The organism is Scytonema sp. PCC 10023 (assembly GCF_963920835.1).
Classification (GTDB): Bacteria; Cyanobacteriota; Cyanobacteriia; order Cyanobacteriales; family Nostocaceae; genus Kalymmatonema.
On sequence record NZ_CAWUDP010000009.1, the window covers coordinates 57,672 to 115,342 of the forward strand.

General features: G+C 43.1%; 50 protein-coding genes and 4 pseudogenes (2 of these 54 cut by a window edge). 28 read left to right on the forward strand and 26 right to left on the reverse strand.

From position 1 onward, the window contains the following. Positions 1-860 carry the 3' portion of an FG-GAP repeat domain-containing protein gene (locus ACM0OZ_RS07815; protein ID WP_414582225.1) on the forward strand. 259 nt of this gene lie to the left of the window's left edge, so the window shows 860 of its 1,119 coding nt (coding positions 260-1,119); its start codon lies beyond the left edge, outside the window; the stop codon is at positions 858-860. Positions 861-1,097: 237 nt separating this feature from the next. Here ACM0OZ_RS07815 and ACM0OZ_RS07820 read toward each other — a convergent pair whose 3' ends face one another. Further along, on the reverse strand, positions 1,098-1,964 hold the full coding sequence (locus ACM0OZ_RS07820) for a TetR/AcrR family transcriptional regulator (RefSeq protein WP_414582227.1): 867 nt from the start codon (positions 1,962-1,964) through the stop codon (positions 1,098-1,100). A 174-nt stretch (positions 1,965-2,138) separates the two neighbouring features. On the opposite strand from ACM0OZ_RS07820, the gene ACM0OZ_RS07825 reads away from it, so the two are divergent. From ACM0OZ_RS07825 to ACM0OZ_RS07850, 6 genes and pseudogenes are all read left to right on the forward strand, one after another. Then, entirely contained in the window at positions 2,139-3,473 is a 1,335-nt protein-coding gene (locus ACM0OZ_RS07825) for an ABC exporter membrane fusion protein (protein ID WP_414582229.1), read from the forward strand. Between the two features lie 99 nt (positions 3,474-3,572). Continuing rightward, positions 3,573-4,748, forward strand: coding sequence for an ABC transporter permease DevC (gene devC / locus ACM0OZ_RS07830; protein ID WP_414582231.1), 1,176 nt, complete (start codon positions 3,573-3,575; stop codon positions 4,746-4,748). 452 nt (positions 4,749-5,200) lie between these two features. After that, positions 5,201-5,335 (forward strand): hypothetical protein, encoded by a 135-nt coding sequence (locus ACM0OZ_RS07835; protein WP_414582232.1) that lies wholly within the window; start codon positions 5,201-5,203, stop codon positions 5,333-5,335. Continuing rightward, positions 5,328-5,468 (forward strand): hypothetical protein, encoded by a 141-nt coding sequence (locus tag ACM0OZ_RS07840; RefSeq protein WP_414582233.1) that lies wholly within the window; start codon positions 5,328-5,330, stop codon positions 5,466-5,468. Before ACM0OZ_RS07835 ends, ACM0OZ_RS07840 begins: the two co-directional genes overlap by 8 nt. Positions 5,469-5,825: 357 nt before the next feature. Next, positions 5,826-6,116, forward strand: a pseudogene (locus ACM0OZ_RS07845) (hypothetical protein); the annotation flags it as partial. A gap of 138 nt (positions 6,117-6,254) precedes the next feature. Next, a complete protein-coding gene (locus ACM0OZ_RS07850; RefSeq protein ID WP_414582321.1) occupies positions 6,255-7,253 on the forward strand; it encodes an RICIN domain-containing protein in 999 nt (332 codons plus the stop codon). A 492-nt stretch (positions 7,254-7,745) separates the two neighbouring features. Here the strand turns inward: ACM0OZ_RS07850 and ACM0OZ_RS07855 are convergent. The 4 genes and pseudogenes from ACM0OZ_RS07855 to ACM0OZ_RS07870 all read right to left on the reverse strand — a co-directional run. Further along, positions 7,746-7,990: pseudogene (locus ACM0OZ_RS07855) on the reverse strand (transposase); the annotation flags it as partial. Further along, a complete protein-coding gene (locus ACM0OZ_RS07860) occupies positions 7,974-9,275 on the reverse strand; it encodes a phthiocerol/phthiodiolone dimycocerosyl transferase family protein (protein ID WP_414582234.1) in 1,302 nt (433 codons plus the stop codon). The pseudogene ACM0OZ_RS07855 and the gene ACM0OZ_RS07860, both read right to left, overlap by 17 nt. 106 nt (positions 9,276-9,381) lie before the next feature. Then, on the reverse strand, positions 9,382-11,253 hold the full coding sequence (locus ACM0OZ_RS07865) for a hypothetical protein (RefSeq protein ID WP_414582235.1): 1,872 nt from the start codon (positions 11,251-11,253) through the stop codon (positions 9,382-9,384). Positions 11,254-11,409: 156 nt separating this feature from the next. Continuing rightward, a complete protein-coding gene (locus ACM0OZ_RS07870; RefSeq protein WP_069350606.1) occupies positions 11,410-11,715 on the reverse strand; it encodes an acyl carrier protein in 306 nt (101 codons plus the stop codon). A 610-nt stretch (positions 11,716-12,325) separates the two neighbouring features. Here ACM0OZ_RS07870 and ACM0OZ_RS07875 point away from each other — a divergent pair. Beyond that, a complete protein-coding gene (locus ACM0OZ_RS07875; protein WP_414582236.1) occupies positions 12,326-12,520 on the forward strand; it encodes a hypothetical protein in 195 nt (64 codons plus the stop codon). An 85-nt stretch (positions 12,521-12,605) separates the two neighbouring features. On the opposite strand, the gene ACM0OZ_RS07880 is transcribed toward ACM0OZ_RS07875, so the two are convergent. From ACM0OZ_RS07880 to ACM0OZ_RS07895, 4 genes are all read right to left on the reverse strand, one after another. Further along, positions 12,606-12,806, reverse strand: coding sequence for a DUF2795 domain-containing protein (locus tag ACM0OZ_RS07880; protein ID WP_414582237.1), 201 nt, complete (start codon positions 12,804-12,806; stop codon positions 12,606-12,608). A 478-nt stretch (positions 12,807-13,284) separates the two neighbouring features. Continuing rightward, positions 13,285-14,145, reverse strand: coding sequence for a fatty acid desaturase family protein (locus ACM0OZ_RS07885; protein ID WP_414582238.1), 861 nt, complete (start codon positions 14,143-14,145; stop codon positions 13,285-13,287). Between the two features lie 104 nt (positions 14,146-14,249). After that, positions 14,250-15,605 (reverse strand): guanitoxin biosynthesis MATE family efflux transporter GntT, encoded by a 1,356-nt coding sequence (gene gntT / locus ACM0OZ_RS07890; RefSeq protein ID WP_414582239.1) that lies wholly within the window; start codon positions 15,603-15,605, stop codon positions 14,250-14,252. A 207-nt stretch (positions 15,606-15,812) separates the two neighbouring features. Further along, a complete protein-coding gene (locus ACM0OZ_RS07895; protein ID WP_414582240.1) occupies positions 15,813-17,522 on the reverse strand; it encodes an HAD-IIB family hydrolase in 1,710 nt (569 codons plus the stop codon). A 208-nt stretch (positions 17,523-17,730) separates the two neighbouring features. On the opposite strand from ACM0OZ_RS07895, the gene ACM0OZ_RS07900 reads away from it, so the two are divergent. The 5 genes from ACM0OZ_RS07900 (at position 17,731) to ACM0OZ_RS07920 (ending at position 21,753) form a co-directional block, all read left to right on the forward strand. Continuing rightward, the gene (locus ACM0OZ_RS07900) at positions 17,731-18,654 is read left to right on the forward strand and encodes a ribonuclease D (protein ID WP_414582241.1); all 924 of its coding nucleotides are present in this window, start codon (positions 17,731-17,733) and stop codon (positions 18,652-18,654) included. A gap of 13 nt (positions 18,655-18,667) precedes the next feature. Further along, positions 18,668-19,471 carry a tetratricopeptide repeat protein gene (locus tag ACM0OZ_RS07905; RefSeq protein WP_414582242.1) on the forward strand — a complete coding sequence of 268 codons (804 nt, stop codon included), beginning with the start codon at positions 18,668-18,670 and terminating at the stop codon, positions 19,469-19,471. 118 nt (positions 19,472-19,589) lie between these two features. Continuing rightward, complete coding sequence (locus ACM0OZ_RS07910; RefSeq protein ID WP_414582243.1) at positions 19,590-20,030, forward strand: VOC family protein; 441 nt, start codon at positions 19,590-19,592, stop codon at positions 20,028-20,030. A 437-nt stretch (positions 20,031-20,467) separates the two neighbouring features. Beyond that, positions 20,468-20,998 (forward strand): TetR/AcrR family transcriptional regulator, encoded by a 531-nt coding sequence (locus ACM0OZ_RS07915; protein ID WP_414582244.1) that lies wholly within the window; start codon positions 20,468-20,470, stop codon positions 20,996-20,998. Between the two features lie 107 nt (positions 20,999-21,105). Then, the gene (locus ACM0OZ_RS07920; protein ID WP_414582245.1) at positions 21,106-21,753 is read left to right on the forward strand and encodes a glutathione S-transferase family protein; all 648 of its coding nucleotides are present in this window, start codon (positions 21,106-21,108) and stop codon (positions 21,751-21,753) included. Between the two features lie 31 nt (positions 21,754-21,784). Here ACM0OZ_RS07920 and ACM0OZ_RS07925 read toward each other — a convergent pair whose 3' ends face one another. Both ACM0OZ_RS07925 and ACM0OZ_RS07930 read right to left on the reverse strand, forming a co-directional pair. Then, the gene (locus ACM0OZ_RS07925; RefSeq protein ID WP_414582246.1) at positions 21,785-22,759 is read right to left on the reverse strand and encodes a CPBP family intramembrane glutamic endopeptidase; all 975 of its coding nucleotides are present in this window, start codon (positions 22,757-22,759) and stop codon (positions 21,785-21,787) included. 40 nt (positions 22,760-22,799) lie between these two features. Next, positions 22,800-23,096 carry a hypothetical protein gene (locus ACM0OZ_RS07930; RefSeq protein WP_414582247.1) on the reverse strand — a complete coding sequence of 99 codons (297 nt, stop codon included), beginning with the start codon at positions 23,094-23,096 and terminating at the stop codon, positions 22,800-22,802. A gap of 178 nt (positions 23,097-23,274) precedes the next feature. Here ACM0OZ_RS07930 and ACM0OZ_RS07935 point away from each other — a divergent pair, with 178 nt between their 5' ends. Both ACM0OZ_RS07935 and ACM0OZ_RS07940 read left to right on the forward strand, forming a co-directional pair. Beyond that, positions 23,275-24,435, forward strand: coding sequence for a sensor histidine kinase (locus ACM0OZ_RS07935; protein ID WP_414582248.1), 1,161 nt, complete (start codon positions 23,275-23,277; stop codon positions 24,433-24,435). Next, positions 24,432-25,067 (forward strand): response regulator, encoded by a 636-nt coding sequence (locus tag ACM0OZ_RS07940; RefSeq protein ID WP_414582249.1) that lies wholly within the window; start codon positions 24,432-24,434, stop codon positions 25,065-25,067. Before ACM0OZ_RS07935 ends, ACM0OZ_RS07940 begins: the two co-directional genes overlap by 4 nt. A 52-nt stretch (positions 25,068-25,119) precedes the next feature. On the opposite strand, the pseudogene ACM0OZ_RS07945 reads toward ACM0OZ_RS07940, so the two are convergent. Then, positions 25,120-25,308, reverse strand: a pseudogene (locus ACM0OZ_RS07945) (cbb3-type cytochrome c oxidase subunit I); the annotation flags it as partial. 418 nt (positions 25,309-25,726) lie between these two features. Here ACM0OZ_RS07945 and ACM0OZ_RS07950 point away from each other — a divergent pair. Then, positions 25,727-27,568 carry a glycoside hydrolase family 15 protein gene (locus ACM0OZ_RS07950; protein WP_414582250.1) on the forward strand — a complete coding sequence of 614 codons (1,842 nt, stop codon included), beginning with the start codon at positions 25,727-25,729 and terminating at the stop codon, positions 27,566-27,568. Between the two features lie 42 nt (positions 27,569-27,610). On the opposite strand, the gene ACM0OZ_RS07955 is transcribed toward ACM0OZ_RS07950, so the two are convergent. Next, entirely contained in the window at positions 27,611-28,363 is a 753-nt protein-coding gene (locus tag ACM0OZ_RS07955; RefSeq protein WP_414582251.1) for a hypothetical protein, read from the reverse strand. Positions 28,364-28,372: 9 nt separating this feature from the next. Between ACM0OZ_RS07955 and ACM0OZ_RS07960 the strand changes: the two are divergent. Together ACM0OZ_RS07960 and ACM0OZ_RS07965 are read left to right on the forward strand one after the other, a co-directional pair. Continuing rightward, positions 28,373-31,144, forward strand: a pseudogene (locus tag ACM0OZ_RS07960) (SAV_2336 N-terminal domain-related protein); the annotation flags it as partial. 231 nt (positions 31,145-31,375) lie between these two features. After that, positions 31,376-32,212, forward strand: a complete 837-nt coding sequence (locus tag ACM0OZ_RS07965; protein ID WP_414582253.1) for a formylglycine-generating enzyme family protein — start codon at positions 31,376-31,378, stop codon at positions 32,210-32,212. A gap of 208 nt (positions 32,213-32,420) precedes the next feature. On the opposite strand, the gene ACM0OZ_RS07970 is transcribed toward ACM0OZ_RS07965, so the two are convergent. Next, positions 32,421-34,979 (reverse strand): vWA domain-containing protein, encoded by a 2,559-nt coding sequence (locus ACM0OZ_RS07970; protein ID WP_414582254.1) that lies wholly within the window; start codon positions 34,977-34,979, stop codon positions 32,421-32,423. Positions 34,980-35,817: 838 nt separating this feature from the next. Between ACM0OZ_RS07970 and ACM0OZ_RS07975 the strand changes: the two genes are divergently transcribed. Next, complete coding sequence (locus ACM0OZ_RS07975; protein ID WP_414582255.1) at positions 35,818-37,641, forward strand: aspartate kinase; 1,824 nt, start codon at positions 35,818-35,820, stop codon at positions 37,639-37,641. 90 nt (positions 37,642-37,731) lie between these two features. Here ACM0OZ_RS07975 and ACM0OZ_RS07980 read toward each other — a convergent pair whose 3' ends face one another. The 9 genes from ACM0OZ_RS07980 to ACM0OZ_RS08020 all read right to left on the reverse strand — a co-directional run bounded on the left by ACM0OZ_RS07980 (position 37,732) and on the right by ACM0OZ_RS08020 (position 43,526). Beyond that, on the reverse strand, positions 37,732-38,310 hold the full coding sequence (locus tag ACM0OZ_RS07980; RefSeq protein ID WP_414582256.1) for a helix-turn-helix transcriptional regulator: 579 nt from the start codon (positions 38,308-38,310) through the stop codon (positions 37,732-37,734). Between the two features lie 247 nt (positions 38,311-38,557). Continuing rightward, positions 38,558-38,971 (reverse strand): tannase/feruloyl esterase family alpha/beta hydrolase, encoded by a 414-nt coding sequence (locus ACM0OZ_RS07985; RefSeq protein ID WP_414582257.1) that lies wholly within the window; start codon positions 38,969-38,971, stop codon positions 38,558-38,560. 187 nt (positions 38,972-39,158) lie between these two features. Beyond that, positions 39,159-39,686, reverse strand: coding sequence for an HARBI1 family protein (locus ACM0OZ_RS07990; protein ID WP_414582315.1), 528 nt, complete (start codon positions 39,684-39,686; stop codon positions 39,159-39,161). A 102-nt stretch (positions 39,687-39,788) separates the two neighbouring features. Continuing rightward, positions 39,789-40,094 (reverse strand): transposase family protein, encoded by a 306-nt coding sequence (locus ACM0OZ_RS07995; protein ID WP_414582258.1) that lies wholly within the window; start codon positions 40,092-40,094, stop codon positions 39,789-39,791. A 328-nt stretch (positions 40,095-40,422) separates the two neighbouring features. Beyond that, the gene (locus ACM0OZ_RS08000; protein WP_414582259.1) at positions 40,423-41,289 is read right to left on the reverse strand and encodes a hypothetical protein; all 867 of its coding nucleotides are present in this window, start codon (positions 41,287-41,289) and stop codon (positions 40,423-40,425) included. A gap of 21 nt (positions 41,290-41,310) precedes the next feature. Further along, positions 41,311-41,838, reverse strand: a complete 528-nt coding sequence (locus ACM0OZ_RS08005) for a hypothetical protein (protein WP_414582260.1) — start codon at positions 41,836-41,838, stop codon at positions 41,311-41,313. 20 nt (positions 41,839-41,858) lie between these two features. After that, a complete protein-coding gene (locus ACM0OZ_RS08010) occupies positions 41,859-42,302 on the reverse strand; it encodes a hypothetical protein (RefSeq protein WP_414582261.1) in 444 nt (147 codons plus the stop codon). A 403-nt stretch (positions 42,303-42,705) separates the two neighbouring features. Continuing rightward, entirely contained in the window at positions 42,706-43,179 is a 474-nt protein-coding gene (locus ACM0OZ_RS08015) for a GNAT family N-acetyltransferase (protein WP_414582262.1), read from the reverse strand. Between the two features lie 68 nt (positions 43,180-43,247). Further along, positions 43,248-43,526, reverse strand: a complete 279-nt coding sequence (locus ACM0OZ_RS08020) for a hypothetical protein (RefSeq protein WP_414582263.1) — start codon at positions 43,524-43,526, stop codon at positions 43,248-43,250. A 9-nt stretch (positions 43,527-43,535) separates the two neighbouring features. Between ACM0OZ_RS08020 and ACM0OZ_RS08025 the strand changes: the two genes are divergently transcribed. Both ACM0OZ_RS08025 and ACM0OZ_RS08030 read left to right on the forward strand, forming a co-directional pair. Continuing rightward, the gene (locus ACM0OZ_RS08025) at positions 43,536-45,182 is read left to right on the forward strand and encodes an NCS2 family permease (protein ID WP_414582265.1); all 1,647 of its coding nucleotides are present in this window, start codon (positions 43,536-43,538) and stop codon (positions 45,180-45,182) included. A 546-nt stretch (positions 45,183-45,728) separates the two neighbouring features. After that, positions 45,729-46,601: a hypothetical protein gene (locus ACM0OZ_RS08030; protein ID WP_414582266.1), complete on the forward strand. Its 873-nt coding sequence runs from the start codon at positions 45,729-45,731 to the stop codon at positions 46,599-46,601. Positions 46,602-46,786: 185 nt separating this feature from the next. Here ACM0OZ_RS08030 and ACM0OZ_RS08035 read toward each other — a convergent pair whose 3' ends face one another. Then, positions 46,787-47,620, reverse strand: coding sequence for a hypothetical protein (locus ACM0OZ_RS08035; RefSeq protein ID WP_414582267.1), 834 nt, complete (start codon positions 47,618-47,620; stop codon positions 46,787-46,789). 770 nt (positions 47,621-48,390) lie between these two features. On the opposite strand from ACM0OZ_RS08035, the gene ACM0OZ_RS08040 reads away from it, so the two are divergent. The 5 genes from ACM0OZ_RS08040 to ACM0OZ_RS08060 all read left to right on the forward strand — a co-directional run bounded on the left by ACM0OZ_RS08040 (position 48,391) and on the right by ACM0OZ_RS08060 (position 53,047). Beyond that, positions 48,391-49,176 carry a peptidylprolyl isomerase gene (locus ACM0OZ_RS08040; RefSeq protein WP_414582268.1) on the forward strand — a complete coding sequence of 262 codons (786 nt, stop codon included), beginning with the start codon at positions 48,391-48,393 and terminating at the stop codon, positions 49,174-49,176. Positions 49,177-49,443: 267 nt separating this feature from the next. Continuing rightward, entirely contained in the window at positions 49,444-49,983 is a 540-nt protein-coding gene (locus ACM0OZ_RS08045; protein WP_414582269.1) for a serine hydrolase domain-containing protein, read from the forward strand. Between the two features lie 152 nt (positions 49,984-50,135). After that, positions 50,136-50,840, forward strand: a complete 705-nt coding sequence (locus ACM0OZ_RS08050; RefSeq protein ID WP_414582270.1) for an SDR family oxidoreductase — start codon at positions 50,136-50,138, stop codon at positions 50,838-50,840. Between the two features lie 186 nt (positions 50,841-51,026). Beyond that, complete coding sequence (gene hppD, locus ACM0OZ_RS08055; RefSeq protein WP_414582271.1) at positions 51,027-52,250, forward strand: 4-hydroxyphenylpyruvate dioxygenase; 1,224 nt, start codon at positions 51,027-51,029, stop codon at positions 52,248-52,250. Between the two features lie 98 nt (positions 52,251-52,348). After that, complete coding sequence (locus ACM0OZ_RS08060) at positions 52,349-53,047, forward strand: HAD family hydrolase (RefSeq protein ID WP_414582272.1); 699 nt, start codon at positions 52,349-52,351, stop codon at positions 53,045-53,047. Between the two features lie 182 nt (positions 53,048-53,229). On the opposite strand, the gene ACM0OZ_RS08065 is transcribed toward ACM0OZ_RS08060, so the two are convergent. Continuing rightward, a complete protein-coding gene (locus tag ACM0OZ_RS08065; protein ID WP_414582273.1) occupies positions 53,230-53,865 on the reverse strand; it encodes a CPP1-like family protein in 636 nt (211 codons plus the stop codon). Positions 53,866-54,548: 683 nt separating this feature from the next. Between ACM0OZ_RS08065 and ACM0OZ_RS08070 the strand changes: the two genes are divergently transcribed. Further along, positions 54,549-55,268, forward strand: coding sequence for a response regulator transcription factor (locus ACM0OZ_RS08070; protein ID WP_414582274.1), 720 nt, complete (start codon positions 54,549-54,551; stop codon positions 55,266-55,268). 709 nt (positions 55,269-55,977) lie between these two features. On the opposite strand, the gene ACM0OZ_RS08075 is transcribed toward ACM0OZ_RS08070, so the two are convergent. Then, entirely contained in the window at positions 55,978-56,175 is a 198-nt protein-coding gene (locus tag ACM0OZ_RS08075; RefSeq protein WP_041039473.1) for a DUF2811 domain-containing protein, read from the reverse strand. A gap of 925 nt (positions 56,176-57,100) precedes the next feature. Here ACM0OZ_RS08075 and ACM0OZ_RS08080 point away from each other — a divergent pair. Then, a protein-coding gene (locus ACM0OZ_RS08080; protein WP_414582276.1) for an MDR family MFS transporter crosses the window boundary here: on the forward strand, positions 57,101-57,671 show its 5' portion. It continues 683 nt past the right edge of the window; 571 of the gene's 1,254 nt are visible here — the first part of the coding sequence; it begins with the start codon at positions 57,101-57,103; its stop codon lies beyond the right edge, outside the window.

Here is a 57,671-nt window from a genome sequence, read left to right on the forward strand (position 1 = left end):
TCTGGGAGATGAACGGTACCGCTTTGCAGCAGTCGATCCTGTTACCTCCAACCCAAGATACTCGTTGGGAAATCGAAGGTCAGGGAGACTTTACAGGTGATGGCAAACCAGAAATCCTCTGGCGCAACTACTCCACTGCTGAAACTGCCATCTGGCAATTGAATGGTACTACCTTACAACAATCAACCTTGCTGACCGCAGTCCCAGATACTGCTTGGAGAATCGAAGGGGTGTCAGACTTTACGGGTGATGGTAAAGCCGACATTCTCTGGCGCAACAATCGTAGTGGTGAGAATGGTATCTGGCAGATGAACGGTACTACCTTAGAACAATCAACTTTGCTGCCCACACTCGAGGATACTGCTTGGCAAATCAAAGGTCTAGCAGACTTTACAGGTGATGGCAAAGACGAAATTCTTTGGCGCAATAACCGTACTGGTGAGAATTCGATTTGGCAGTTGAACGGTACGACTCTACAACAGTCGATCTCACTTACCCCACTTGCAGTAGATACTGGTTGGGATATTGCGGGTCAAGCAGACTTTACAGGTGATGGCAAAACAGATATCCTCTGGCGCAACTATAAGACTGGCGATAATGCTGTCTGGCAGATGGATGGTACCACCTTTGGGGAGTCTATTTCGCTCACCCCAATTGCTGATACTCGTTGGCAAGTCAAAGGGCTGGCAGACTTTACAGGTGATGGTAAAGTTGATATTCTGTGGCGCAACAACGGTACTGATGAGAGTACTATTTGGCGGATGAATGGTACTGCTTTAGCAGAGTCCATCTCACTCGCCACAACTGGAAGTACTGCTTGGGAAATCAACTTCCCGTCCTCGTTTGCAGTAGCAATATAAGCTGCATAACAGTAGACTTCTTGCACAAGTCGGCAAAAGGCAAAGAGCAAGTCGCACTCAAAGGCGACGCCTTTGAGTGCGACTCTGCCGCGTCAAGGAAGCTTCCCATGCTTCGATTTGTGTACTTTCCTGTTATTTCATATGCTCACAGGCTGGGTAAGTAAAACTACATTTACCCAGCCTGTGGGTTTTTTATTTTTTCACTCTTTTAACCATGTATATACAATTAACAAATCCTCAAGTAAGTTCACCATCACGAGCAATGATTTCGATCACCTCACTGCGGGTGAGTTGATTTTTAGCAGCGATCGCAGCTAATTTTTCCCAAGCTGTATCTGTGAGTCTCATAGATCTTAAACGTTTCGGCTCAGAATCGTAGTCTCGCTCAAATTTACCTGAATCGTTACGGTTGCGCCGAGGAGATTTTTGCTTTGTCCCTGAGTACTGAGGAGCGCTGACATCTTTTACAGTCTGATTAATAGTCTGATTAATAGTTAACAAGTAAATCAAGTTGTCAATTAGGCGATCGCGCTCCATTGGTAGAATGTCATTGCCATGCAGTATTTCCTGAATCAGGATGAAATGTACTAATGTTCCAACAAACACTCGCGCCGCGACTTCTGGATCAGGTAGGTTGAGTTCAGTACGAGATGCAAGGAATTGACACAAATCCTCCAAAAATGATTTTTCAAGGTTAAGAACAAAGGCTCGCGCTAACTCCGGAAAACGTCCAGACTCACCAACGATCAAGCGAATTAATCCTAACACCTGTTTGTCAGCTATAGAGTTGTCTAGCATACAGAACGCTAAATGGCGCAGGATTGTAGATGCTTCACCTTGCATCAATTGTGCTTTTTGGGGGTTAAATGCTGCGTAATACTTGGATACAATCAATTGCTGTATGAGAGCAGTAAACAGTCCTTCCTTGTCTTGAAAGTGATTGTAGACGGTTGTTTTAGACACACCTGCTGCTGCTGTCACCTGATCCATAGTTGTCGCAGCATAGCCATGTGCCAGAAACTCTTGCATTGCACCTGCCAGAATGGCATCCACTTTTTCTTCTGATGGCTTACGATCTAGATTATTTGTTTGTGTCTTTCTCATTTTTCGGTTCTTCTACTTTTACCAGGTTATAGCTATAAGGTTGGCTGTAGGGACACAACCATCCTTTCCTAACACCGGTGTATGACACCAAGCACTGGGGTGAAAATCTTTCTTGACATAATTGTACTGTACCGTCTAGTTTAGAATAAACAAACTAAACTGTATAGTTTATTTATGTCCCAATTGAATCAGGAGGCACCTTATGTACGCGATGCAACAGCTAACGGTTCTGCATCCTTGAAGCATAGCCGTCGCCCACTGATGATACTGGCAATTGCTACAGCTTTTATTGTTGCTGGGGTGACAACCTACAGATTCTGGCGATTACAATCACAGCAATCTAGTGTGACGCAAACGTCTAAGGTTAGCATCCCCAAAGTCACAAAAGTGGTTGCTTTAGGAAGACTAGAGCCACAGGGAGAGATCATTAAAGTTTCAGCTCCGACATCGAGCCAAGAGAATCGAGTTGAGCAATTGTTAGTCAAGGAGGGGCAAGAGGTAATAGCAGGGCAAGTGATTGCGATTCTTGATAGCAAAGACCGGCTCCAAGCTGCTGTCATGAAGGCACAAGAACAAGTGAGAGTCAAGCAAGCAAACCTCAAGAAAGTACAAGCAGGTGCAAAACGCGGTGAAATTGCCGCGCAACAAGCTCAAGTTGAGCGATTGAAGGCGCAGTGGCAAGGTGACAAGACAGCGCAAGCAGAAGCGATCGCCCGACTGAAAGCGCAGTGGGAAGGCGACAAGATAGCGCAACAGGCAACCATGAGAAAACTCTTAGCCCAACTCAACAATGCTCAAGCCGAATACAAGCGCTATCAGCAGTTATATTCTCAAGGTGCAATTTCTCTGTCTTTATTTGACAGTAAGCGCCTGAGTTTAGACACTGCAACACAGGAAGTCAGAGAAGCTCAAGCAGTCCTTAGCCGTATTGATGGTACGAGTAGCAGGCAAATCAGCGAGGCTCAAGCTGTTCTTGCGCGGATGAACGCGACTGGTAGCAAACAACTGGGCGAGGCTCAAGCGACACTCGAAAAGATAGCTGAGGTGCGTCCAGTGGATGTGGAAGTGGCAAAAGCAGAAGTTGATGATGCGATCGCCGAAGTGAATCAAGCTGCTAAAAATCTGGAACAAGCTTACGTGCGAACGCCTCAAAACGGACAAGTATTGGATATACATACACGTGCTGGTGAAGTGGTATCAAGTAATGGCATCGTTGAAATTGGGCAAACCAGTCAAATGTATGTAGTTGCAGAAGTTTACCAAAGTGATATCAGTAAAGTCCGTCGAGGACAGCAGGTGCAGATAACGAGCGATGGTCTACCAGATGAGTTGCAAGGAACAGTCGATCGCATAGGCTTACAGGTGCGTCGGCAGAGTGTCGTTAATACTGATCCTAGTACCAATATTGACGCCAGAGTGGTTGAAGTTCATGTCCGACTAGATAAAGCATCAAACCAGAAAGCTGCTCAGTTAACCAATTTGCAGGTTAAGGCAGTGATTGCAATATAGCGGTTATCAGTTGAGTGCAATACATCAAGAAATAAGAACCACAGATGGACACAGATGAACACAGATAAATAATTACTTGATCCAAACGAGAAGTGCTATATGATTGGATTCATACAACAGTTACAGCGACGAACACCTCTAGGATGGCTGCAACTAAATCATGAAAAAAGTCGTTTGTTGGTAGCATTGTCAGGTATTGCCTTTGCCGATGTTCTGATATTCATGCAGCTTGGGTTTCAGAACGCACTGTATGACAGTAATACTCGCCTCAACAGAGTTTTGCATACAGATATTGTTTTAATCAGTCCCAAAGCTCGTAATATGCAAAATTTGTCAACATTTTCGCGGCGGCGACTGTACCAAGCATCTTCTATATCAGGAGTGAAATCGGCAGAAGGACTGTATCTTAGTATGATCACCTGGAAAAATCCCCAAACCCGTAGCGAAACATCAATTCAAGTTATTGGGGTTAATCCTGACCAACCAGCTTTCCAGTTACCAGAAGTGAACCAACAGTTAGATAAGATTAAGCTGCCGGATACTTTGCTATTTGACCATGATTCTAAAGGAGATTATAAACAGACAATTGCCCAAATTGAACAAGGTAAAACTGTTACCACCGAAATAGAAAACCACACCATCACTCTCGGTGGCTTATTCAAGTTAGGAACTTCCTTTGGGGCTGATGGTAACTTGATTACCAGCGATCAGAATTTCTTACGGCTCTTTCCTGGACGACAAGCAGCCAGTATTAATTTGGGTATGATTTATCTTGAACCAGGGTATGACCGGAAGCAGGTCGCAATAGCATTACGAAGCTACTTACCTGATGATGTCAAAGTTCTCACCCATGAAGAATTTATCCAGTTTGAGGAAAACTACTGGCAGAAAGAAAGCCCCATCGGCTTTATCTTCGGTCTGGGCGTGTCGATGGGGTTTATAGTCGGCATCATTATCGTTTATCAAGTTCTTTCCACTGATGTGAATGCTCACATCAAAGAGTACGCTACCTTGAAGGCAATGGGGTATCACAATCTCTACTTCTTAGGAGTGATTTTTGAAGAAGCAGTTATTTTGGCATTTCTAGGCTTCATACCAGGAGCAGTAGTCCCGTTGGGACTTTACCATCTCACCAGAAATGCGACAAATTTGCCGATCTACATGACCTTAGCACGAGCCTTGTTGGTGCTGGTGCTGACCATCGTTATGTGTCTCATTTCCGGAGCGATCGCCACCCGCAAACTTCAAGCTGCTGACCCTGCTGATATGTTCTAGAAGCCAAAAGTATTTGACTGATGACTAATGACTAATGACTAAAATTAAGTCTGGGGTCGATTCGCTCGATGCCGATTTTTTCATGGGGATTTATATATGAAAACTCGGCAGTTAGGGAGTGCGATCGCGCTGTGCCAGTTGCGTAAGTCCTAATTCCGTGAAAACTTAAGTGTTATCTACCTAAAGACATAGATTTTTAAATTGTATTTTATTTAACTAGATTTTAATCATTTAGTTATGCAATTGTGAGTTCTATCACTGGATAAAAATTAGAGTAAGTAGGTCAACCTAATTAAGTAGGTCGGTACAAATAAAGTTAACTCGTCAAGGCAGTCATTAGTCTAAGGCCGGGGTTTTAGAGGCTTTTACATTTCTTAACATAGTTCGGTTTATTCCTACCTATCTACTTAAACCTAAGGGATTTCCAAGAAATAAATTATTCATCTTGTCTTGTGGGAGAGCAAGCGCTGCGGGAGGGTTTCCAACGACAGTTACCTACGGCGGGAGACCCCGAAGTTTGCCCGGAGGGAAACCAACGCCCAACGGGAGAGCCAGTTCCCTACGGCGGGAAACCCGCCGATGACTGACTGGACTCACCAGTCGCCTGGCTGTCGGGAAACCCTCCTGCATAGCGCTGGCTCCTCCTTGCAACTTCTCTCCGCCTTCAGTACTGTCTCCTCCGCAGGCGACTGGCGTTGGGCGTCGGGTGCCCGCCCTTGATTTGAACGGGCTTTCTGGCCTGTTCCACAAGAGATTTTTGGATACTTTTTTATTTGGAAGTCCCTAAGACCTCGCTTCCATTCCTGTCCCCTAGAAGGGGAGAGGCTTTGACTCTCCCCCTTCCCTTATAGGATGCAGCTGATCACACCTTTGGGAATTATGCCTTTTGAAGGCAAAACTTTTTGATCAAAGGAGTTGTTCAAGTTAATGAGTATTCCGATTCAGGTTTCACCTGCAACAAACGATCTGACCTTATCCATAGATCAAACGTTCGCCGAAGTGGTGAAAGTCACTATCCCAAAATCTGGGGTAGTCCCCAAAGTGGATGTTTATTTTCTCGCAGATACGACCAGTAGCATGAGGACGGCGATCGACGCCGTGAAAAATGGGATCTCGGATGTCCTAACCCAAATCGGAGAGCTAGGTGCCGATGTCTGGTTCGGGGTTGGCGAATACAAAGACTTTCCGGCTCCGGTTACTGGCGAACATCCCTACGCCTTCGCGCACCAGCATAGCCTGAGTGCCGACACCGCCGCGATCCAAGAAAAAGTAGCTAGCTGGACGACTACTTCTGGTAAGGACGTTCCAGAGGCTCAGTTCTACGCCCTTGATCAGGTTGCCGAACCACCAGGTGGCAACATTGGTTGGCGTGCAGATTCCAAGCGGATCATCGTCTGGTTTGGTGACGCCGCCGGTCACGACGCAGTCTGCAAGCAAATCTCCAATTTATCCTACGACATCACCGAGAAATCGGTTACCGATAAGCTAGTCGCAGAGAAAATCAAGGTGCTGGCCCTCAGCTTGAGAAGCGACGGCGCTCCGGCGGGGCTGGACGACGATCCGAAAACGAAAGCTACTGGGTATCAGCGATCCTGCGGCGATCCGGGCGGCACCGAGGGACAAGGGACAAGGATCGCCAAGGCCACAGGTGGCAAACTTGTCCAAGGTGTCAGTGCAAATACGATTGTGGAGACGATCGCTGCTGAATTGGCAGCACAGATCACCGCGCGAGGGAACGTCAGTCTGGTAGCCAGCGGTGCCACGGCACCTTTTGTGCAAGCGATCGCACCAGTCGGCGGTCACGGTCCCCTCAGCAGAGACCAAGACCATGAAATTAGCTTTAATGTTTCCTGGATTGGCACCGTACCAGCCACCTACGAGGATCAGGTCTTCAACGGCTCTCTCGATGTCATTGCCGATGGAGAAGTCGTTGGCGGCAAGACCGTCAAAATTACAGTACCACTCGATGAGGAAATTCCAATGCCACGCCCAGATGATGTTTCCGGTAACTGGATGTTGATTCACCACGTGACAGGTGCTTATTTAATAGCTGATCTTTACAGCCCCACTGACAACGATGGAGTCCATCTCTGGAGCCAAAATCCTCCTGTTACTACAACAGGGAACAAAGGACACCTGTGGGTTCTGGAGAAGCAAACCGATGGAACTTACCTCATCAAGACCTGGGAGAAACAATCGGATGGATCGGCAAAGTTCTATCTCGAAGCGCCAAAGCCACCTACAAGTGACTCCGGGCACACAAGATTGCAACCGCGCAGCGACAATAGTTTGCAGTCCTGGGTACTCGTTCCAGTCAGCAACGATCCCGACACTTACGCTATCCAACCAAAAGATTTTCCCGACTATGCCCTAGGGACTGTTAACAATGATTCTAGGTTTGTTGCCATGCTCCTCAAGCCGTTCGTGGGTATCAACCGCACCTGGGGAAAACCCACTTTCCACCACTATTGGCAAGTGAGCAAGCCTCCCGCTGATGCCCAGTGAAAAATTGTCAAAACTCTGTAGATTTGGTCACAAACCGCACCTGAGGAAAACCAACTTTGCATAACTATTGGCGACTGAGCAAGGATTACACTGGGGGGAACTAAATCTCTGTAAAGACGGCTATCTACCGTGATTTTTCGTCTTCTTCGCCCGTTTCATTAAAACCGGAAAAATCTGCCAGCCTCATTACAAGTTACTGGTTCTAAGCCTCGTCTTGACGTAAGATGCCCCTAACCCAAGATTTTGGGTGCCAAACTAGCGCTCTTTTAGGGGCGATTTTTCCTCTGGCTCGGCAGATTTTTACACGTTTAGACCCAACCCCTTTTTTCCACCTGCGGAATGCTGGTGGACACGTATGACCGTTCCATCAACGTAGTGAACCTCCCAATCGAGTTTTCCTTGTTCGTCTGCGTTAGCGTTCGCGCAGCGTGTCGCGATAGCGACTCAGCTCCTCCTTTAGGAGGCTCGCTTGCAGATGTTCCCAAATTTGATTCCAAACTCCGGCTTTTTGCCAGCGATAAAACCGTGTTGCGATACTTTCCCACAAACCATACCGTTCTGGCATATCGCGCCACGGTGCTCCAGTTCTTAATATCCATAGAATACCGTTAATCACCGTGCGGTGGTCATTATTCGGCTGTTCGCGGTTTTTGTGGTGGTAGTAACGGTTTTAACCGTTCCCACTGTTCGTTACTTAAGTCTCCAAAATTTGTATTGCACTCAAACGAGAACCTCAATAATACAGGACACGACGTTGTTCACAAGAGTCTCCATCGTATCCTGACTGATTGAAGGCTGAGAAAAAACAAAATTTAACAGCATTTTTCCCTGAAAAGTTGAGGCGTTCGTAGCGAAAATACCTGCATACAAAGAATTAGAGCCAGCGTAGCTGATTTCTTCTAGTTCAAATGAGCCGTAAACTTTGGGGATGTTGACTTTGCCAATATTGGAGACAGATACAGTGGCAGAGACTTCGTTGGGGACGGCGAGAAAAAACTTGATGAACTCCTTGGACATCAATATCATCTTAAAGATATCGCTGTGCTTGGTAACAGCTTCAAGGTGTTGTTTCACATCCCGAGCTAATTCCCAGAAGGATGTATTGATATGTATCGTGTGAAATCCCAAAATAGACGAAGCTAACACACCCATGTGCTCATCAGTGATTGCAGGTTCCAGGCGTTTCCTCAAATCAAAATATGACAAGCAGCTCACTCGTACATCTTTTCTCTGACCTTTAGCTATTTTTCCCGCTACTGTAAACAACAGTGCAGCGCACAAAGCACTCTGCACTGTGGTATTTTCCTGCCTGCAACGATTTATCAGCTGTTGGGTCAACTCAGGGTCAAGCTGTCTATGAATGATGCCACAACGACGCTTCGCAATGGGTGCATACTTTTCAAAACCTAGTGTTTGCGGTCGGTTCCAGATTTTCTGAAACCCAAGCCGTAAAAACAGGAGCACGCCACTTATCCTACCACTGAAACCCTTTGTCCATATGGGTAGTAGTTCTTCAATCGGTGGAAGCGCGTTTAAGCTAGCAACTGAGTTCATGAGGTCGCCGGACACAATTTTATGACAGTACTCCAATATTTCTGAGTGAAGTCGGACGCATGATAACGCGTCCGAAACCCCGTGGTGTACTGTTGTAATCAGGTAACTAACATGGTCTTCGCTTAAGGTATGAACAAGTACTGCTCGCAGTAGATTTTTGCTACTATCAATTTCCTCGTTCAGTTCTTCATGAACGACTTCTTGCCACTGGCAATTGTCCAAGTTCACAACACGCAAAGCAATCTTTGCTGTTCCTTCAGTTTGAAAGCGGAGATTATTAAGAGAACCGACAATCCGAGAATTAAGACGAGGATGACGATGCTGGATGAGATCTAGAGCCTGTTTGAGAATTTCTTCACTTAGAGGTCCCTTGATCCGACTAATAGTTACGACATTCCAAGTTTTGGCACAGCGATTTAAGATTTCCATAGCTTGCTCGACGCGTCCCAGTTTTCTGTTGGCAATCATGATGACTTCCGATTTCACATTCAAATCAACTTTACTTAGGACGCATCATTGGCTCAGATTCCCGACTTCTTCTAGAAGTCGGGAATCTTGTTGTGCAAATTTATATTCAGCTATCAGCTATCTTTGCCTTAAGAGAAGCAAAATGTTTTCCACCTAGTTCAATTTTTCCTTTTTCACACCCAGTCTTGACTCTTTCTACTAGATATTCCAAATCGTAAGCGATGATATTGGTTCCATGGTCTGGTTCTATCAAACTAGCTAAGGTAATATTTCCGCCATGTTGATTTACCAGGTTATAAATACTCAAAAAATTGAAAACTCCAGATTCATAGGTTCCACAAGGCACTGAAGGATTGTTAACTCCAGCATAATATTCATTCACCTGAAACCACTCAACTGTTGGGTATCCGTGGAAATGGATCATTGGCAGACCATTTCTCATTAAGTTTGGTGCATACAAAGCTGCGGACATAGCTATTCCCAGCATGACATAGACATCATAGGAAGGCTTGATATCTACGACTTGAGAATCAACTCCCTGTGGTAACTGTAGCAATAACCTTTCTGTCAAACCGATTCTAACTATGTCACTTTCAAGACTCAACTTAGTTTTGTTTGAGCCAGAACGAGCACTTAAAATCCAGATATCGGGAATCTGCTTAAATTTATATTCTGTTCCTATCTTAGTTTTTAAATATCGTCTACCTATTGAATTTTGGCGGACTTCATCAATACTGAATTCTTCAACAGGAGATAGATTTTTCCAATCTTGCTCAGTTATTTCAATTTCTCCAATGTAATGTGGTGGCTCTGCATACGCAACAAAGCCATAAGAAACACCTGTTCTGCCATTTACGATGACGTTGACGATATCTCTATAGGACTTTCTTTTAATTACCTCGCTTAGCTTTGAACCAGAAGGAAAGAGATTTGTTTCTGCCAGCTTATTACCCAAACTCAGTAATTGTTTTGCATAACTTGATTGCTGAGGCTCGAATTGTTGTATTTGAAATTTGCTCAATGGCAAAGGTAATATGGGAACGTATACCTTGGGAATGAGTGAATTTAAAACAAAACTATCTATCTCATTTATAGAAAATACGGAATCTGAAAGATTCATATTCAAAATTGAAAAATGGGAATTAGACACTCCAATCACAATTTCTGAAAATGTCCTGATGAGAGTATTCAACCCAATTTTTATCTTTTCTTGATACGGAGTTTTGGAATTCACAAACTCTTTATCTAATTCCGTGAGTACAATCACCTGAGTATTTGTTGGGTCTTCAATGTATTTAGCTGCACAATCTTCAGCCCAACCGATTAACTGAGCAATTCTCGTTACCGATATTTTTTGCCCCTTCACAATAAAACGAGAATAGATTTGATACAGATTTTCTGCTAAATTTTTATTAAATCGACTTATTAAAGAAGGTGGTCTATCTACATCAATGACAGCATTTATCCCAGACTTTACCACCCTGGTTTTGATACTTTTCTTCCAGTTAAGAAACGGGATATTAATTTCATAGCGAAACTCTGTTATAGCTTTTTCCCACGGTAAAACTTTCACCCCATATGAGTGCAGCTTCAGTTCTAGTTGTTCTCTAAATGTGAGAATTTCTTGATTTTTGTATCTATTCGGCACAGGTCTAAAGGTAACAGTTAGCCTTTGAGCCATCAATCTAGGATCGATAATCGGTTGCTTACAATCTGGATTTAATTTATCGCCTGTTTCCCCAATTAAATGACCGATTGTTTGCAGACTTAGATCATAATCCCGCGATACGGTATGAGAACTTATGGGAAGATTACCCTGACGTAGAAATGCTATAATTTCCAGCTTGTGTGCAGCTATTTCTGCCTGTAGATCTGGCGTTAATATTCCTTTGGGAGAACGGATCTTGAGTTTGTCATTCTCAACCCAGATCTGTACAGACTGTTGCCTGAGAGTTGCCAAAATTTCGGATGTATTCATAGTTTTTTGCAATCTCTTTAAAAACAACTGCAGCGTTCACATTTCAAAACTTATGTACCAAATACCAGAAAATCGGTTTATTCGTAGGTAGCTGATTGCTAAACCCACGATTTTTGCTCTTAACCGAGTTTCTTTGTGTAAAAACAACTGCAAACTTTAAATTTGAAAAAGTTCTGTCTCCGAACCTCCAAATTCTTCGGCTAAACGCTGGGAAAGCGATTCAATAGTGGGGTAATGCCACACCAGCAGGGGAGATAACTGAAATCCCAGCAATTTCTCCACTTTACTAGCAATAATCATCACCTGCGCTGAATCCAAACCGTAGCTGTCGAAAGGCTGTTGAATGTTTATCTCTGCTGGTTGCAGTCCTAGTAACTCAGCAAAAAAAGACGCCAGCCATACTTGAAGGTCTTTTGCGGTATAAGAAGGTTGTGGAGTTGAAGCGGGATTGGATAAACTCATAGAAATTCGTAAAATTTAGAAGGAACTCGGTGATATTAGTCTTTTGTCAAACAGGGAAAAGTCAAATCACACTTAATTTTCTTCTCGCAATGCTTTAAGCCCATTCGCAACTTCCAAGATTGACATACATAGGATAAAACCCAAAACCCTTTGCGTGTAGGCATTTTCAATTTCGTCTCGGCTAAGCTGACACGCATAGGGCTATGGCAATCTGATTGAGTTGAGAAAGGTAGAGCAAACTTGAAGATAGGCAGTTCTAAGCAGTAGAGGAAGCTAATCTGACAACCCTTCACCAAAAGCAATTTCCTCACTCAAAATTCAAATATATTTCCGCCTAGTTGTGTTGCCAAATTGGCAGAAATTGCTTATCGAGGAGAGGGCTGGAAAAAATCTGGAAGAGGAGCCATCAGTTAGGAGCATGTCAGATCCAATACTGTCACGCGAGAAGTAAAATAACACGAGCTTTGCTGGTGCTAGTGCTGACCATCATTATGTGTTTAATTTCCGCAGCGATCGCCACCCGCAAACTTCAAGCTGCTGACCCTACTGATATCTTCTATAGCAATCCGGTTTGATATTTGAAAAAATCTAAGTATCTTTCGGGTGAGCAATGCCTGCCGTATCTGGCTTATATCTAGATTTTGGTGAGCATTGCCCAACGCCCTTCGGGTTTGCCAGTCGCCTAGGTCGGGGAGACCCTTTCGGCAGAGCCGGCACGAGGGAAACCCTACCAAGAGCGCTGCCTCTTAATATCAACTTAAAAATCAACGCTGGTGAAATCATTATTTTACTCAGCTTCTTCTAGAAACCAAACTATAGATAATACCCCATCATCAAGGGTGGGGTATGGCAGCTAGCTATGCGTTTAGCACACCCAAAAATTGCTATTGCTACGCTGATTCGCTCCCGCAGATAACTTCGCTTACAGCCGTTAGCGTTTCATACTGCTTATCTGGTAACTGTTTCAAAGCCCGGAGGACTTGTTCGTCGGAACCTTGAATCTCAGCATACATAACCAAGTCTTTCTTGCTTGCTGGGTAGTGAATACCTGTCAAGTTTTTCTCTAGCTGCGCTGAGTTTACTTTAGACATGATTATTCTCCTAAAGGTTTAGCACCGTGTACATTTTTACCTTATAAAAACTAGCAGAGGAATAAAAGTAGGAAGTATACCCAATAAACAGGGTATATCTCCGTTTTTTTCAGTGTTAGCCAAATGCCCAACACAACTGATGGTCACTAAGTGATACCAGTGAACTATCTACACTGCCCTTGCGTGTTAGTGTAGGCTTCCCATGTACCCCTTTTAGGGGTACAGTAGTGGGTTGTTGACCCTCCGGGTATGCCCAGTGGGTACGGCCACGGCTATCGCCTGTACCGTGCAACCTCCGGAGGAGGCACGGCACGCTACGCACATGAAGGAGCCCGCGCTTTGCGCTTACGCCAGTTACCTAGGTCGGGAAACCCTCCTAATGCCTACGGCAACGCTGCGCGCCCTTCGTAGCTCCTCCGTAGCAGGCACAGTACTGGTCTGACCTATCACCTCTACAAATAGATAAACTCCAATCGACTTAACAAACTGTTTTTAATTGCCGATAGGCTTTTAATTGCCGATAGGTATCGAAAAAACTATGAGAAATATCAGTAACTTCTGAGCACAAAACCTTGTGAGCTTCAGGCAGCTTGTACCAGGGTATAATAGGGCAGAGATGGTGAACGTGATGGTATCCAATGTTATGCGCAAAATAATTCATCAGAAAACCGACGTTCGTTCGCGTTCCAGATTGAGTGCCATAATGCTGGTCTATACTTTGCCAGTAAAGAAAGGTACTAAAAGTCCATATCAGGGGAACAAACCAGTACAACAATAAGATGTGGAAAATACCTGTCCAATAAAACAAAGAAGCAACAGGTATCCAAAACAGAAAAATCTTTCGGTCAAAAAATCTATTGTAATCTGCATTATGAGTCAAGAATTGGAATTGAAAACCAGCATATCCAAGAATCGGCTTGACAAACCAGAGAAAGAAAAGGCTGTTTCGAGGATTTAAAAAGCCTAGATTCTCATAAGAAGGCGGTTTTGGATCTTCGGGTTCGCCAAAATATTTATGATGATGCGAGTGTAGTTCTCGATATTTAGGCACTCTAGTAAAAAAAGGAAGTGCATAGAGAAACTCTAAGTGGTCGTTCCACGAATGCTTCTTAAAAAGATTGTAGTGAGAAGCTTCGTGTACGAGAGCTTCTCCTAAGCCATACTGAAACGCTCCGATGATCCATATCGAAATGATATAAATCGGCAAACTATTTGCCCAAATACTGAAAGCAGTAATAAGGAAAATACCGCTCCAGCTCCTAAATAGCACAAGGAAGGCTCTATAATCACTGCGTTCGATAAAGTTTCTAGCGTGATTTACCATTACAGAAGTTCCCAATTGGTCAGCTATAATTATTCCACGACTTTGCAGCAGCTCAAAAACACGCCAATGTAACCGGGAATTACCAAACGCGATGCTGAGGCGGCTCCTCGGGAGCATCGCTATAGCTTAGGGAACTGGCTGGCGGCAGTAGAATGGCTTTCAAACGTCTGCGGCAACTGGACTCCAAGTACTACTACTCTTGTTGCCATCAATGCTGATGTAGCCAGCCACAAAAGATGGTTACTGTGAGCCAACCACCCCCAAATCGCCACAGGTGCAAATCCCAACAAAATTGCTGCTAAGGCAGCGTTACGCAGAGATTGCCCTTTTGCCAATCCCGCAAAATACCCCTCCAGAATCCAAGCAATTGAAAAACAACTCAAGACGACAAGTAACCAAGGAACATAGCTTTTCATTGGCTCTATAACTTCGGTGTGATTGGTTAACAACCCAAATACAGTCTCAGGTAACAGAATGCACGCACAAGAAGCGGTAACTCCCACCAGCAAGCTAGTGAACAGCGAAATTTGCAATAGGGGCAATAACTGATCATTTGTTTGTTGACCTTTAAAATTTCCGGTTAAAGTCTCGGTTGCGAATCCTATTCCGTCAACCAAAAACATGATCAGAAATACAACCTGTTGGAGCAAGGTATTTTCAGCTAATATCTCTGTGCCGAAAGTTGCACTCAAATTGAAAAAAATAGTCCAAGCGGACATATAGATTAAAGACTTAACGAATACGTCGCTATTGAGGATAAAAGTAGATTGAAAAGCCGACCAGTTCCAAAACTGCCGGGCTACGGTTCGCAACTGTTGCCACTCGATACACCGACTCGCTAAGAGCATACCTAGTAATAACGTTAAATACTCGCTAATAGCTTGAGACAGTCCAGCCCCGGTACTTCCCAAATCCCACCGCATAATTGAGAAGTAGTTCAGCACAATATTAGCGGCGTTGCCAACAGCAGTTAACAGCAATACTTTGCCACTTTGTTCCCGTCCCAGAAACCAGCCAATGATTACGAAATTGAGCAAAACTGCGGGTGCTCCCCAAATCCGGGCATTAAAGTAAGCCAGTCCGATAGACTCAACCTCTGGAGAGCCGTTCAATAGGGCAAATCCCAGCGCTCCTATAGGATACTGCAATATAAAAATAAGAACGCCCAGTACTAAAGCGATGAACCCATTCCGCAGGAACGTTTGTAACATCGCTTCTTCGTCGTTCCGTCCGACGGCTTGAGCTGTTAGTGCGGTAGTTGAAATTCGTAAAAAGAGCGAATTTTCGTAAATGTAGTTGAATAGAATTGTCGCTAAACTAACTCCTGCTAAATAACGGATTTCCGTGAGATGACCTAAGAAAGCAATGCCGATCAAACCCGCTAAAGGCTCTGTGAGATTGGAAAGAACATTGACAACCGTCAATCGGTAAAAACGACGTAAGAGGTCATGGTTGGCTTTTGCATAATCAAACATAGAAAGAGCATTTAATCCCTTCGCTTATATAGAAGGGGAGTCAGCCTCTCTCCTTATAGGAGAGAAGTTTGGAGAGAGGTTGTTGGTAACAAAACTTAATTTACCCTAATTTGGGGCTTAAGTGAATGGTATTGCTTTGTAGCTAAGGAAAGTAGGCAGTGCTTAGATTCGGCAATATGCGAAGTGCAGCAAGCTTCCGAAACTCATTTATGCTGGCAAAGTATAACGTTGTTCTATTGCCGCTTTAATTGCCTCACGACTTTCACTAGCCGAACCATTAGCAGTTTCCTCTATCTTTTGAACTTCCTCTGCCAAAGATTCGTCCTTAATTGCTTCTCGGAACCAGCGCGAGTAATCTCCTTGTTGCAGATGGTACAACCAAGTTTCCTCATCAACGCCCTCTGCAAGCTGAGTGAACAAAATCAGGTTCTGGGCGCGGAGATTTAGCTTACCTTCTGATCCTGTGAAGTAAAAGCTCTTGTCTTGTCCTAGTTCTCCTTCAGCATACTTGCGAACGTGACGACGGCGTTCAGTATGTCCTGGGGTGATGCGAAAGCGGAAAGGTTCGGTATCTGTTTTTCGGAACCATGCGATCGCTTCTCCTGGTTCCAGCTTTTGGGGCGCAAGTTCTGGCGGACAATGACCGACCACTGAGCAGAATTGCTTGATGTTTTCCTCTGGCGACTTACCGACGGTGAGCATAGTGTCTACTAAAGACAAGGCTGCGGGTGCCATCTGGTCGGGATGCACGGTAATAAACATTATGCCATCTAACTTTTGAGGCAATGTCACAGAGGCGGGGTTCCAAGAGGAAGGCATGAGATGGTGTGCTTCGTCTACCACTATCCAATGAGGATGACCGGTACGTACTCGCAATTCCTGCAATTGGGGTAGCAATTCGGCAAAGAATGCCGGACGATCCGCTAAAGCAATCCCTAGTAAATTTATAATGACATTCTGATCAGGTTGCTCAAGTAAATCCAAGACTTCCTCTACTCTGGGCGAACGGTTAGCATCACCTAGAACAACCGCACCTTCAAAGTTTTCGTAGTCGCCTTCCGGGTCAATGATGCAGAATTGGTATTTTTGTTCTGCGATGCGTTCCAGCATGGCTGTTGCCAGGGTAGATTTGCCGCCGCCGGAAGTGCCAGCCAGCAGTATACTTGAACCGTACGCCTTCATGTGTACTTCAGAATCATCTTCCCGCGTACCCAGCAAGATATTGTGTTGCAGTTGGGAATCTATTTCCGACAAATCTGAAGCAAGTAGCTTATCAATAAGTTCAACGACGCCAGCACTGCGACTGCCTTGTGTGACAAAATCCACACGTTCCTTCACCATTGGCAAGGCATTGGCAACGGCAACAGAACACTCGCACAATTCCAGGAAAGCATGGTCATTTTCGGCATCACCAACACCCACAACATTATGTGGCGATAACTTCATCTCATCCAACGCTGCTGTGAGTCCGGCTGCTTTGTTAATGCCTGAAGGCAGTATCATCACTGCACCTTTGTTAAAGATAACCTGCAATTCTAGTCCTAAATCGCGAATGGTTTCTAATACCGTGGTTTCATTAGGATGCCAGGTAGCAACAATGACTCGACCTACAGACAAAGGGTCAACATGGCGATCGCGCAATGCTTGAATAAACTGTTCGGGTGGTTGCGAACCCAATGGTTTCTCCTGACGTGTAGCAGGCGAATACAACAAAGCGCCGTTTTCCGCCACGACACAATCAAATAAATCTATTTGCGGAAATACGCGCTGCAAATCATCTAGCTCACGACCGGTGACTAAGATGAGTTTTCTCCCAGAAAGCCGCAGGCGTTCGAGCGCTGCTATAGTTTCATCATTCACACGACCGTCTGCGGCTAAAGTGCCATCATAGTCAGTGGCTAAGACAAAGTAGCGCATGGGCAATCAGAAACAAGATTATTTGTGAGACAACATTACATACATATATAAAATGACTTGAGCTAGCAGTTTAGGCTATCCAGCTTTGGATATAAAACGAAATTAGCCTGCTACATAAGTACAACGACAGAAAGATAACCAAGAAAATGCTAAAAATGGAGAGCTATAACTTGATACCTCTTCCGAATTTTTCAGGAAATATTAGCTTATGCCATACCTAACATCAGCAAGCGAAATCCGTTCTATTGTCGCTGAATATACCAAAGCTAGCATTTTGTGGATTGATACAGAAATCGCAGACTATAAAAGCCGCAATCCTAAACTGTCGCTGATTCAGGTATTGGACGATCCACAAGATTTGAGTGGCGATCGCATCTTTGTTTTGGATGTACTCAATTACCCTGATGTTGTGGCTGAATTTATTGACAAAATTATGGTCAATGCCAATATTGAAAAAGTTTTTCATAATGCTAGCTTTGACCTGAAATATCTGGGTAACAAGAAAGCAAAAAATATCACTTGCACTTTAGAAATGGCAAAAAAAATTCCTTACTATGCCTTGCCATTACCTAACTATCAACTCAAAACTCTAGCTGCAGAACTTTGTCATTTTAAGAATATAGATAAACAAGAACAAGGTAGTGATTGGGGAAGGCGACCCCTAAGCGAAGAACAAATCGAGTATGCTTATCTAGACTGCATTTATCTTGCTCAAGTCCATCAACGTTTGATAGAATTAAACCAAGAAATTAACCCAGAACCCGCAACGGAAAACTTAACATCACTGAATGCAAGATATGCTCAGCTTGAGGAACAGTGGAAACTGTTAGACTCAGAATTCGCAAATCTCCAAGAGCGAATAAAAAAAGCTATGCTTGCTCAAAATGTAACAGAAAGCTCTTATTTCAAGCTGAGTTCTTACGAGCGAAAAACAGTAAAAGTACCGTTTACACAACTTGCAAGGCTAGTACAAACTCAAGATATCGATTTAGATTTTCCAATCACATTGACTCAAAAACTACAAAAAGATTTAGGAGAAAACCTAGAACAACTGTCTGTAGATATTGAGCAAACCACGACTTGGCGACTGACTTCTAAAAATCAAGAAAGTGACGAAAACAGTGATCAGTGATGAATGATAAAGAATGAAAGCTGTCTGCAGAACTGCGCTTACTGTATTTATTGCTCTTGGAACCGTTTCCTGTAGTAACGCTAAGGATGTATTGGTTACAGAAATCGGAGTCCGTCCTGCTGGACGTCCAGCAGCACGACCTTCACAAGCGAGAGACTTTTATATTCAGGGTCAATATCAGCAAATTAAAGGAGACTCACAAGGGGCGATCGCTTCTTATTCCAGAGCAATTAACCTCAATCCCAACTATGGAACTGCTTACAATAGCCGGGGACTGGCTAAATTTGATTCTGGAGATCAGCAGGGGGCGATAGAAGATTACAACCAAGCGCTTAATATCAATTCCAATGATGCTCAAGCGTATAATAACCGAGGCAATGCTCGCGCCGCACAGGGAGACACAAACGGGGCGATTGAAGATTACAGCCAAGCAATTCGCCTCAATCCCAAATATGCTGAGGCGTACAATAATCGGGGAAATGCTTTTGCGGCAAAGGGAGACAGAAACGCGGCGATAGACGATTACAGCCAAGCTATTAATGTTAATTCTAACTTTGCCGTTGCTTACAATAACCGGGGAAACGCCCGCGCCGCCCAAGGAGATAGAGAGGGGGCGATCGCCGATTACAACGAAGCCATCCGTCTTGCTCCCAACTTTGCTGCAGCATACAATAACCGAGGAAATGCGTATGCTGCGCTAGGAGATAAACAAAAAGCTATAGAAGATTTGCAGCGAGCCGCAGAAATTTTTGAGAAACAGAATAATAAACAACTATATCAACAAGTGATGAACAATATCAAAGAGTTAGGGCAGTAACAAAAGATATATCTCAGGCGAAGTGGACTTATATAGAAGTACAAAATTGGCTATTGAAACAGTCCGTTTGGATAACCTACTCTGACAGTAACAGGCATTCTCGAAGAGAGTATATCTTATGACTGAGAAGCAAACTGTCAACGGCATTGTTGAATCCGTGCTGTATGTCGAAGACTTGGCACGCTCGCTTAAGTTCTACAAAGACCTATTCGGATTTGAGAAAGAGGTCATGGATGAGATGATCTGTGTACTCCGGGTGCCCAACCAACAAGCCCTGATCCTGTTCCCCAAGAGCATCGCTCAGGAGCCGGGGAGGACAACATCTCCCGTCGGTACGGTAGAAGGGGTGATTCCTCCTCATGGTGGAAGTGGTCGGTTGCACGTAGCATTCTCAATTGCGGCGTCCGAGCTAGAGTTTTGGGAACAACGACTGGCTGAGCGAGGTATCCCCATCGACAGCAAGGTTCATTGGAAACGGGGCGGCTGCAGCCTGTATTTCCGAGATCCGGATGAGCACCTCCTTGAATTGATCACCCCAGGATTGTGGACATTTTATTGAGGTTGTTATACCCATTTACCAAGAAAGAACCAGAGAACACAGTTGTCAGAACTTGGAATAAAAAAGTCTCATACGTTGGTCAGTATAAGTTCTGATAACTGGGTGGAGAGTATTGCTATAAAGAAAGCGAATTTATTGTCTACGACACAGACTTCGTCCTACGTGGAGACCAAAAAAGCTTTCCGTAATGAAACCCCCTGGATTCCATCCGTGGGATTATTCTGATTACTGCGTTCTGCGTTCTGTGTTCTTCTTAATGTCTTCATCGGCTGCTACTTTGTTAAGGCATAACAAATGCCTTTCTTTGCAAACTCACATTATTATTGATTAATCATTCAAAAATATGTATACTTGACAAATAGACGTAATTGGGAGAGTTCAATTACCCCGTGGTTCGGCAACGAGAATTTGATACGGACGAAGTTTTAAGGATCATTATGGATTTGTTTTGGCAGCGTGGTTATGCCAACACTTCCATGAAGGATATTGTGCAAGCGACGGGAATCCAGCCTGGAAGCTTATATGCTGCCTTTGGTGACAAAGAGAAGCTGTTTCAGCAAGCATTCAAAAAATACACGCAAGAATTCTTTCGCGCTTCTATGCCACGCCATTGTCCTCCCTTAGAATGTATTCAACAATGGTTTGACCATTTGGCTAAAGCAATGATAAACGACTCAAAACACAAGGGTTGTTTGATTATTAACACGGCGATAGAGCGTGAATCCCATTCACCCAGCACGATGGCAATTATTGAGGATCGTTTAGACGAGATTGAGTCATTCTTTCAGCAGAATCTTGCTCAGGCAGTTCAAGACGGAGATTTGCCGAACTCATTTGCGATCGAGGCGAATGCTAAAGCATTACTGGGATTAGTTGTGGGGATGTTAGCAGTTGCACGAATCCGACGTGATGCTAAAACGCTTAAAAGCATTGCAGCAGGAGCTACTACACTGCTTCAGATGAATTAATTTTGCGGTTTCCTCTTGACAAGCATTTTTTTTGGTTTTATCTTGAATGAGTATTCAACTTTAATGAACGTTCAAGAAACGCTGCTGACACTTTAGGGGTAAATCTTATGTCCAACTTAGTTGTACACGGCTTTTCAGTCAGTCCTTATGTCCGTTCTGCCCGCATTGCCTTAATTGAGAAAGGAGTTGACTACCAGTTCAACGAGATCGGATTTGACTACCTACCGACGGACGAATACGCTCAACTCAACCCGTTTCGGAAGATGCCTGTATTACAGGAGGGAGATTTCATCCTGTACGAAACTCCAGCGATTTTAGCCTACATAGATGAAGCTTTCGATGGGCCATCCTTGCAGCCCACTGATCCAAAAGCACGCGCCCAGGTGCGGAAATGGATTGGGATTGCGTCAAATTACTTATATCCCGTTGCGATCCAACTGTTTGTGCAGCGAATTATGAATCCGATTATGGGTGGTGCAGCTGATGAAGTTGTTGTTGCAGAGTCAACAAACATTATCAGTCAGCATCTGGATGTCCTCGAACGTGAGCTGACAACATCATTTCTTGTGGGTGATGCATTGAGCTTGGCTGACATCATAGCTGGGTCAATGGTGTACTACGTCAACATGACGAAGGAAGGATCAGCACTAGTTAAAGCTAGACCCAAAACAGCAGCGTGGTTAGATACTCTCAGCCAACGCAAGAGTTTTCAGCAAACTCTAGCAGGATTGCTAGAAGGAAAGGCACAAAGTTAGATATAAGTGGTCGGCTGATGCGCTTATCCAACTAGGGATAATTTGCAAATTTAAAATAACTGTCACACCCTGTTCTGAAGCCAAGCCGACCTTTTGTTTTAAGAATTAATCCTATCGCAACGACAATCATTGGAATGACTAAGTTGATTTCAGTCAGTAGATAAACTTTGGTACTATCTGACAAAATTTCGCCACCTAACCTGACTGAATCATTTGATAGCCCATGCATGGCGATCGCAATAATCGTAGTCCCACCAACTCGATTAAAGAAAAACGTCATGATGATTGAAAGTAAAACAAACTTAATCATCAGAATAGAAAAAATGGCTATGGCATTTCCAATTCCGTAAAAAAAAGTATCCACTTTAACAGGAATGTGCCACGCAAACCACATTAATCCTAGTATAATTGAGGCTTTGAGAGGGCTAAAACGGCTCTGTAGCAAAGGTAAAGCAAATCCTCGCCAACCGTTTTCCTCAAATAAACCACCCGCGTCTAAAAACATAGCAACGAAAAACTTGAACAAAAACACTATTGAGAAAAAATCAATATGCCAACCGAATTCCTTTTCAGTGAGCAGTAGTTTGTTGAGTGCAGCCGTCGCCAGATTCATCGCACTAAAGGTTAATATGCAGAATCCCCAAACTCTCAAGCCACGGTGCCAAAAAATATCTTTTCTCCAGAAGCGAAAGCGAGCTTTAAGGGTTGCAAAACCTTGTTGTCCATAAGCTATAGCAATAATAAATACGGCTACATCGACAGCAGCAACTTGCACAAGACTTAGGAAAATTCCCAAAAATGCTTCCGGTGCTGCCAATACAACTCGAAACGCAGTTACTAAATCCGTATTAAATTGTAAACCTGATTTCTCAAAGCCTTTGAGTAATCCGTTTTGTGCATCTGTAAAAAGGAAAATTGGAATGATACAAACTTCAATTAAAATTGAAAATACATAAAACCATACAAGCGGACGCTTTTTGATGTTCTTCTTGAAGCGCTGAATCATATTAGAAATTCTAAATACAACAGTGTGAAAAGACAAGAATCTATTTGGAAAAGCTACTGAGTGCATTCGGACAGTTAAAGTTAAATTCAGCAAAAGGTATGACTTGATTTGCTGTCTGTTGTACTTTCTCTCTAGCCTGATTTAAGACTCTATCAATCTCGGTTGGAGTCATTGCACCTTGCTGTTTGGCAATTTCACTTGTTAAACAGACTCCCATTGGTACACCATCGCCTATCGTCCAAACCGTCTTTCCCACGACTGTACCCCCTAGAAATCCTATCCCTCCACTCATCACGGCTGTAGTGAGAACCATCAAACCAACGTGAATTCGTTTCATGTTCGTAAAACACCAGTAACTTAGTTACTAAGGTGCCAAATCAAGTTTCTGCACACTATAGATTGGTGTCATGAATTAACATGACAAATGTCATAGAGAAATCCAAACGGAATACTATACTGTAGTTTCTAGTATCTTTTAGCTAATATTTCCTGCTTTAGTTGCTATGAAACTGAGTATGATCTCTTCTGCATCATTCCGCTCAAATTTGCGTTATAGCGAGTGGGTGATGATTGTTGGAGTGAGTTTAGGTTTTTTGCTGGATGGCTCGTTTCAAGCTTCAATCGCAGCATCTCTACAGGTTGTTTTCTGTCTTGTTGGATATGCGTTGTTGAGTTTAGTCTTTCCAATTAACCGTCCGCTTTGGCAAAGGCAAGTCTATGTCCTTGCAGGAATTCTATTAGCACTTTTCATGAGGGTAACAGGAATTGGAATAGAACTGTTTCTCTATTTATATATTGCTAAAAGCTGCTTCTTACTGAATCGTCAAAATCTGATATTGACTGTTACATTAACGGTAATTATAGGTTTATTAACCTTTGTATGGGCGCTTCCTAAATCTGCTCAAATGACTACAGCATTATGTGTAGAGCTAGGCGATCGCAACCAAATCCAACAGTTGATTTTAAGATATCTATCAGATAATCTCGTCGTCACTGTCTTCATAATTGCTTTTAGTTTTATGGTAATTGCAGAACAAAAAAGCCGAAAACGTGCAGAAGCCTTAGCTGAGCAAGTAGAAACGCTAGCTGCTACACTAGAGCGTACGCGGATTGCTCGCGATATTCATGATTCTTTAGGACATAGTCTGACGAACCTCAACAGTCGGTTAACAGTAGCCCAAAAAAAGCTGCAACAACACGATGTTAATGCAGTGTGTGAAGCTGTAGACACAGCTAAATTTTTGGCTAGTCAGTGTATTGAGGATGTCAATCACTCGCTGAAAACAATGCGTCAATCGGATTTTAATCTCAATCAAGCTTTAACCAATTTAGTCGAACAGCTTCGCTACAATCAAGCTTTGAGTGTGCAATGGGAGATAAACTTACCAAAATTGCCATTGCAAACCAGCCACCACATTTACTGCATTGTTAAAGAAGGATTGATTAACATTCAAAAATATGCTCATGCTTCTGCGGTTCGTTTCCGAGGTTTGTCTACGCCGGAAGGTATCCTGATAGAATTAGCAGATGATGGTCAAGGATTTGATCCGAAATTACCGCATTTGGGTTTGGGATTGCAAGGCATCGAAGAACGAGTCCAACTATTGAGAGGTCAATTGACGATCAACAGTACTCCAGGCTCAGGCACGCAGATTCAAATCATACTTCCGCTATGATTCGCCTGTTAGTTGTTGATGATCAGGATATTTTTCGGCAGGACTTAGCCATAGTGCTATCTGCTGAAGCGGACTTGGATGTGGTTGGACAAGCGAGTCATGGACGTGAGGCGATCGCCCTCACCCAACACCTACAACCCGATGTCATTTTGATGGATGTCCGAATGCCAATTTGCAATGGCGTTGTGGCTACTCGTGAGATTATTCAACGTTATCCTTGGATACGAATTTTAGTACTGACGACATTTGATGATGATGAGTATGTCTGGCAATCACTCCAAGCAGGCGCACTTGGTTACTTACTCAAACACACCCCAATTGAACAGATTGTCACAGCCATTCGTTCAGTTTATCTGGGATACTGTCAACTCGGACCATCGATTGTTCCGAAAGTCGTTGCTCAGTTAAAACCTAATTCCTCACGCCCAAAAGATGATTATGACTACCTGTTAAGTCAACGTGAACTGGAAATTTTGAAGTTAATGAAACAGGGAAAAAATAATCGTGAAATTGCTCAAGAACTGCACCTTACAGAAGGAACCGTGAGAAATTATGTCTCTCAAATTTTCAGCCAGTTAGGTGTTCGTGACCGGATTCAAGCTGTGCTTTGGGCACAACAACATTTGCCATAATTTTGTAGTCTCCTTACTCTTTAAGTTGGCGACAAGATTTTGCTCATTCCTTAGGCAGCAAGAAACTTGAGAGTAGCAGAATAGCTGCTGGTGGAATCATCCAGAAGGCGATCGCATTGAGGAGTGGAAAAGCCATGTCCCTTGCCCCAATCATCAGCGGCACTAGCTAGTTGGCAAGACCTGCCATGAACGGGATAATCCACAGGAAAATCATCACCGTGCCGTGTAGCGTGAATAAGCCAAGGAAGCTCAATCTTTCAAACGAGTTGTTCCTTTTTGTGCTTTGAGATTTGGGAAATTTCTCTTTTTTAGCAATCGCAAAATATTATTCAGATAGCATAAAAATTGATTTTTTATGATAATTTTCATGTTTTTTATTTCGTAAGACAGAAGAAATAACTTCACAAAATATTTAATTTAAATATATGAGTTTAAATCTTTTTTACTTCTTCACACCGTAAATTATACCATTTCACGCTTAAGCCTGATACAAATGATTGGTCTCTAATTCTTTCCCTCTGCAAAGCTGCAAGAGAACTGCCTATTTGTGTCAACCTTTAAGTGAAACGGTATTAGGGGCTTGCATCCTTTGTTTTTTTTAAATTTTGATAGCGTAGTCTGCCCTAGGGCATATTTTGAATTTGAGCAAAGTGAGGGTCATGGGATATCAGCCAATCCAAAACTACGGAATTATTGGGAACACGTACACAACAGCCTTGGTCGGGCTAAATGGATCTATCGACTGGTTTTGTTTTCCTTTTCATGACTCGCCCAGTGTCTTTGCGGCACTGCTCGACCATCAAAAGGGCGGGCATTTCAAGATTTCACCCAGGACTTGTGAGGTGACTCACAAGCAGTTCTACTGGCCTGAAACCAACGTCCTAGTAACCCGCTTCCTGACACCAGAAGGCGTTGGAGAAATCACCGACTTTATGCCTGTAGGGATGGCTGCACAAGAGGTTGGATCTCACTGGTTAATCCGGCGTGTTAAGGTGATTCGTGGCTTCATGGATTTCCTTATGGAATGCCGTCCTGCTTTCAACTATGCCCGAGATGAACATCAAATAATACTCAGTTCTGGGGGTGCGTGCTTTCACTCACCAAAACTCAGCCTCGAACTTTTAACAGATATCCCACTACAGCAAGAAGACAGTGGAGTTTTTGCCAAGTTTAACCTTCAGGCAACACAGACAGCGGTTTTTGTGGTGCGGGAAACTGAACCCAATCGTGGTTGTGGACATCCTCTCGACCAGTCACAAGCGGATGAGCTATTCAAGCAAACCGTTGATTACTGGCGTCACTGGCTTGAGGAATGCACTTACATGGGCCGGTGGCGCGAAATCGTTCACCGTTCAGCACTGGTGTTAAAGCTGCTGACCTACAAACCTACCGGAGCAATCATAGCAGCGCCTACCTGTAGTCTTCCAGAGAGTATTGGCGGTGAACGCAACTGGGACTACCGCTACACCTGGATCAGAGATGCAGCTTTCACGCTTTATGCGTTAATGCGTATTGGTTTCACCAAGGAAGCTGCTGAGTTCATGAATTGGATAGAGTCTCGTTGCCATCAGTGCAGTCCGAACGGCTTATTGCAAAATATATATGGAATTGACGGACGGCATGACCTGAGCGAAGAAATCTTAGATCATCTGGAGGGTTACAAAGGTTCAAGTCCGGTTCGTATCGGCAATGCTGCTTACAAACAGTTACAACTGGACATTTATGGCGAGTTGATGGACTCGGTGTATCTCTACAACAAGTATGGAGCACCAATCTCATATGATATGTGGATCAAAGTGCGCCATATGCTTAATTGGGTTTGTGACAACTGGCAGCGACCAGACTCAAGTATCTGGGAAGTGCGTAACGGACAACAACACTTTGTGTACTCAAAACTTATGTGTTGGGTGGCTTTGGATCGCGGCTTGCGTTTAGCAGACAAGCGCTCATTCCCGGCAGATCGAAAGCGGTGGATCGAGGTTCGAGACCAAATTTATGAGGAACTCATGTCCAAGGGATGGAATGCCTCACGTCAAGCTTTCGTGCAATATTACGGTAGTGATTCGCTAGACGCCGGAAGCTTAATTATGCCTCTGGTATTCTTCCTCTCGCCAGTAGATCCCCGTATGCTGGCTACTTTGGATGCCATCAATCAGCCTCCGAAATCAGGAGGGTTAGTCTCTGATAGTCTGGTATACCGATACAATGTGGAAGAAACGCCCGATGGTATAGAAGGAAATGAGGGCACCTTCAATATCTGCACGTTTTGGCTAGTTGAGGCACTAACCCGCGCCGGAGTTAAGAATAAGGAGAGTGCCCGACTCGATAAAGCCCGACTCCTATTTGAAGAAATGCTGGGCTATGCCAACCATCTGGGGCTTTATGCCGAGCAAACGGGATCGAGTGGCGATGCATTAGGGAATTTCCCCCAAGCTTTTACACATCTGGCTTTGATTAGTGCAGCTTGGAACTTAGATAAAGCCCTTGATGGTAAAGGCTAGCAATGAAGATAAGAAATTCCTGGATTTGGAATTTTTCTCAAATCATGATTTCTTGTTTTTTTCATCGTCTCCTAATATTTGAAGTAATTTTCTGGCAGCCAAAATTCCCACAGCTACACCACCAACTAATTCCACTGCCTGCACCACTTTCTTGCCCACATCGTGAGGGTCAAGGTGGCGGTGAAAAATCTCCTCATCTAGCCATTCTACAGTGGCTTTAAAGTCATGAATCGGCGTCGGCAAGAGCTCTAGATAAGTGCCTTGACGGATTAAATGACCGGCTTTGCCAGTCACTTCAAAAACGTTGTAAATGTTGGCAGCAGCATCGTTTAACCCAAGTTTTAGCAAAGTGCCACGTATGTTAACCCTAACAGGTTTGGGGTCATTTCCTAAAGCGATCGCTTTCAAATTCTGGGCAATTGTCGCTCCTTGTTGATATGCAACTTGTGCAGTCGGCGGAAAGGAACTGTCCTCCACAGCTGCACAATCTCCGCCTGCAAAAACTTCTGGAAAATCGGGCAGTTGTAAGGTTTTGCTGACTTTTAATCCACTGTGCTTGTCTCGGTGTTCATCTGGAATTGCCAAATCTTTAATCAGCGGATGGGTAGCAGTGCCAGCTGTCCAAATTGTGGTATAAGTTGGCAGTGTCTCAGACTTGCCATCGCGCTTATACTCGATTGCATTGGAACGGATAGCTGTGGCTTCTGCACCCAATACAATGACATCACTGTGGTCCTTTTCGGCACACTCCATCAATGCCTCAGGCACAGAACTGGCGCAGACTGAAGTAGCCATGACCTTACCCCTACACCGACATCACCTACTTCAGCAAACGTTGCACAAACCCCACCTTCATCCCTTAGTCCCTCTAGAGAGCAACCTGCCGTTTCTGCTTACTCGTCTGATACACTCCCTGAATCTAGTTCCTCTGACAAATCATCACCCACACCAGAAGGACTCCCCTTTAAAGCACCAGCTGCACCTGCTCTACGAAATTCATTGGCTTTAGCCAGAGCGCTTCGTCCACTCATGCGAAAAGTGCCATCCCGAACAGAATCGGTTTTGGATGAAGAAGGTACAGCTCGACAAATTGCAGAATATCAGGTTTGGTCGCCTGTTTTGCAACCTGCACGGGAACGCTGGTTGGAGTTGGTGTTGGTAGTGGAAGAAACCCGCACAACAGTTGTTTGGCAAGAAACCATTGCAGAATTCCAAAAATTAATGGAGCGACACGGGGCATTTCGCAACGTATACACTTGGAGTTTACAGACGAAAACAGATGGAACACCCCAGCTTTTCCCGTTTCAGCAAAAAAAGCCGCAAAAAGTACAAAGAAAACAACTCTCCCGTAGTCCAAAAGAGCTATTGGATGCCACAGGTAGACGATTGATATTGCTAATTAGCGACTGTATTTCACCGTTGTGGTGGCAAGGGGAAATACACAAACTCTTAGAGCTTTGGGGAAACCACGTTCCGGTTGCAGTACTGCAATTGTTACCAGAGCAACTGTGGGAGCGGACGGTGTTGGGATTAGGAACCTCAGTGCAATTGGGTGCGCTGGCTCCTGGTGTCCTCAATTCACAACTGATTGAAAGTGGGCTACCCATTTGGCAGGAAGAAAAACCGACAATGGCGTTGAAGTTTCCTGTGGTGACGTTAGAACCTGAGTCTTTAACAGAGTGGGCACGAGTCGTTGCGGGAGCAGGTAGTGTTCAGACGCTAGGTGTTCTGTTTGAGCAAAATTGGCAAGAACTTGTACCAAAATCTCCGTCTCCGACTCCTCAGCAACCAACAAAGCCGGACTTATTAGTTAAACGGTTTCATGCTACAGCTTCCCCTCTAGCCAGAAAATTAGCAGGCTTCATGGCGGCTGCACCTGTAAGTTTGCCTGTCATCCATCTCATTCAGCAAGAACTGTTGCCAGAATCCAGACAAATTCACTTAGCAGAGATTTTTATGAGTGGATTGCTGCAATTTGTTCAGAGTCATAAACCGAGTCAACCAGAACGCTGGCAATATAAATTTGTAGATGGAGTTCGGGAAATTTTGCTGAGTTCTGTAAGGATTACAGAAATTGATGCTGTGCTGGAAGCAGTTTCCCAATACATAGCTCGTAAGGCGGGGTTACAAATCAAGAGCTTTGCAGCATTACTCGCTCCTAACCCTAACTGGGATATCAGCACAAGACAAGAGGTTATCCCTTTTGCCAAGATTGCTATGCAGGTGTTGCGTCAACTAGGTGAAGACTATGCTGCTTTAGCAGAACAATTAGAACGAACATCTGAAGTTATTCCTGAGTTTTCGGAAGAATCTCATAATCCTCCTAAAATATTAACCTTTGAATTTGAAGTCGCAACCATCAGTATTGAAGCGGAGACGGAAACTCCTCTAGGTATCAACCTGCAACCTTTTGAATTTGAAGTCGCACTGATAGAGGTTAATCAATCTGCTCAAATCAGTACAGTTAGTTTTCCCGAGATTGTGGATGAGATGGTTTTTACTAAAACAGGAAAACATCTCAATGATATTGAACAGTTAATTCTACAGGGAACATTAGCCAATCAAACCTATGAGAAAATTTCAGAATCAACAAAATACTCTGTGCCTCATCTAAGCAATGTTGCTCTCAAGCTCTGGGAAGTTTTATCAGAAGTGCTTGGTGAAAAAGTTACCAAAAGAAATCTTCAAAATATCCTCAAGCAATGGGCTGATCGTCGTCGTTTAACCATTCATCGTCATCGTCAGCGAGCTACGGAGTTTATCGAAGATTTAGGGAATGGAATACAGCTAGAAATGGTAGCCATTCCTTCTGGAAGCTTTTTGATGGGTTCGCCAGAAGATGAACCTGAGCGCTCAAGCTCTGAAAGCCCTCAGCATACAGTAACGATTCAATCTTTCTTTATAGGCAAGTATCCTGTCACTCAAGCACAGTGGAAAGCAGTAGCCTCCCTTCCACAAGTCAACCGCGAACTTGACCCTGAACCATCTTATTTTAAAGGAGAAAATCGCCCTGTTGAAGGAGTTTCCTGGTATGATGCTATTGAGTTCTGCGTTCGGCTTAGCCGCTTCGTAGAAGGTCGGCTGTCTCAATACACTGGTAAACCCTACCGTTTACCGAGTGAAGCCGAATGGGAATATGCTTGTCGTGCGGGTACGACGACTCCCTTTCACTTTGGTGAGACAATTACATCTGAGTTGGCAAACTATAATGCTGACTACACATACGGTGCTGGTGTCAAAGGAGTTTATCGTGGAGAAACAACGCCTGTAGGCAGCTTTGGTGTAGCGAATGCCTTTGGGCTATACGATATGCATGGTCAGGTATGGGAATGGTGTGCTGACCATTGGCATAGTAATTATCAAGGAGCACCCACAGACGGAAGTCCATGGCTCGATGATAATGATAATGGTAGACAGATACTGCGGGGTGCTTCGTGGTACAACAATCCTGATTACTGTCGTTCTGCTAAGCGCGTCCAGTACAACCCCGCTGCTAAGCGCGTCTACAACCCCGACAGCGACTTCCACAGCCTCGGTTTTCGGGTGGTGTGCGGTGCTGCGGCGAGGACTGAGTAGCCCTTTATACTTTTACTCTTTTGTCCTTTACCCTTTTTTCTTTTTCCTTGCGAGCGGAGCGAGCCGAATTTTTTTAGAGAAATAACTGGCTCACTAAACTGCTAGGGTGCCAAGACGCAAAGTTTTTTTGGTGAATGAGTGCGATGCCTCAATAATAATATCATATTTTGGGAATAGCTCAATCATCACAAACAAAGTATTAGAGAGGGACAATCAAGCAGGTAAGAATTAATGCTAAAAATAGTCATTAACCGTTCAGCGCGGACAGCGCAATATTTTATAGAAGATTTGGGCGATAAAGTTGAACTAGAGATGGTGCTGATTCCTGGCGGTAGTTTTCTCATGGGTTCGCCAGAAGATGAACTTGAGCGCGGTGAATCGGAAAGTCCTCAGCATGAAGTAACCATTAAACCCTTTTGCATGGGTAAGTATCCTGTCACTCAAGCGCAATGGAAAGCAGTAGCTTCTTTCCCAAAAGTGAACAGCGAACTCGATGCTGATCCATCTCATTTTAAAGGAGAAAATCGCCCTGTTGAGCAAGTTTCTTGGCATGATGCTGTCGAATTTTGCGCTCGCCTCTCCTCACACACCAAAAGACCCTACCGTCTACCGAGTGAAGCTGAATGGGAATACGCTTGTCGTGCTGGAACTACGACTCCATTTCACTTTGGTGAGACGATTACGACGGATTTAGCGAATTATCGAGGTACAGATAACGAAGAATATAAATGGTCAGGTTCCTATGGTCAAGGTTCCAAAGGGATTTACCGGGAGGAAACAACACCTGTGGGTAGCTTTGGTGTAGCGAATGCCTTTGGGCTATATGATATGCATGGTCAGGTATGGGAATGGTGTGCTGACCATTGGCATAGTAATTATAAAGGAGCGCCCACAGACGGAAGTGCGTGGTTAGATGATAGTAATAATGATAATCGTCTGCTGCGTGGTGGTTCTTGGGACGTCAGTCCTGTCTTCTGCCGTTCGGCGTATCGCGGCGTCAACGATGCGGGCAACTGGTTCGACTTCCTCGGTTTTCGTGTTGTGTGTGCTGCTGCGTGGATTCAGTAGTTCAGATCTTGCACCATTCTCAAAACCCTTCGGGTGGGCACTGCCCACAACGTAAAAATAAGGTTTTGAGCGAATGCTAGGCAGTGCCCACCCTACAAAAATTGCAATAACGCAAGTGGTGCAAAATATCAGTAGCCCCTTCTCAATTGCATAGACTACACCGTAGGGGCTTTCGTCTAGCCGTGCCGTATCACCTGTTCGCTGTCCCCTACTCCTCTACCCCAACGACAACCTTCTTGGTGTAATACTCAGTCTTCCCATACACGCTGATAATACTCTCACCTACCTCAAAAAACGTCCCTTCTATCTCATCTTTAGAAAACTGCAAGTTTAGGTATTTTGCAGCAAGTTCCTCTGCAGTGGATGCTACGGCGTTCATTTCATCTGGCAAAAGCCCAGTAGAACCAATGTAGAACACCAAAGGACAAATCTTATCGCGGTAAATTCTCTCTCCATACGCCACCAATTTGGTATTCGCCGCTGTCAACGCGTCAACCATTTCCTCTTTGCTGACAGGTTTGCCATTCGACTTATCTTGCAACACCCTTACAAGATTCTCAGCACTAACTTTTGTAAGAATAGCTGTCACTCTACCGTTCTTTTCCAAACCAAGAAAGTCATCAAACATTGGTTTCATGAATTCATCGACTTTCGTGATTTTTGTACGGGATGACAATTGCTTGTGTCTGAAGGCAATATTTTCATTGAACGCCAAATCAAAAGCAGGTTTCTGGAAAATTTCCCCAGTTTCTTTGTCATAAAGCTGATACATCCTATCAAGGAATTTATTCGCTGTATGCAGTTTACTAAGGTTAAGTAGATCTTTGCTGCCAATGTCGATTTTATAGCTAACTCTTGAATCAAGAGTACCGTTGATTAACGCTTCCTTGATGTCGTCGTATTCGTTCGTTGTTGGAAAGTTGATGTAAAGGTTTTTTGAGATATAATGCTTCTTCAACTCTTCCAACTGTTCTGCTAAGAACATATCTGACTCTTCTTTCAGATGAGCAGAAATAATACTAGAGAGAACCTTGATTTCTGCTAGTTCAGAAAACAAACCATCAATGTTACTGTACTGTCCATCAAAAGGCACAAGAGGTAAATTTTCTAGCTTGATAGTATATTCACTGCGGAAGTCAAATTCCTCTGCTGGCGAACCATCTTTTTCCAATACACCTTTTGCTTTAAGTACATCAAAGGCTTTTTTACTACTAATTTTGACTTTGAGTGACTTCACATTGACTTCGCCATCACTAACAATAGTGTAATTATTAAAGGTAGCCAAGTCATTCATCAGCAAACCAGCAACCTCAATAATTCGGGTTTTGTCCTCAGCTTTGACAAGTCTCACTTTACGAGTGATAAGCATATTGATAGTGGCGGTATTGTGGTTAATCTCAAACGAACCCATGTCAACATAGCCACCTTTATCTATATATTCAGTTTTCAGCCAAGGTTTAATTAAGTTGCCATTTCCATCCCTGCAACCTTTAACTCTTTTGATTCCTTTTCTTTGATAATTATCCTGCAAGTGCTCGATGTTAACAATGATGCTGCTGTGATGTTCTTCCAAGATTTTGACGAGTTCTAGCAGAGAAACTCTCTCGTTCACCTTCACCTTATCTAGGATTTCATGCTCTCGCAAGATATTGGGATAGAACAGTGCAATGTCAATGTCTTGTGCAAAATCTGCGACTTGCTCATTTGTCAGCGCTTTGGCGTGTCTTTCTGTTAAAGTGGCATCAAAGGTACTAGCAATAGCATACTTGGCAGTATTCAAATTTCCTTCTACTAAATTTGCTTTGGCAAATGCATACACAGACTGATCATTTTGAGCTACAGGTACATTTAATTGCTCATAAGCTTCTTTAGTAATCTGCTTATACTTGTAAATGATAAATTCATCATCTGGCTTCAAACCAAAAATTTTTAATGTTCCCGCTGTACCATTAATTTTCTTCGCACTTGTTGAAAGTAAAACTTGATAGGTATAATCAGCAGCTAAAGGTTCTTCTATTGCTGGTGCGACTGAACCACCTAACAATTTTGCAGTGCTGTAAATAGCATCATAAACTTCTCTCACATCGCCAGCTTGAATGCAAAAACCAGAGACAGTGTTGGCAATTTTGGAAAGCAGCTTAAAGTCAGAAGCGTTAGAATAAGCGATGGTGTTGACAAAAACATCCATGCTTTTGAGTTCTTCACAAATCGCCTCTAAAGCTTTTGCTTCTGCCCTAGGGCTGGTATCATTTGCATAGCCGTCGCTGTGCAAAGTTATGGCGGTAAGTTCTCCCTCTTGAATCAGAGATTTTGCCATCTGCATTGCTTGAGATATGCAAGTTAGATAAGTAGCCTGAATTCGTTTAATTTCTTCTACGTAGGGAGAACTTGGTTTCATCACTTCTTGAATGGGAATTCGCTGGAAGTGACAGGTTACGTCGTCTTTAGAAGAATAGGATATTAAAGTGATGACTAGCTGGTAGTTGATGTATTCATCAAGAGTTAAAAGCTTAATCAAAGTTTCTTTCAATGCCTGGATATCACAAGACATTGAGCCAGAACGGTCAATGATAATAATACTGTGTGCTACTGCTTTTTGTGAAATATCACCCGGCTTTCTTTCTAAATCTACTCTATCTACTAAATAGTAAGCTTTTTCTTTACCAGCAAAGTTATAAAGGGTGAATTTTGTTCTAGTATTATTAGTAAATTTACTATTGATATTTTGAGAGCGGGCAACGTTATTTTTTGCAGCTTTTTTTGCCATATTTACACCTATTTTAATTAAGCTTAACCATCATGTTAATTCATGGTTTTTTGTTGCGTCACCCTCAACAAGAAAACCTTCTCACAAACGTTAAAATCTGAGGGTAAACACGCAAAATGCAATGCAAAAAGGTATACCAGCTTCTTGCTTACAGCGCTTTTCAAATGATGAGACACCCTACAGAAAATTGCTGTAAGGTGGCATTTCTATTATAGTATAGATGTACTATAAATAGTTCAAGGAGGCAAGGTGATCAGGTGATATCAAGTCCGGTTAAATACTTATCATTACCCTCAGAACCCCACCCCGGTAAAGCTGCGCTTTACCTCCCCTCCCCGCTTGCGGGGAGGGGATAAAGGGGTGGGGTGCAATTAACGTGGGAATCATAACTAATTAGCCGGACATGATATGAGAGTTCCTTCCCACTGTAAAATTACGGCGTTGCATATTTGCGGGATGAAAAGTTATGTCCTGCAGACACGCTGCTTTGTTGGGGGAACCTGTCTGCAAGACTTACACGCCAAAGAAGCGGCTTCAAGGGTTGCAAAGGCGTTTCTTGCGGGAAGCGAGTAGGAAGATAAAATAAAGACTAAAGCCCTGACTAGGAACTTGATTCAGGTTTCACCCTTTGAAATAATCTAAAAGGCGATCGCCATTTTCTCAACACCAAATTTTCTCCTGTAGCAATTTTAGGCGCAACCCTAGCTTACAGAGCAATTTACGACTTATTGGCGTTGCTCGTTGCAGCAAGTTTACTGGGATTCTATGAAATTAGATACGGTGCAAGAAATATAATGAACAAATAGATTTCCCAGGGACGATTGACTACATTAAGCTTATGCCGCTCATAGTTCAGAAATACGGTGGTACATCTGTCGGTTCAGTAGAACGTATTCAAGCTGTCGCACAGCGCGTGTGCAAAACTGTCAAAGCAGGAAACTCTGTTGTCGTTGTGGTTTCCGCAATGGGTAAAACCACCGATGGACTCGTTAAGCTAGCATACGAAATTTCAACGAATCCCAACAGCCGGGAAATGGATATGTTGCTTTCCACGGGTGAACAAGTCACCATTGCCTTAGTAAGTATGGCTTTGCAAGAACTTGGACAGCCAGCAATTTCTCTGACAGGAGCGCAAGTAGGAATTGTTACCGAAGCTGCACACACTCGAGCGCGAATTTTACATATCGAAACAGAGCGGGTCAAGCGACATCTTAATCAAAACAAAGTTATTGTTGTCGCTGGGTTCCAGGGTATTACCAGAACTGAGGAATTGGAAATTACAACCTTAGGACGTGGCGGTTCAGACACCTCAGCCGTGGCTTTAGCAGCAGCATTGCGAGCAGATTTTTGTGAAATTTATACCGATGTCCCAGGGATTTTAACGACAGATCCCCGTTTGGTTCCAGAAGCACAGCTAATAGATGAAATCACCAGCGATGAAATGCTGGAACTCGCCAGCTTGGGGGCAAAAGTCTTGCATCCCCGTGCTGTGGAAATTGCCCGGAACTATGGTGTTCCCTTGGTGGTTCGCTCTAGTTGGACAGATGATCCTGGAACTTGGGTGAATTCACCGACACCACGTCCCCGTTCACTCGTCAATTTGGAAATTGCCCGTCCCGTTGATGATATCGAATTTGATACCGAACAAGCAAAAGTGTCCATGTTACGTGTACCAGATAAACCAGGCGTTGCAGCACGGTTATTTGGGGAAATTGCCACTCAGGATGTGGATGTAGATTTAATTATTCAGTCAATTCACGAAGGTAATACAAATGACATTGCCTTTACCGTGATGACACCAATTTTAAAACGAGCGGAAGCCGTAGCGGCAGCGATTGCTCCTGTTCTGCGCTCTCACAAAGCTGCTGAAACTGAAGAAGCTGAAGTGATGGTACAACAGAATGTTGCCAAAGTCAGTATTGTAGGTGCGGGAATGATCGGGCGTCCCGGTGTTGCGGCAAAGATGTTCACCACCCTTGCAGAAGCTGGCGTCAACATCCAGATGATTTCCACCAGCGAAGTGAAAGTCAGTTGCGTAATTGACAACGCAGATTGCGATCGCGCCGTTGCAGCCCTCCACACCGCCTTTGAAATTGAACAGGACAAGGAGAATTTTACTCTCCCTCCCTCCCTCCCTCCCTCACTCCCTCCCTCATCCCCTGTCCGTGGTGTCGCCCTAGATATGAACCAGGCGCGTTTGGCAATTCGTCAAGTACCAGATCGTCCGGGAACAGCGGCGAAGCTGTTTGGACTGTTGGCAGAACACAACATCAGCGTAGACATGATTATTCAATCCCAGCGCTGTCATGTGATCAATGGCGTTCCCAGACGAGATATTGCCTTCACCGTTGCCAGGATGGATGCACAAGCAGCACAAAAAATGCTCCAGCAAGCAGCCGTAGAATATGGATGGGGTGAAGTGGTATTGGATAGTGCGATCGCCAAAGTCAGTGTTGTGGGAGCAGGCATGGTAGGACAACCAGGCATTGCGGCTACAATGTTTGAAGCGCTAGCACATCACCAAATTAATATCCAAATGATTGCCACTTCGGAAATCAAAATTAGCTGTGTTGTGGCGCAAGAGGAAGGTGTTAAGGCATTGCAAGCGATTCACACAGCATTTGGGCTGGCAGGTAGCCAGAGTATTCAAGTGCCTGCTTAATCATCGCTCTTGGAGGGTTTCAATACTGGCTCATCGGTGAATGTGCCAGTTACCCGCATGATTTTATTGTTCAGGAAAGGGCTTTATTGTTTACTGTTCTGCAAGAAACTTGTAAATCTCACGCTTTACCTGAACAAGCAGATCGCGTACTCGATTTGCTTGCTCCAAATTGCCACTGCGAGCAATTTGTGTGACCGCATCATTCAACTCGGTTAAAGTACGCCGCAATTCAATCAGTTCAGAAGGTTTACTTTCCGTAAAACTGTCGTGAACGTTTCTTAAATGAGATTGCTGGTTGCGATCGCTTAAGAATTGTCTACCACTCTCTGTAATCGTGTAAACACGCTTGCCATCGACTTGCTCACTGGTCAAATAACCGCCTTCTTCCAGCATCTGGAGTGTTGGATAGACAGAACCTGGACTAAGGCGGTGAAAGCCTCCTCGACGGGTTTCTAGTTCTTTAATCAGTTCATAACCGTGCTGGGGACGCTCAGATAGAACCCCAAGCAAAATGAATTTCATGTCACCGCGACGGGTGCGAGGCTCATCTCCCCAACCACCACTAGATGAACCTCTGCGTCCATGTCGCCCACTCATGAAAAATTGATTGCCAAATCCTTCTCCAGCATGGGCTGGTAGAGGAAAACGTGGATGAAATTGTCTAAACATATGTAACTTCTTGTGTTTCTTTGACGTATCACGATATATCGTTATTGCTAAATAAAATATAACGCGATATATCGAATCTGGCAATCACAAATTCTACCGAAAATTTTGGGGTTAGAGCCTCGCCCATAAGAGTGCGAGTTTATTCTAAAAAAGGGTATGAATGTAGGTTGCAGGGACAAGTCGCGATTGCCCGAAGGGCAGTGCCCTTCGGGCAATCGCTGAACCATAACGTTGAAGCCCTCTAAGATTACTGAGGCTGAAACAAATCATTTCCGATCCAATCAATACGATCGTTTGGAATTCGGGAAAGCATTACCCCGACAAAGTTTACGGCATCGTCAATGCTTCCTTTGCCGCTATATGTGGCTTGCATTGGGTAAGGAAATATCGGTCTTGTTCTGACAATGGTTGCATTGCTGCTCGTTGCTCTTTCTGTCGGATTGCTGAACCCACCACTTGCTGAGTCATCAGCCGTTTGGAATGCAATGATTTTAGTTGGGGGAGTGCCTTGTTCAACCCATGCCACAATCGGTGTGAGCCAATCCAGCAGGACTGAAAATACAAGGGCGATGAGCAAGAAGCGCAGAATGATCGAGCCATCTTGGAACAATGATTGCAGTCTTCGACATCTCACAACAAATCCCCCTGATTGTTTAGACATCTCCGAAAATAGACAATACTAATCTATAACTGACTTTCAGGCGTGCGATTGCGCGGAGCGCAGTGCCCAAAGGGCAATCGCCAAAACGCAAATTCATCAGTTTCTACGGTATAATGGGCTTTTGAGATAGTTACTATTAGTAACAAGTGAAAAAAAGTAGTTTCAGAAGAAATTTTGCGGAGCGAGTCTAGCCGGAAGCTGGTAATATTAGCGCTCCGATTCGTAACCTGACTAATCCACAAATAGTCAGAATCACCTGCTCATATTTTTGAGGATTCAATCGAAACCTTTCCTGAGCAATCCGAAATATTTTCATTAACCGAATCATATGCTCAACTAAGATTCTTTCTTGTGATAACTCTTTATTTTTTTGTTTTTGTTCGATGGTAAGTTCTCTACTTTTCGACTTCTTCTGCGGGGTTTTAATTGATGGTTCTCCTATATACCCCTTATCGCCGTTAAACCGTTGTTTTGAGTCAAATCCTTTTTGGCGCTCTCGGAATAAATTTATATCACTTTTTGGTCCTGGTTCACCGGCAACTACATCAACAATATCCCCTCCATCGGGTAAAACAATTAACTGATTTTTTAATGTATGATTTTTCTTTTTACCGGAGTAATACTTTTTTTGGTTCTCATACTCTTTTGGTCTTTCTCTGGGCTGCTCACAGCTATCTACTATTAACTCAAACTCGGTTAACAGTTCTTTAACAATTTCGTAGCAAGGAGCGTTTTTTTTACCTGTTCAAGCAAACTGCATGGTAGCAAGTCTCTCAAGAGTGGAAACCAGTAATTAAATGTATCATTGGCAGTCGTTTCACTCACTCCGCTCTTGTATACCTAACAATTGAAATGTAGTTAAATGCCGCAGATATATCAAAGTTAGGAGTACTTGCTCTTCGATAGATAGCTTGACTTTCCGACCACCACCTTTATTTATAATTCTAACTTTCTGCGCTTCCATTTCTGCAAGACGCTCCGCAGTGTAATGTGATTGCGCTCTGCGCAGTGCCCCTTGGGCAATCGCTTGCTTGATTAGTTGCTCTAGTTGCTCGTACTTTAGACCCACTAATCGTTGTGTATCCTGACGATTCTGTTCAATGTACGCAGATATAGAACTCATATTCTTGTTGTCATAAAAGATTGTTGATTCTTATTTTAGTTGAGTTTTTTATATTTCGGAGATGTCTTTTGCAGTCTAAACTCCCAGTATTCCGCATCTGCAAAGCGCAAAAATCAATTCAGATGTTTCAAATGGGCAGACGATTTACTAGTTTTTTAGTAGACAGTTCTAAAACTTTCCTCTCTCTACAGGACTAATCACCGCGCTGTCAAAGGAATTCAGTTAATTACCTTGTATTACACGGACTTATCGGGTAAATCTGTACCTGTTCGCCGGATACTTTCCAAACATCCTTTTAGACCGCGACCAACTTATTGAATATGCTACCTCACCTTTCATACTTCTCATACTTCTTCTTATACTCTTCCAACTTCTTCCGCACGGCTTTAATTGTCTGTTCAGAACCAATTTTGACTAGTTCATCTTGCTGATTTGCATTGTGGGAGAAGGAGTAATTCACCTCAATAACATTCGCACCACTTGTGTAGAGTGCAAATTGCTCTACACCATTTACAGAATCCCTGTTACCGTTAACGAGAGAGATATTTATATTGATAGTCTTTATCTGAAGATTCGTAATCTCTTTGTAGGGAAACTCTTGTGTACTATCACTCAATATTTGTCCGTGTATTAGAGTGTGTAGACATTGATAAGTTAAGATATTATGGTCGGTTAAATAAACAATCAGCACATTAAGATGTGAATATCGAAATTTGCCATCTTTACCGAGAACATATCGTGTTTCATTTGATTCTGCTGGACCTCCAATAACCAGGGGCTTTGCTTTATAATCTCCGTCCTCTAAGTCAAGTTTCCTCAATGACTCTTCAATGATGCTATTTATATCACTATTCATCCATTTATCTATCTGTTCATCTGATGGCTTTGGTTCTGCTTGTGCATAATCGTTTTTATATTGTTCCAAATCTCTTTTATACCTTTGCTTCTTCCTTGAATTCCTTGAAGACTTAACAAATCCATAGCTCAAAGCTATAAGACCAGAGTATCCTGCAACAACACTTAATTGCATGAGAAGCATTTGTCCAGAAATTAACATAAAAAATGCGATAACAAACAGGACACCTCCATAAATAATGGTGTTCTTAGCACGCGAATAATCAGGTTGAGCAGGCTTATTGGGACTTTCCGTGAAATATTTGCGTACTGCTTCAGAACGATTTAAGGAAATACTCATGGCAGTGATTTCTCCTCTTTACTAATTAGCTCTTCCAAATTTGTTATATAGGTGCATCCAATATGGATTTTTCTGGTCATCGAGATGATAAAGAATTTCTCTTGCATGTTCAGTCTCTATGAATTGACCTTGACTGAAAAGTTGGGCAGATGTAGGAGTCTTTTCTATGAATCCATTCATGACGTAATAACCATGCTTGACGATTGCCCAAAGCATATAGTATCTCGATGATTTGGCATCTCCACAAACTGCAGTATTCAGTTCTGATTCAATTCTTTCAATCGTCCATACGTCAATTTTTCTAGGTTTTTCACCACTCAATAGTGCAATTGCCAAATAATAGTGAGTGTCGGATATTGACGGATTAGTTTTTGTTGCATCAGTCAATACATCAATAGCCTGACGGTAAGCTCGTTGATTGAGAAGCTGAATTCCTTTGTGCAGTAACTCCTCTGCAGTTACTTGTGGACTTTGATAGATATCACCAACATGCCCAATACTGTCTGTTTTAATTTGATAATTTTTCCCGCCGTAATTGTTTTGCTCCATGTTTGTGTTCCAACAACAAACTACTTAGTGTAATCATCACCAATTCGTTCAATTCGATTCGCTTGAACTTGAAAACCTTTGGCATTGTCACGGTTCAATTGCTTCATTTCGCCAAACTGCACTTGTTCCTGGCTTATGTTCTGAATGTTGATAATCTGCTGTGCGAGTTGTCGCAAATCATGAGCAAAACTTGGTTCTTCCTCCATCTCGTCATCTAGGTAAGTGGTCAATTTGTTCAATGCTTCGAGTGAATGCTGTTCCTGAACTGCGGTAATTGCTTTTTCTGCCTTAAGATTCTGTCTATCCTTGAACCGTGACACAATCTTGTGACGTAATTCATTAGCTTTGTTTAAAGCCTCCGTTGTAAGCTTTTTGGCAGCTTCTCCTGCACTAGACTTAATGAACTCATTAAAAGCAAGCTTAAGAATTTCAGCAGCAGTCAAAGCAACAATTGGGTTAGTCATGCAATACTCCAGCAGATTAGTAGATTTACTTATATTTATATACTTTCAACAATGAAGTGCCACGACTTTTCTGTAACACCTCCAATCGAATAGCGAATACTCTACCAATACCCTCCAGCGGAAGGAATATGGCGCTGACAAGTGACACCGCTTTGGTTGTACCACTCGGCTTGCATAATCACTGATTATACATATTTTTCCGTATATCCACTTTACTTGTAAGGATATCAAGAATTTCTCTAGATATCATTTCATATCAGGATATTTCGTCCCTACTGGCTAGTCAGTATCACTTATAGTGCTTTTCATTGAGCGTGAGGTACACGGGTAGCGGAACGACGCGAGGAAGCCAAGCGGGAAGTGTACCCATGACGGTGGTTTTGATTGTTAGATAGCACTTTAGCTACAACTTCTCAACCCTAAAGAATAATAATGGATTGCCATTCACAATCCTTTCCTCTACTTCTCTCATTCCAATTCTTTCTGCTAATTTCCGTGACTCAAGGTTTGGCTTATCACAGCTTGCTAAAAGATACTGATAGCCAACTTCGTTAAAACAATACTCCAGTATTCTGGTTGCGGCTTCAGTAGCATAACCTTTTTTGGTTGCTTCAGGCAGCAAAGCATAAACTAATTGGGGCTGCTCCTCATCAAAGAAATACCACAAACCAACAAACCCAATAATTTCTTTCTCATCTTTAGTCTCAATAAACCAAAGACCAAACCTTCTTTCATCAAAGAGCTTTTGGCTCTCTATCAACATTTCTTTAACTTGTTGCAAAGGCAAAACTTTGTCGTCGCATAAATACTTTCTAACGTACGGATTAATAAAAATATTGTGTAGTGTGTTCAGTTCGCTCTCTAAAATTGCCTTCAATAGCAACCTGTGAGTTTCAAATATCAAGCTCATTCCATCTTCCCAAATTCAACTTTTCAATCTTCTCTTTAGCTATACCGTCTGTCCATTCGTTCCGAGGCATACACTGGGCTGCGATCGCACTTCGGTGCCCAACCTAGGCGATCGCCATCATTTATCCCTTGCTGACTCAATCTCTTGCAGTATAACCTACTGGGTAAGTAAATATACTTCAAGAGCTTGTCGCCAGACATCGCCCCCTTGCCAAAGTGAACAAAAAAGCGATAGTGCATACTTTCCGATCTACAACTCCAAACAATATCTTTACTGATATCCTTGAAGCGATCGCAAAAAAATTGTCCAGGCAAAAGTAAATTATGGAAAATGCAACACTGAAGGCTCCCCGCTGGTTTGTTCGCAGAGATATAGATGGTTTATTTGGGCTTTTTCTCGACAACTTGATTCAAATTTTGTTGATTGTTAATTTGTGTCAAGGAGTGCTTGGATTTCCTCCCTCCCTGGTATATGGGCGTATTTTGCCAGGAATTGCTTTAAGTTTAATTGTCGGTAACTTTTATTATGGTTGGTTAGCTTACCAAAAAGGTCAACAGGAGCAGCGAGATGATATCACTGCTTTACCCTATGGCATCAATACCGTGAGCCTTTTTGCTTATGTATTTTTGGTGATGTTACCTGTGCGGTTGACGGCGATCGCCCAAGGTGCATCTTTAGAACAAGCTGCTGAACTCGCGTGGCAAGCAGGTTTGGTAGCGTGTTTGGGTTCAGGTTTGATTGAATTAGTCGGTGCATGGATTGGGAATCCTCTGCGTCGCCTTGTTCCCCGTGCGGCAATGCTTTCAACTCTAGGTGGTATTGCCATCACCTTCATTGCCATTGGCTTTCTATTTCGGACTTTTGCCAATCCCGTGGTGGGTTTAGTTCCCTTAGGCGTGATTCTGATTACCTACTTTGGGCAGGTTCGATTTGCCATTCCTGGTGGTTTATTAGCAGTTCTTTTAGGAATTGGTTTGGCATGGGGAACAGGTTTGGTAAGTTGGGACAATGCCAAGTTCGTCACTGCACTACAACCGATTGGAGTTTACATACCAAGATTGTGGTTAGGGGAATTGTGGAATAGTCGCGCCGTCTTACTAGACTACTTCAGCATCATTTTACCAATGGGGCTTTTTAACCTTGTCGGTAGTCTGCAAAATTTAGAAAGTGCTGAAGCTGCCGGAGATACTTATCCTGCTACCCCAAGTCTTGCAGCTAATGGTATTGGTACGCTTGTTGCCGCTGTTTGTGGTTCTTGTTTCCCCACCACCATTTATATCGGACATCCTGGCTGGAAAGCTTTAGGGGCAAGAGTGGGCTACTCAATTCTCAATGGTATTTTTATGGGGTTGCTGTGCCTGACTGGAACCGTGGCAATGCTTGCCTATTTTGTCCCGATTGAAGCTGGAATGGCTATTGTGTTATGGATTGGTATTGTGATTGTGGCTCAAAGCTTCACAGCAACTCCTGCTCATCATGCACCTGCTGTCGTTGTCGGTTTGTTACCAGGAATTGCAGGCTGGGGTGCATTAATCGCCAAAAATGCACTACGGGCAGCAAGTCTAGGAACCCCAGAAAAACCTTTAACACCAGCCTTAATTGAGCAGTTTAAGCTCAGCGATACATATATTGATGGTGCTTTTGCTTTGGAACAGGGATTTATTTTTTCAGCTATGATTTTGGCTGCTATCACAGTTTATATTATTGAGCGTGACTTCAAAAAAGCTGCCTATTGGTCTATTGCAGCTGCTTTACTCTCTTGGGTGGGTTTGATGCACAGCTACCGTTGGACTGTAGCAGATACTGTTGTCAATTTAGGTTTTGGAACTGGAACCCCTTGGGCTGTCGGCTACATTTTGCTTGCCATTCTCTTTTTCTACACTCAATGGCAAACCCGTCATCAAAAAGGAAATCAAAAGGTTGTTCAATCTCCATCACAAGAGGCTTTTGATAGAAATTTAAATAAATGAGATTATGACAAACAACGATAACTATTAACCATATAAAAACATCAGAATTTCCTTGAGTGTAGTTACATATAGCAGTCCTACCTCAGGGCGAACGCATCTAAATTATTTTTGACAAAAAGCTACGTTTATCCATCTATACAAGAATCAGAATTGGTCGTTTGATTATTTTCCACCGCTCAAAGCGATTGGGCAAAGCCCACTGTCCTTCGGGCAATCGCCTTTTCAGCACTGCGCTGGTCGTGATGCCCATATTGTAATACATCTGTCATACAAAGTATGAAAAAGTTCGATTGACAACATCAAAGACTGCAAGCAACAATGCTATTAGCATGTTCTCATAAATACAAATAATAAATCAAATCAGCAGCAATATCCACATGGGCAAACACTACACTTTCTCAAAACCGATGAAAAGCTAACAATAGCTATCAATAATTTTGCTTTATTGGTGACAATACTGGAACCAGACTTTGGACTGAAAGCTTCTTCTATAAATAGACTTAAACGTTTAATCCGAAGATACAAAATATTCTTTCAAGTAGATCAATGAGTAACTTTTCCCGTAAGCAATCACGTCGTCATACCCAAAAAAATAAAAACATACCCTCGTTTTTTAAGAAACTGCAAGAACTTGGCGGAACTGTAAGTGAAGTCAGTTCTCAAATCAGCGAAGATATGGTTAGCGAGGTAACAAGGTTAAGGCAAGATATTGTCAAGTCAGTTAAGTCGGCTACAGACTTTGGACAAGACGTCGCTCAATCTACTATTGAACGAGGGAAAGCAGTACAACAGGGAACACGTCAGTTTTTTGGAGAGAAGCTGGAGCAGAATCAAGACTCTCTTAAGAAGAAACTAGAGGAGAACCAAACAGCAAAGGAAGCAGCTGCAAGAGCACAGATTGAACAGATTGATTTAGATGCAGTTGAGAAACTTGTAGCTGATCTTTGGACAAAATTTCCCAACGCAAAACCTGAACAAATTGCTCAACGTCTGCTTCGCCGACAGCTCCTGCGCGTAAGCAGAACTTCTGTAGTCATGAATGTTGTTCCGCCCAAAATGGCAGAGACTGTCGGGGTTGATTATGTTGAAATTGCTCTCATCCAAGCTGAAATTATTTTTCAGATCGCAGTTGCTTACGGTTTTGAACTACAGGTTCCAGAATGTCAAGATGAAGCGTTTGCAATTATTGATCGCGTACTTAGAGCCAATAGATTAGCAATAATTGGTCTAAGCGCAACACAAATGATTCCATTTGCTGGAGGATTTATTAATACAGGAACTGATACTTATTTAGTTTATCAAATTGGAAACACGGCTCAACAGTTTTATAAATCTCTAATTGAAGAAGAGGTTCCAGGGGAAATTTTAAACGCTTTTATACAAGAGACAGAAAGGCGATACAAGCAACGTTTATGGTAGCAAAAACTGACAAATTACAGCAAAATTTACCAGTCAGAAGTCAGGAGTCAGGAGTCAGAAGTAAAATTGGCTCTATTTCTGGCTCTTGAGTTGAAAACGTGTACCTTAATAAAGATGCAAATTGCTGTATCTCTAAAGCTTGAGGTTTTCTGTTAGCACCGCCTTGAACAAGTGAGAACACCAAATCACCAAAATCGCTTTAGTGTGTTCCCATCAATATTATTATCAATATTATTGTAAAAGGGATGAGCTAACTGCTCAGCACTGAACCCCAGTAAATTATCCGCTAAAACAGAGAGTTGAGTCGCTCTTTTTGACATGGCGGTGACGGTGCTAGTCAATGGCAAAGAAACTAGTCCTTGTGGGACACTAAGTGTAATACTCAGGGAATTTAGTACTGATGATAACTCTAGATCACAATTAGAAAGCAGCCCAAAGGTGAGATTATGGTTGATGACTTCAAACAAGTCAGCATAAGGGTAATCTCTTAGAGAATCTTTGACGAAGTCGGCGATAGGTTGCAGTGGCTTGAATCCACTAACGTCAAATCCATCAATATAATCGAGGCTGACAAAAACATCTGCTACACTGTCACACGCCGGAATTAAGATGTCTTCTAACTTAAACAAGACAAGTCCATTGCTCTCACCCATAGGGGTACACGTGATTGTGTTAGCAAACGGGAAAGGAAATTCCATCGATGCAACATCAAGTGTCACGCTCAACGAGCCGAGTTCTGATGACAAATTTAAATCAGAATAATAGAGTAGTCTAGAGACTAGATTAGCATTGATGACCTCAAACAAGTCAGGATGTGGATAATCTGTTAGATAATCTTTGATATAATCAATAATCGGTTGTAGTCGCTTGATTCCACTTGGGTCAGGTTGTTCAACATATTCCAAGCCAACGATCACATTGGCAACACGACTACGCTGTTTAATAAAGATGTCTCCTAATTCAAGCGAAACAAAGGTCGAGTTACCTATGAAGCTATCAAAAATGAATTGGTTTGACATAATTTAAATTTTATGATATTAAAAGTGTTTTTCAATACGATAAGGATTGCTTAGTATTCTCTCATCCTTATCTTGCAAACTTGGCGAGCGCAAGTTATACGGTAACGGCTATTGGCTACTCAAGCAAGATTTGAGTTAGTCATATTTCCATTGGGTGACACCATTATAAGTATCGACATAAACATACATAATATATTTACCAGGAGTAACGGTTTTTTATTGTGCTAATGCTGTTGTATCTTATGAACACGTTTGGGAGAATCCACTGAAACGATACAGTTGTTGAATTAATATTGCAAGAGCTTTTGCAGTGGTTTGAAGGCTACAAAATCAGGCTACACAAGAAAAGTCAGTTTTGTGGTATACTAGCAGCCTCAAGAAAATTAAGCACCAAAGAAGCCGGATGGATGCCCGCCGACTCCTAGTGCAGCGGGCGCAGAAATAACTAGACAGTTAGGAACAAGTAAAACCCTGGATGTGTAAGTACTTTTCTCTACTGACTCCTGACTCCTTGTACTAGCACGAGTTCAGGATAAAGAATATGCATTCCTTAAGTCGTTTTGAGCTTGCAGCAAGTAAAAATTCCAGATCTTAGCAGCCCGTGAATAGAAAGCAAAGAGTCCAAATCACGCAAAAGTAGACGAGAAAGTTACCTGTAAATGGTCAGTACAGTAGAACTAGAGATACTATTATTAAGATATGTTGATAAAACCTAAAGAGTGACGTAGCTCTATCTTGCCAAAAATATAAAGCAGAACATTTAGGAGGTTATGGTTCCAGTTTTACAAGTAGGCGATCGCGCCATTAGCAAGGACGAACTCATTCCCCTATTGAAGCAATACGGAATTCTGCCGCAGTTGCTGCGAGAGATTATCATCGACAGTGCGATCGCCAACGTTACCCTGACACAAGAAGAAAACAGTCAGGCATATAAGCAGTTTTACCAACAGCACCAGTTGAATTCTGAAGATGACCTACAAGCATGGTTACAAGCCCGTGGTTTAAACCGCCAACAAGTAGATTATCTAGCCACACGTAACATCAAACTGGAACAATTCAAGCGCAGCACTTGGGCAGACAAGTTACAGTCGTATTTTCTAACGCGTAAGGCAAAGTTAGATCGGGTTGTTTATGCTTTGATTCGGGTCAAAGATATTTGTATAGCCCAAGAGCTTTACTTCCGAATTCAAGAAGGGGAACAGTCTTTTAGCGAACTTGCTCGCGAGTATTCTCAAGGTCCTGAGGCTCAAACAGGCGGCTTAATAGGTCCAGTTGAGTTGGGAACTCCCCATCCAGCCCTGGCAAATATGCTGGCATCAGTTCAGCCTGGTCAGCTTTTACCACCAACACCATTAGGAGATTGGATTGTCATTGTACGGCTGGAAAAGTTACTGCCAGCTCAGTTAGATGAAGAAATGCGGCAGCGACTACTCAATGAACTCTTTGAATACTGGCTACAAACTCAGTTAAAAGAGAATTTACAAAACGTACAGCCTCAATCTCCACAACATCCAGATGAACAACAGGCGTTTGTCAGCTCAGATACGACTCCATAAGTTAGCTTAAAGAAATATAGCAATGCTAAATCATAAGCCTTACGGGCTGCCTTCGGCTACGTGAACAACAAGATTCCCGACTTCGCTTTTATTTGTCGGGAAGCTAACCCAATGGATTTCCACAAATCAAATAGGATGGCTATATTCATCTAAAAAGTAATGGCAATTATCCCACTTCCCCCAGTTAACTCATCTAGTTGGGTGAGGCAAGACTGCTATAACTCAGCGTATTTTAAGTACAGTGGGTTGACAGGAAAGAGGATTGCTATGTCTGCTTTGCTAAATATCGAAGCAAAAGTAAATGAGTATATTGATGCTAATGTAGAAGTTCACAAATTTAGTGGTTCAGTATTAATTGTTCAAAAAGATAAAGTTTTAGTGAGTAACGGCTATGGCATGGCAAACTATGAACTAGACGTGCCTAATACACCGCAAACAAAATTTCGTTTAGCCTCAATTACTAAACAATTTACTGCAATGGCAATCATGCAATTGCAAGAAAAAGGATTGCTCAACGTTGATGATTCTATAAATAAATATATACTTGACTATCCTGAAACAGGTAAACAGATTACTATCCATCATTTGTTAACTCATACTTCCGGGATACCTAATTTTACAAGTTTCCCAGATTATCTGGAAACTATGATGATACCTGCGCCTCTAGAAAAAATAATTGCCTCGCAAGGGAAAGCAGTGCCCCGAATCGCGATTGCCCGAAGGGCAGTGCCCTCGTGCCCAATCGCTGGCAAATTGCGCTCTGGGAAGCCCCTAGTGGTCCATCGCACAAACTTTGCGGGTTTGTAGTGAGCGATTTATCGCTCAAAGGCGCACTCTTCGTGCTTACTACGTACCCCTCAGGCGTTGTCTTGGCGGACTACTAGTGTAAAAGTGAACCCACAATTTCCGGCTGTTACACAGTATCATGTACTAAGCTGTGAAGAAATGTAAAGAATACGATGCAGGATAAAGTCGTTGTTGTTGTCGGTGCGACCGGTGGTATTGGTTCAGCTTTAACTCGCAAACTAGCCGCTACAGGCGCACAGTTAGTACTGGTAGCCAGAGATGCTGCTCGGTTGGCAACACTGGCATCTGAGTTACCGGGGCAAGTTTTGACAGTGGCTTGTGATATTACTAACTCCCAACAGGTAGACACACTGATATCCAAGGTTGTTGACCAAAGTGGTCAAATCGATGTTTTGGTGAATGCAGCTGGTGCTGGTATCCTTAAGCCCTACAACAACATAGAACCAGCTGATTTGGATAGGATGCTAGATGTGAACTTAAAAGGCAGCTTCTACACTTGTCAAAAAGCAGCTCAGGAGATGCAAAAGCGCAAGTCTGGTCACATCTGTAATGTAGTAGGAATTCTGGGCAAGCATTCAATGGCAATGGCAGCAGCTTACTCTGCTTCCAAATTTGGTGTCGTCGGTTTCAGCAAGTGCATGGCAGAGGAACTCAAGCGCTTTGGCATCAAGTTTACGTTATTCTACTTTGGTGGGGTAGATTCTCCTTTCTGGGACAATGTGAGCTTGAAGGTAGACCGGAAAAAAATGCTCAGCCCTGAAACTGCTGCCAATGCGATTTTCTTTGCCCTCTGTGCCGAACCCCAAGCCGTGCCAATGGAAATTAACATCCAGCCAGATAGTCATCTGTTTTTCTAATTTCCTGGTAAAAATGCTAAGCGTTGCTAGTTATTAGTTATTGCTTGTTCCAGTAACCACAAACCATTAACCAGTAGCAATTCACTATCTGCGAATCTAGATTCTTGCTTAGGAATGACCTGAAAATCCAGTAAAAAAGGCAAAATTTACAAACAGATAAGCAGTTGCGCTGGATTTTCACAGTATATGAAAATTGATCACGTTCACTTCTATGTGGAAGATGCGAAAGCGTGGCGCGATTGGTTTGTATACCATTTGGGTTTTCAAGTAGTCGCTGATTCTGCTATTCCGTCAACCTTCCTACAAAACGAAGACTGTATTGCCTTAGAAGGTAGGAATGACGCTCACACTTGGACGGAAGTGGTAAAAAGTGGTCGAGTCTACTTTTTGCTGTCTTCTGCCCTCTTACCCTCAAGCCCAGTGGCTGAGTTTTTACGCCAGCACCCGCCTGGTGTGGCAGATATTGCTTTTTGTGTTGAAAATGTAGAACAGGCTATTTCGCTTGCTCAAGTGCATGGGGCAAAAGTCCTGCAACCAGTTCAACAATACCAATGTGGTCAGAAATACATTAAATGGGGCAAAATTGCTGCTTGGGGTTCCCTGTCTCATACGTTGATAGAAAGGGAAGTGGGAGGAGATGAGGGAGATAAGGGAGATAAGGGAGATGAGGGAGATGAGGGAGATGAGGGAGCAATATTTTCTTCCTCATCCTCCTCATCCTCCTCATCCTCCTCATCCTCCTCATCCTCCTCATCCTCATCCTCATCTTCTTGGTTTGCTGCCATAGACCATATCGTGCTGAACGTCAATGCAGGTGATTTAGAACGTGCAGTGACTTGGTACCAAAAAATCCTTGATTTTCAACCCCAGCAAACGTTTAACATTCAAACTGCTCGCTCTGCTCTATATAGCCAGGTGATGGTTTCGGGCAACGGTGAAGTACAATTGCCAATTAATGAGCCAGCTTCAGCCAATTCTCAAATTCAAGAATTTTTGAACGTGAACCGAGGACCAGGAATTCAACATATCGCCCTGCGGACACGCAATATTGTTGATGCAATAGCCCAATTTCGTGCTACTGGTCTATCTTTACTCCCAGTTCCCAAAGGCTATTACTCACAGATTAGACAGCGAAAAGGACTTCCCCTGTCTACAGACGAGCTGAATGCTATTGCCCAACAGGAAATTTTGGTTGACTGGAAAGAAAATACTTTTTTTGGGTCGAAGAATATAATCCCCGTACTACTGCAAATTTTTACTCAGCCTATCTTTCGACAGCCGACCTTTTTCTTTGAGTTTATTGAGCGTCGTTACCAAGCTCAAGGTTTTGGCGAAGGAAACTTTCGCGCTTTATTTGCAGCAATTGAAAATGAACAAATCAAACGTGGTAGTCTCAAAGATTTTGGATGACAGATAAGAAATCCAAAACTGATTTATTAATTTTTTAAAAGTACACAGCAGCAGCATCTGGGATAACCTGTTAATAATTATTTACATTTAAAAAACCAATGTTAAGAATTATTACAGATTTCGACGGTCCCATTATTGATGTTTCCGAACGGTACTACCGTGTGTATCTATTCTGCTTGGAAAAGATTCGACGCCCAAACCAACAAGTACGGCAACTTGCTAAAGCGGAATTTTGGCAGTTAAAGCGATCGCGGATTCCGGAAAAACAAATCGCTGTTATTTCTGGTTTAGATGAGGCGCAAGCACAGGATTTTTCTCAATTGCGACGACAAACAGTGCATACAGAACCTTACTTTGAGTACGACACCCTTGCTCCTGGCGCTGTAGAAGCACTGTTAAAAATCCAACAGGCGGGTGTTGATTTGGTCGTCATGACGATGCGTCGGGTGAGGGAATTAGATTATGCCTTCAAAAAACACGATTTAGGTAGATTTTTTCCAGAAAATCGCTGTTACTGCCTAAGCAACGACTACGTGAAAACCCGTGACATCGACGATAAACCGTTGTTGATGGCACGGGCAATACAGGAACTCCCTCCTGCTTCTGATATTTGGATGGTGGGGGATACGGAAGCCGACATCATTTCTGCCACAAAACATGGTATTAAGGTCATAGCAGTAGAGTGTGGCATCCGCGATCGCACTCAACTAGAACCTTACCAGCCGGACTTAATTGTCTCTGATTTAAGTTCTGCTGTGGATTTAGTCCTAGAGACAGCGCTACAACAAACAACTTGAATTAGCAATAGGCAATAAGGAATCGGATGAACCTATTCCTTACTGCCCATTAACTAGCCGTCATGAACTGCGTACACAGGGGCATGAAAAATTTTATTATCTCCTCTGCTCGGGTGCTCGGGTGCTCCCTGCTTTTTCAAGCCAGGTCTTTCATTGTGCCTAGCTACTTAGCAAAAATCGATTTACTTTAAAAAACTAGTGATAAGCCATAACAATACGAAAGTTACCACCGTAGAAAATTGATTCTCTGTCCAACTCAAAAATTGTATTTGGGGTAGCAGCGAACTGGCGACTAGTCCCCCTGCGATTAACCCTGTAATTAGACCAATAAGCGTTAATAAAACGGCTCTACCAAACTTTCCTTCCTTACGATTAAGAACATAAATACTTACACCCACCCCAAGCACTAATGCCAATTGCAAAATCTGGTCGTTTCCAGCTGGTCCAGCTGGGTAAAACACGCTAATGGCACTCAATCCAACATACCAAGCTCCAGGCAACAGCAAATTGGCTGGAGTTGGCTTATCTAGGACTCGTTGCAGCCACGCAGGCGACTGCTTGCGAGGGGATGGACTTTCTTTTGAAGGCGGTTGCACGAGGCGCTCTGGAAATCGGATGCGTTCAGGCACTTTGATTTTGCCTTCTTGGCGCATCCTTAAGCGCTCCATTAAAATGGCGTCATAAGCTGCTTCTATAACTTCCAGACGTTTGGCATCGCCACTGTATTGCTCCAATAGGCGATTGCGAACATCCTGAATTTCATCGAAGCTAGCATCTTCTGATACCCCAAGTTTTTCGTAGGGATTGTGCTCGCTCATGGGAGTTTATCACTTTAGCCTCAGTCGGCGGCAATATCTTTCTAAAGAAAAAACGACTATAGTTTTATGTTGGTCGAAACGAATGTTTTGGTCAATTCGTATGTCTTACCCGGATAGTAGCATAGGTAAGCTGCATTAATTTGGTAATTTTAACTATAGTCACTTTAACATATAGCTAGAACTCCGTGTATACCCTCATGTCGTTCACTAAAGCGAGCTTTACTCTAGAATTTAAGCTAAAAATACCTAGAAGCCATTTTTATGAACAAATTTTTTTTTGTTTCAGATTTGACAATTTACTGCACCTTTGCCGAACTGGGAATAATTTAGCCGACTATGTCTTGTGCCATAAAGCCGCATATAGATTTAAAATTGAAGCGTTTTAAATTCTTGTGCAACTGGGACAAAGCTTGTATCCTAGTTTACTCAGTTGCCATAGCTAAGGTTACAGCATCTGCCTTTTGGACATAAAGTTAACAAGAAAAAGCCAGACAGACAACTCAGGGGTAGCATTACCAAAATATTTACGCCCTCATTGTTGAAAATCCTGATTACACTAGTATTTGAATAATCAGGGAAATCATGCCTTAGCCTTGTAGATACATATTGTCCCCAAAGCGAAAACCGCTTTTAAGACGGAATTCGCTTGTTAATCCTATAAATTTTTGTGCAAAGTGATGGTCATGGCTCCTGCCAAGATTCTTGTAGTTGATGACGACCCTGCGGTTCGGAATTTAATCCAACGCTTTTTAATCAAGCAAAACTATCAGGTAGAGGCTGCAGAAGATGGTAAGACTGCTCTAGCGCTGTTTGAGCAATTTAACCCAGATTTGGTGATTTTAGATGTAAATTTACCAGACGTCATTGGGTTTAACCTCTGCCAAGAGATGCAAAGCCGTAACGGAGTTTTTGTATTGATGCTAACTAGCCGTGCAGATGAAGCGGACAAGATTCGCGGCTTTTCTAAAGGTGCTGATGACTATCTCACCAAGCCATTTGGTTTGGGAGAACTGGAAGTCAGAGTGGCAGCAATTTTAAGGCGTCAGCGTGTTGTCACTACGGCAGAACAGAAGCGCCTGGTATTTGAAAAGCTGATGATTGACCCAGTACGCCGGGAGGTCACACTTAACAATCTACCCGTGCTGTTAACTGCTTTGGAATTTGACTTGTTGCATTTTTTAGCCAGCCATCCAGGTCGAGTTTGGCGACGCGCTGAACTGATTCAGGAGGTGTGGGACTACGAGTACGTCGGTGACCAAAGGGTTGTAGATGTACATATCGGTCAAATTCGTAAGAAGATTGAGGCTGACGCCACCCAACCAGCATTAATTCAAACGGTACGTGGGGTTGGGTATAAATTTGAATGCCCTTCTCAAGTCCAGCAGTCTGAAAAATCGCAATAGTAAGGAATATTGCCGCCAAAATCAGTGAATGACAATGGTTTTACTTAGAATTAAGGTTAAAAAATAACCTTAATACAAGCCCTTGAACCCAGTGACCGCACAATCAAAAGTCAGGCATTGCTTTGAGGTGTAGATTTGTTGAGTTCTAGAACTGGAGCATAACCATAACCATAATCAAGTCTAAAGGAGGAAGCATAAAGGATGAAGGATGAAACAGTTCATACTTTATATTTCATCCTTTAGTAGTATTTTTACCTGTTGACAGCCAAGCAAATTAAGTGCTGGCAAACACATCGGACTATTTCTGTTACGTTTAAGCTTGATAACTTCAAAAAAATTCGTGATGGTGCAAGCGATAATCTTGAGTGGCGACTACCGCCACTCAAGATTTTTGATTGCTGATATGCTGCATTAACGAAGGGAAACAAACGGACTGCTTAGCCGTTTAAGATGCTTATCACCTAAATGGCGCTCCTCATATTGTGCTTCAACTTCCTCACTTAAAAGCGCCGAAAAAAATAACCCTGATACATCAATACAAAGCCTTGAGGTTGTGCCGCCAACACAGCCTTTGCGGTGTTGGTGGTTATGGAACGCGCAAAGGCGTTATGCCCGCTTTGTGACCATTCCAGTAGATATTACGCAGCAACTGACGGTTCATCAATTCCAAGTTTTGCTTAAACCCCTGATTTGGGCAACGCATTTCTATTTAGCACTGATGAAACAAAGTTTCTAGATAAACCCGGGCAGCGCGGCGATCGCTATCTCCATTTTGAAGTAAAAACAATGACAGCGCTGCGGTCAGTACACGTTTTTGATCCCAGTCTGGATGTGTTTCCAAGTAGCTTTTGAGTGATTCATGAAGTGTTTCGGGAATTTCTGTAAATATGCTAACTGTTGCATTCATAAAATTCGTCTCCTTTGAAGTTTTCCAATGGGGAAACTTGCCTCTAATAAGCCATAGTGGGAACACACAGCCCTTAGGCTGTCCGACAATCTGCGGCAACAGCTTAGGTAATTCTACACAGCAGTTCAACGGACTAAAAAAGCAAGCCGCATCATTTTGCGTCAAAAGGGGGTGGGGTTGTCAATGCTGCGAAATATTAAGAAGGAGTTGAAAAAAAATAAATCATCACGAAAGAATCAGGATTTCAGTTGTTTTTTTTAATTTTTCTTAACAAAAACTCAGTTTCTCAAGACTCCTGCCCGCAACACAAAGAAATCCCCAGTAATAGGGCAAGACCTTGTAACAGCGTCAGGCAGCTGTGGAAAATAGGAAAGTGTCTGTGGAAACTCTGTGGAATCAGTGAGGAAAATTCCAGCAAATGATAAGAATTACAAAAAATTCTTAATTTTAGGTCTACTAGATGGGGATAAGGAGGGCAAAAAGACAAATCAATTCAAAATATGCCCTACAAAGCGTGTAACTCCAACCCAAGAGGCACAAAATTTGAAATCTCTCTCCATCGCCCCCCAGTTAGCCATTCTCCTCATACTCTGTACCCATCAATGACGGTCTGGTTACAGTCATACAGCGCTTTCTTTTAGGTGGGCATTGCTCACCAATATCTCAAATGTCCATCACCCATGCTTTTAGGGGCAATGCCCACCCTACGATTTGTGGTCTGGTTAGTAATTAATTGGGTGGGCGGTTTGACCAAGGTTGCCCGGCTTTGTCTAAGGTTCACCCGATCCCTACCTTTGGAATGAAAACGAGAAAGATGACAGTTAGAAAAAATGAGTCCAAAGAGGAGTGTACTCATTCCAATAGTTATTCTTACAATTAAGCATGTCAGCCAACTTGCCCTCATTTAACAGTTGGAGTGAAATTCTTGACAAGGTATAAATTAACCTTTCTGGCAAAGTTAAGTCCTCAAGTGTGGCTCTTAGCTATTGGTAGATTTCTCTCAGAACTTGGTACTGGGTTTACACTATTTTACGCTCCTATCTTTTTCGTTAACAAAGTAGGTTTATCTGCAACATCTGTTGGCATCGCCTTGGGCAGCGCCTCAGTTTCTGGGGTTTTAGGGCGGATTTTGAGCGGTGTTTTGTCTGATTCTCCTCAAATTGGGCGCCGCCGCACTTTGTTGCTTTCAGCAGCAGTTTCGGCAATTGGTTCTCTGGTGTTGGCGGCGGCTGGTAATTTTGTCAATCTAGTGATTGGTAACCTGATTTGTGGCTTAGGCTTAGGTTTATACTGGCCAGCAAATGAAGCGGTTGTTGGTGATGTCACACCACCTGAAAATCGTCGTGAAGCTTACGCCCTTACCCGACTTTTTGACAATCTTGGTATGGGAATGGGAATCGTGCTAGGAGGGGTTTTGATAGCAACAACAGGAAGTTATCGCTTGCTATTTATTATCGATACAGTCTCTTTTATACTATTTTTTACAGTTGTTTATT

Bases quoted from the DNA above. Each gene is read 5' to 3' on its own strand.
- ACM0OZ_RS07840 (WP_414582233.1), top strand. From the start codon at position 5,328: ATGACTGACTGGACTCACCAGTCGCCTGGCTGTCGGGAAACCCTCCTG.
- ACM0OZ_RS07965 (WP_414582253.1), top strand. From the start codon at position 31,376: ATGCTAAAAATAGTCATTAACCGTTCAGCGCGGACAGCGCAATATTTT.
- ACM0OZ_RS07865 (WP_414582235.1), bottom strand. From the start codon at position 11,253: ATGAATACATCCGAAATTTTGGCAACTCTCAGGCAACAGTCTGTACAG.
- ACM0OZ_RS07985 (WP_414582257.1), bottom strand. From the start codon at position 38,971: ATGTCTAAACAATCAGGGGGATTTGTTGTGAGATGTCGAAGACTGCAA.
- ACM0OZ_RS07920 (WP_414582245.1), top strand. From the start codon at position 21,106: ATGTCCAACTTAGTTGTACACGGCTTTTCAGTCAGTCCTTATGTCCGT.
- ACM0OZ_RS08065 (WP_414582273.1), bottom strand. From the start codon at position 53,865: ATGAGCGAGCACAATCCCTACGAAAAACTTGGGGTATCAGAAGATGCT.
- ACM0OZ_RS07825 (WP_414582229.1), top strand. From the start codon at position 2,139: ATGTCCCAATTGAATCAGGAGGCACCTTATGTACGCGATGCAACAGCT.
- ACM0OZ_RS08070 (WP_414582274.1), top strand. From the start codon at position 54,549: ATGGCTCCTGCCAAGATTCTTGTAGTTGATGACGACCCTGCGGTTCGG.
- ACM0OZ_RS08045 (WP_414582269.1), top strand. From the start codon at position 49,444: ATGTCTGCTTTGCTAAATATCGAAGCAAAAGTAAATGAGTATATTGAT.
- ACM0OZ_RS07995 (WP_414582258.1), bottom strand. From the start codon at position 40,094: ATGAGTTCTATATCTGCGTACATTGAACAGAATCGTCAGGATACACAA.
- ACM0OZ_RS08030 (WP_414582266.1), top strand. From the start codon at position 45,729: ATGAGTAACTTTTCCCGTAAGCAATCACGTCGTCATACCCAAAAAAAT.
- ACM0OZ_RS07940 (WP_414582249.1), top strand. From the start codon at position 24,432: ATGATTCGCCTGTTAGTTGTTGATGATCAGGATATTTTTCGGCAGGAC.
- ACM0OZ_RS07895 (WP_414582240.1), bottom strand. From the start codon at position 17,522: ATGCGCTACTTTGTCTTAGCCACTGACTATGATGGCACTTTAGCCGCA.
- ACM0OZ_RS08040 (WP_414582268.1), top strand. From the start codon at position 48,391: ATGGTTCCAGTTTTACAAGTAGGCGATCGCGCCATTAGCAAGGACGAA.
- ACM0OZ_RS07980 (WP_414582256.1), bottom strand. From the start codon at position 38,310: ATGTTTAGACAATTTCATCCACGTTTTCCTCTACCAGCCCATGCTGGA.
- ACM0OZ_RS07935 (WP_414582248.1), top strand. From the start codon at position 23,275: ATGATCTCTTCTGCATCATTCCGCTCAAATTTGCGTTATAGCGAGTGG.
- ACM0OZ_RS07820 (WP_414582227.1), bottom strand. From the start codon at position 1,964: ATGAGAAAGACACAAACAAATAATCTAGATCGTAAGCCATCAGAAGAA.
- ACM0OZ_RS07870 (WP_069350606.1), bottom strand. From the start codon at position 11,715: ATGAGTTTATCCAATCCCGCTTCAACTCCACAACCTTCTTATACCGCA.
- ACM0OZ_RS08005 (WP_414582260.1), bottom strand. From the start codon at position 41,838: ATGGAGCAAAACAATTACGGCGGGAAAAATTATCAAATTAAAACAGAC.
- ACM0OZ_RS07970 (WP_414582254.1), bottom strand. From the start codon at position 34,979: ATGGCAAAAAAAGCTGCAAAAAATAACGTTGCCCGCTCTCAAAATATC.
- ACM0OZ_RS08050 (WP_414582270.1), top strand. From the start codon at position 50,136: ATGCAGGATAAAGTCGTTGTTGTTGTCGGTGCGACCGGTGGTATTGGT.
- devC (WP_414582231.1), top strand. From the start codon at position 3,573: ATGATTGGATTCATACAACAGTTACAGCGACGAACACCTCTAGGATGG.
- ACM0OZ_RS07900 (WP_414582241.1), top strand. From the start codon at position 17,731: ATGCCATACCTAACATCAGCAAGCGAAATCCGTTCTATTGTCGCTGAA.
- ACM0OZ_RS07915 (WP_414582244.1), top strand. From the start codon at position 20,468: ATGGATTTGTTTTGGCAGCGTGGTTATGCCAACACTTCCATGAAGGAT.
- ACM0OZ_RS07955 (WP_414582251.1), bottom strand. From the start codon at position 28,363: ATGGCTACTTCAGTCTGCGCCAGTTCTGTGCCTGAGGCATTGATGGAG.
- ACM0OZ_RS07875 (WP_414582236.1), top strand. From the start codon at position 12,326: ATGCCTGCCGTATCTGGCTTATATCTAGATTTTGGTGAGCATTGCCCA.
- ACM0OZ_RS07860 (WP_414582234.1), bottom strand. From the start codon at position 9,275: ATGATTGCCAACAGAAAACTGGGACGCGTCGAGCAAGCTATGGAAATC.
- ACM0OZ_RS07950 (WP_414582250.1), top strand. From the start codon at position 25,727: ATGGGATATCAGCCAATCCAAAACTACGGAATTATTGGGAACACGTAC.
- ACM0OZ_RS07930 (WP_414582247.1), bottom strand. From the start codon at position 23,096: ATGAAACGAATTCACGTTGGTTTGATGGTTCTCACTACAGCCGTGATG.
- ACM0OZ_RS08000 (WP_414582259.1), bottom strand. From the start codon at position 41,289: ATGAGTATTTCCTTAAATCGTTCTGAAGCAGTACGCAAATATTTCACG.
- ACM0OZ_RS08075 (WP_041039473.1), bottom strand. From the start codon at position 56,175: ATGAATGCAACAGTTAGCATATTTACAGAAATTCCCGAAACACTTCAT.
- ACM0OZ_RS07925 (WP_414582246.1), bottom strand. From the start codon at position 22,759: ATGATTCAGCGCTTCAAGAAGAACATCAAAAAGCGTCCGCTTGTATGG.
- hppD (WP_414582271.1), top strand. From the start codon at position 51,027: ATGAAAATTGATCACGTTCACTTCTATGTGGAAGATGCGAAAGCGTGG.
- ACM0OZ_RS07880 (WP_414582237.1), bottom strand. From the start codon at position 12,806: ATGTCTAAAGTAAACTCAGCGCAGCTAGAGAAAAACTTGACAGGTATT.
- ACM0OZ_RS07975 (WP_414582255.1), top strand. From the start codon at position 35,818: ATGCCGCTCATAGTTCAGAAATACGGTGGTACATCTGTCGGTTCAGTA.
- gntT (WP_414582239.1), bottom strand. From the start codon at position 15,605: ATGTTTGATTATGCAAAAGCCAACCATGACCTCTTACGTCGTTTTTAC.
- ACM0OZ_RS08060 (WP_414582272.1), top strand. From the start codon at position 52,349: ATGTTAAGAATTATTACAGATTTCGACGGTCCCATTATTGATGTTTCC.
- ACM0OZ_RS08010 (WP_414582261.1), bottom strand. From the start codon at position 42,302: ATGACTAACCCAATTGTTGCTTTGACTGCTGCTGAAATTCTTAAGCTT.
- ACM0OZ_RS07910 (WP_414582243.1), top strand. From the start codon at position 19,590: ATGACTGAGAAGCAAACTGTCAACGGCATTGTTGAATCCGTGCTGTAT.
- ACM0OZ_RS07905 (WP_414582242.1), top strand. From the start codon at position 18,668: ATGAAAGCTGTCTGCAGAACTGCGCTTACTGTATTTATTGCTCTTGGA.
- ACM0OZ_RS08025 (WP_414582265.1), top strand. From the start codon at position 43,536: ATGGAAAATGCAACACTGAAGGCTCCCCGCTGGTTTGTTCGCAGAGAT.
- ACM0OZ_RS08035 (WP_414582267.1), bottom strand. From the start codon at position 47,620: ATGTCAAACCAATTCATTTTTGATAGCTTCATAGGTAACTCGACCTTT.